General features: G+C 69.5%; 35 protein-coding genes and 1 pseudogene (1 of these 36 running past the window's edge). 7 read left to right on the plus strand and 29 right to left on the minus strand.

Annotated elements, in window-relative coordinates:
• The 7 genes and pseudogenes from G1H10_RS32555 to G1H10_RS25360 form a co-directional block, all read right to left on the minus strand.
• A pseudogene (locus G1H10_RS32555) lies at window positions 1-237 on the minus strand (hypothetical protein); the annotation flags it as partial.
• Window positions 238-295: 58 nt separating this feature from the next.
• On the minus strand, window positions 296-6,319 hold the full coding sequence (locus G1H10_RS25335) for a ThuA domain-containing protein (RefSeq protein WP_163743216.1): 6,024 nt from the start codon (window positions 6,317-6,319) through the stop codon (window positions 296-298).
• A 97-nt stretch (window positions 6,320-6,416) separates the two neighbouring features.
• Entirely contained in the window at window positions 6,417-7,286 is an 870-nt protein-coding gene (locus G1H10_RS25340; RefSeq protein ID WP_163743218.1) for a sugar phosphate isomerase/epimerase family protein, read from the minus strand.
• The gene (locus tag G1H10_RS25345; protein WP_163743220.1) at window positions 7,283-8,551 is read right to left on the minus strand and encodes a substrate-binding domain-containing protein; all 1,269 of its coding nucleotides are present in this window, start codon (window positions 8,549-8,551) and stop codon (window positions 7,283-7,285) included. Before G1H10_RS25345 ends, G1H10_RS25340 begins: the two co-directional genes overlap by 4 nt.
• Window positions 8,552-8,561: 10 nt before the next feature.
• The gene (locus G1H10_RS25350) at window positions 8,562-9,635 is read right to left on the minus strand and encodes an ABC transporter permease (RefSeq protein ID WP_163743222.1); all 1,074 of its coding nucleotides are present in this window, start codon (window positions 9,633-9,635) and stop codon (window positions 8,562-8,564) included.
• Complete coding sequence (locus tag G1H10_RS25355; RefSeq protein WP_163743356.1) at window positions 9,632-10,744, minus strand: ABC transporter permease; 1,113 nt, start codon at window positions 10,742-10,744, stop codon at window positions 9,632-9,634. Before G1H10_RS25355 ends, G1H10_RS25350 begins: the two co-directional genes overlap by 4 nt.
• Window positions 10,745-10,767: 23 nt before the next feature.
• Window positions 10,768-12,255 (minus strand): sugar ABC transporter ATP-binding protein, encoded by a 1,488-nt coding sequence (locus G1H10_RS25360; protein ID WP_376778661.1) that lies wholly within the window; start codon window positions 12,253-12,255, stop codon window positions 10,768-10,770.
• A gap of 157 nt (window positions 12,256-12,412) precedes the next feature.
• On the opposite strand from G1H10_RS25360, the gene G1H10_RS25365 reads away from it, so the two are divergent.
• The gene (locus G1H10_RS25365) at window positions 12,413-13,636 is read left to right on the plus strand and encodes an ROK family transcriptional regulator (RefSeq protein WP_163743226.1); all 1,224 of its coding nucleotides are present in this window, start codon (window positions 12,413-12,415) and stop codon (window positions 13,634-13,636) included.
• 86 nt (window positions 13,637-13,722) lie between these two features.
• Here G1H10_RS25365 and G1H10_RS25370 read toward each other — a convergent pair whose 3' ends face one another.
• The 19 genes from G1H10_RS25370 to G1H10_RS25465 form a co-directional block, all read right to left on the minus strand.
• A complete protein-coding gene (locus tag G1H10_RS25370) occupies window positions 13,723-14,823 on the minus strand; it encodes a polyprenyl synthetase family protein (RefSeq protein ID WP_216853651.1) in 1,101 nt (366 codons plus the stop codon).
• Complete coding sequence (locus G1H10_RS25375) at window positions 14,820-16,199, minus strand: alkaline phosphatase family protein (protein ID WP_163743228.1); 1,380 nt, start codon at window positions 16,197-16,199, stop codon at window positions 14,820-14,822. Before G1H10_RS25375 ends, G1H10_RS25370 begins: the two co-directional genes overlap by 4 nt.
• A complete protein-coding gene (gene eboE / locus G1H10_RS25380; RefSeq protein ID WP_163743230.1) occupies window positions 16,196-17,365 on the minus strand; it encodes a metabolite traffic protein EboE in 1,170 nt (389 codons plus the stop codon). Before eboE ends, G1H10_RS25375 begins: the two co-directional genes overlap by 4 nt.
• 3 nt (window positions 17,366-17,368) lie before the next feature.
• Entirely contained in the window at window positions 17,369-18,262 is an 894-nt protein-coding gene (locus G1H10_RS25385) for a TatD family hydrolase (RefSeq protein WP_163743232.1), read from the minus strand.
• Complete coding sequence (locus G1H10_RS25390; RefSeq protein WP_163743234.1) at window positions 18,262-18,984, minus strand: EboA domain-containing protein; 723 nt, start codon at window positions 18,982-18,984, stop codon at window positions 18,262-18,264. The genes G1H10_RS25385 and G1H10_RS25390 overlap by 1 nt, the downstream gene beginning before the upstream one ends.
• A 30-nt stretch (window positions 18,985-19,014) precedes the next feature.
• The gene (locus tag G1H10_RS25395) at window positions 19,015-19,932 is read right to left on the minus strand and encodes a sugar phosphate isomerase/epimerase family protein (protein WP_216853652.1); all 918 of its coding nucleotides are present in this window, start codon (window positions 19,930-19,932) and stop codon (window positions 19,015-19,017) included.
• Window positions 19,929-20,858: an SCO3242 family prenyltransferase gene (locus G1H10_RS25400; RefSeq protein WP_163743235.1), complete on the minus strand. Its 930-nt coding sequence runs from the start codon at window positions 20,856-20,858 to the stop codon at window positions 19,929-19,931. The genes G1H10_RS25395 and G1H10_RS25400 overlap by 4 nt, the downstream gene beginning before the upstream one ends.
• On the minus strand, window positions 20,855-22,051 hold the full coding sequence (locus G1H10_RS25405; protein WP_163743237.1) for an inositol-3-phosphate synthase: 1,197 nt from the start codon (window positions 22,049-22,051) through the stop codon (window positions 20,855-20,857). Before G1H10_RS25405 ends, G1H10_RS25400 begins: the two co-directional genes overlap by 4 nt.
• A gap of 341 nt (window positions 22,052-22,392) precedes the next feature.
• Window positions 22,393-23,343, minus strand: a complete 951-nt coding sequence (locus G1H10_RS25410; protein WP_163743239.1) for a hypothetical protein — start codon at window positions 23,341-23,343, stop codon at window positions 22,393-22,395.
• Between the two features lie 172 nt (window positions 23,344-23,515).
• Window positions 23,516-26,836 carry a PQQ-dependent sugar dehydrogenase gene (locus tag G1H10_RS25415; RefSeq protein WP_216853653.1) on the minus strand — a complete coding sequence of 1,107 codons (3,321 nt, stop codon included), beginning with the start codon at window positions 26,834-26,836 and terminating at the stop codon, window positions 23,516-23,518.
• 139 nt (window positions 26,837-26,975) lie between these two features.
• Entirely contained in the window at window positions 26,976-27,932 is a 957-nt protein-coding gene (locus tag G1H10_RS25420; RefSeq protein ID WP_163743241.1) for a sugar phosphate isomerase/epimerase family protein, read from the minus strand.
• A 540-nt stretch (window positions 27,933-28,472) separates the two neighbouring features.
• Entirely contained in the window at window positions 28,473-29,669 is a 1,197-nt protein-coding gene (locus G1H10_RS25425) for an ROK family transcriptional regulator (protein WP_216853654.1), read from the minus strand.
• 226 nt (window positions 29,670-29,895) lie between these two features.
• Entirely contained in the window at window positions 29,896-35,313 is a 5,418-nt protein-coding gene (locus G1H10_RS25430; RefSeq protein WP_163743246.1) for a ThuA domain-containing protein, read from the minus strand.
• A gap of 89 nt (window positions 35,314-35,402) precedes the next feature.
• Window positions 35,403-40,091: a ThuA domain-containing protein gene (locus G1H10_RS25440; protein WP_376778662.1), complete on the minus strand. Its 4,689-nt coding sequence runs from the start codon at window positions 40,089-40,091 to the stop codon at window positions 35,403-35,405.
• A 125-nt stretch (window positions 40,092-40,216) separates the two neighbouring features.
• A complete protein-coding gene (locus G1H10_RS25445; RefSeq protein ID WP_163743248.1) occupies window positions 40,217-41,413 on the minus strand; it encodes a Gfo/Idh/MocA family protein in 1,197 nt (398 codons plus the stop codon).
• 119 nt (window positions 41,414-41,532) lie between these two features.
• On the minus strand, window positions 41,533-42,621 hold the full coding sequence (locus tag G1H10_RS25450; RefSeq protein WP_163743250.1) for a substrate-binding domain-containing protein: 1,089 nt from the start codon (window positions 42,619-42,621) through the stop codon (window positions 41,533-41,535).
• Window positions 42,622-42,678: 57 nt separating this feature from the next.
• Window positions 42,679-43,761: an ABC transporter permease gene (locus G1H10_RS25455; protein ID WP_216853656.1), complete on the minus strand. Its 1,083-nt coding sequence runs from the start codon at window positions 43,759-43,761 to the stop codon at window positions 42,679-42,681.
• Window positions 43,758-45,242 (minus strand): sugar ABC transporter ATP-binding protein, encoded by a 1,485-nt coding sequence (locus tag G1H10_RS25460; RefSeq protein ID WP_163743368.1) that lies wholly within the window; start codon window positions 45,240-45,242, stop codon window positions 43,758-43,760. The genes G1H10_RS25455 and G1H10_RS25460 overlap by 4 nt, the downstream gene beginning before the upstream one ends.
• Before the next feature lie 17 nt (window positions 45,243-45,259).
• Window positions 45,260-46,531, minus strand: a complete 1,272-nt coding sequence (locus G1H10_RS25465) for an ROK family transcriptional regulator (protein ID WP_163743252.1) — start codon at window positions 46,529-46,531, stop codon at window positions 45,260-45,262.
• 227 nt (window positions 46,532-46,758) lie between these two features.
• On the opposite strand from G1H10_RS25465, the gene G1H10_RS25470 reads away from it, so the two are divergent.
• A complete protein-coding gene (locus G1H10_RS25470) occupies window positions 46,759-47,076 on the plus strand; it encodes a hypothetical protein (protein ID WP_163743254.1) in 318 nt (105 codons plus the stop codon).
• On the opposite strand, the gene G1H10_RS25475 is transcribed toward G1H10_RS25470, so the two are convergent.
• The 3 genes from G1H10_RS25475 to G1H10_RS25485 form a co-directional block, all read right to left on the minus strand.
• Complete coding sequence (locus tag G1H10_RS25475; RefSeq protein ID WP_163743256.1) at window positions 47,073-48,281, minus strand: ROK family transcriptional regulator; 1,209 nt, start codon at window positions 48,279-48,281, stop codon at window positions 47,073-47,075. The two genes, G1H10_RS25470 and G1H10_RS25475, sit on opposite strands and share 4 nt — an antisense overlap.
• A gap of 78 nt (window positions 48,282-48,359) precedes the next feature.
• Entirely contained in the window at window positions 48,360-49,055 is a 696-nt protein-coding gene (locus tag G1H10_RS25480) for a 3-keto-disaccharide hydrolase (RefSeq protein WP_216853658.1), read from the minus strand.
• Between the two features lie 130 nt (window positions 49,056-49,185).
• Window positions 49,186-50,943 carry a LamG-like jellyroll fold domain-containing protein gene (locus G1H10_RS25485; protein WP_376778664.1) on the minus strand — a complete coding sequence of 586 codons (1,758 nt, stop codon included), beginning with the start codon at window positions 50,941-50,943 and terminating at the stop codon, window positions 49,186-49,188.
• A gap of 403 nt (window positions 50,944-51,346) precedes the next feature.
• Here G1H10_RS25485 and G1H10_RS25490 point away from each other — a divergent pair, with 403 nt between their 5' ends.
• The 5 genes from G1H10_RS25490 to G1H10_RS25510 form a co-directional block, all read left to right on the plus strand.
• The gene (locus tag G1H10_RS25490) at window positions 51,347-52,561 is read left to right on the plus strand and encodes an aminotransferase class V-fold PLP-dependent enzyme (RefSeq protein WP_376778663.1); all 1,215 of its coding nucleotides are present in this window, start codon (window positions 51,347-51,349) and stop codon (window positions 52,559-52,561) included.
• A 957-nt stretch (window positions 52,562-53,518) separates the two neighbouring features.
• Complete coding sequence (locus tag G1H10_RS25495; RefSeq protein WP_163743260.1) at window positions 53,519-56,563, plus strand: helix-turn-helix transcriptional regulator; 3,045 nt, start codon at window positions 53,519-53,521, stop codon at window positions 56,561-56,563.
• A gap of 48 nt (window positions 56,564-56,611) precedes the next feature.
• Entirely contained in the window at window positions 56,612-56,800 is a 189-nt protein-coding gene (locus G1H10_RS25500) for a hypothetical protein (protein ID WP_163743262.1), read from the plus strand.
• 120 nt (window positions 56,801-56,920) lie between these two features.
• Window positions 56,921-57,079, plus strand: a complete 159-nt coding sequence (locus tag G1H10_RS25505; protein ID WP_163743264.1) for a hypothetical protein — start codon at window positions 56,921-56,923, stop codon at window positions 57,077-57,079.
• 24 nt (window positions 57,080-57,103) lie between these two features.
• Window positions 57,104-57,671, plus strand: the beginning of a protein-coding gene (locus G1H10_RS25510; protein WP_163743266.1) for a beta-glucosidase family protein. 1,889 nt of this gene lie beyond the right edge of the window; only the first 568 of its 2,457 coding nucleotides appear in the window; its start codon is at window positions 57,104-57,106; its stop codon lies off the right edge, out of view.

A 57,671-nucleotide genomic window follows, 5' to 3' on the forward strand; every position in this document is an offset into this window, starting at 1 on the left:
GCCACCGGGGGTGTGTTGTTCGCCGCCCGACCCTCGGGTGAGGGCGACGCCGACGGCCGCGATCGCCAGCACCACCGCGGCGGCCAGAAGCCATGGCCCCGGGCGCCAGAGCGGGAGTGTCCGCCCTGCCGCCCGGGAAGGGGGCCGTCCGGCACCGGCCCCCGGCTTGGGATGCGTCCCGGGGCGCCGAGCGGCATCCCGTCTCACCTTCGTGCCCTCGGAGCTCCGGGTACGCATGCGTGTTCCTTCCTCTCAGACGTGCCGACCGGCTAGATCGGCGTCACCTCGGCCCCGGTCACAGCTGCTCCCGCAGTGCCTCGGCGACGGCGATCAGCTGCGCGCTGACCTCCGCATCGTCGACGTCCCCGGCGAACCGGATGAACCGCTCCAGTGCCTGCTCGGCCGTGGACGCATCGTCCCGGCTCGCCGCGCGCTCGGCGATGCTGAGCTGAGTACGCAGCTGGTTGTAGGTCCTCCGGTTCAGGACGCCGTCCTCGTGCAGCGTGTCGAGGTACTGCTGGACCCCGGCGTAGGTGACCTCGACCTCGAACGACACCATCACCTCGGTGACGTTGCCGGCCTCGTCGACGGCGCGTGCGGTGAGCTCGTGCGCCCCCGCCGCCGGCGCCGCCGTCGACGGGTTGTCCACCTCATCGCCGTCGAGTTCGACGGTGAGCGATGCGACGCCGGACGTGGCGTCGTCGGCCACGGCCTCCAGATCGAGCTCGGTCCCGAACTCGTAGCTGCCGCCGTCGTCGACGCCGGTCACCTCCACCTCGGGGGCGGTGGCGTCCACGGAGAGGTCGACCGCCACCGGGTCCGAGGTGTTCCCGGTCGCGTCCGTTCCGCGGAACTCCAGCTCGTGCACACCGTCGTCGGTGACCTGCACCGGCCCGTCATACGGCTCCCAGGAGCCGTCGCCGGTCCGGGTCTCGATCGCGACGTCCCCGCCGCTGTCGTCGGTCGCGGTGACCGTGACGGTCGGCGAGCTGACGTACCAGCCGTTGTCACCGTCCGCCTCGGCCGGATCGACCGCGACGTCCAGCTCCGGCGGCGTGGTGTCCTGCTCGTCCTCGACGAGCCGGAAGTAGTCGAACGCCACGGTCACCGGGTCCTGCTGCTCCGGACCGATCGCCATCAACCCGAACGACGTCATCTCGGCATCGTTGGTGACCGGGTCGCCCAGCGACGTCCAGTTGACGCCACCGTCGCTGACCCAACCGGAGTAGGTGTCCCCGGTCTTGGTCAGGCGCAGGTAGTACCAGCCGCTCTCGGTCGTCTCGGCGACGTCGAGCTGCCGGTTACCGCCGTTGCCGAAGGCGGCGTTGCGCTCCGACACCAGCTCCGCACCGAGATCCGTCGCGGCATCGGCCGGGTTGCGGGCGACGATGTCCAGCTTGACGTAGTTGTCGTCGTCGCCGTAGACCATCAACCCCGCCAGCTGCCACTGGTGCAGCATGGTCGGCGTCAGCCGGGTCTCGATCGTCCAGTCACCCTCGGACGGCAAGGACTGCAGGATGAAGTTGTCCGGATCCTGGTTGTCCGTGCCGTTGATGTCACCCGGCTGGGTCTGGATCCGCAGCTCGCCGTCGGTGACCTCGACCGCCGACGAGTCGTACCGCACCACCGCGTCCCAGCGGCACCCGTCGACCATGTCGCCGTCGAACTCGTCGCTCGGCTCCCGCTGCCCGTCATCGTCGGCGTCCGGGGTGATCGTGAAGTGCTCGAACACCGCGTCGACCTCGGGCTCGCCGGTGTCACCGGCGGCCATCAGGCCGACCGTGGCATCGTCGATCATCGACGCCGTACCGTCCAGGCCGGTCCACGTCTCGCCGTCGGCCGAGTAGGCGGCGGTGAGCTGCTCGCCGTTGCTGGCCAGCCGCAGATGCGCCGTGGACGGGAACTCCGCGGGCAACGTGATGCTGTCGTGCCAGGTCCGCGACCCGCCGGCCTCGGTCTGGAACTCCAGGATCCGGCCACCCGAGTTGTTGCGGGTGAACGCCAGCTTGACGTAGTCGTCGTCGCTGCCGTGCACCAGCAGCCCGGCGTGCTGCCACTCCCGGGTGTGCTCGATCGCGACCTGCGTCTCGATCTCCCACTCGCCGTCGCGTGCCGGCTGACCCACATAGCTGATCGGACCGGTGGACGCCTCGTTGATGTCGCCGTTGGTGACCGGCAGGACCAGCGCGCCGTCGGCGACCGTGGGCGGCAGGCCCTCGGCACCGCGGACCTCGGTCCAGCGGTCGGTGTTCAGCGCGTCACCGTCGAACTCGTCCGACCCCTTGCCGGGGCAGGTCGGGCCCGGTTCGGGATCCGGGTCCGGGTCCGGCGTCCACGCCTCGTCGCTGAGGGTGAAGCCGGAGAACGCCGCCTCGGTGCGGGTCGTGGTGCTGTGCGCCGTCACCGCCACGCCGATGTCCTGAACCGCGGCCGCACCGGACAGCGTCACCGGATCACCGACCTGGGTGAAGTTCTCACCGTCCTTGCTCCAGTACGACGTGTACTGATCACCGTCGCGGACGACGCGCACCCACGCCGGATAGCCGTGCGTGCCGGCCGAGGTGCTGGCGTCCAGCTGGCCGTTGCCGTCGGTGTCGCGCAGCCACTCGAACGAGTTCCCCGCCCGCATCGCCATCACCGCGTACCCCGGCGACGAGCCCGGCTGGGTCACGTCGTTGCGGACGATCAGGCCCGCCTTGGCCGAGTTGTGCGAGTTGGTCTGGCTCTCGATCTTGACCGTGGCGGTCCACTCTTCCCCACCGGCGGCCGGCAGGTACGCGGCACTGTACTGGTCGGTGCCCTGCCACATGTTCGCACCGGCGGAGTCGATCACCCAGGTGTCGGTGTCCGGCCGGTCGAACGCGCCGTCGGCGTTGGAGAACGTCACCCAGTCGCCGAACAGGTCGCCGACCTCCACCTGGACGATACGCGACGTCGTGCTGGCGCCCTGGTCGTTGGTGGCGACGGCGGTCAGCTGGTAGCGCTGCTCCTCCGCCACGTCCCAGGTCACCGCATACGGCGCCGTGTCGTCGGCCCCGATGGACTCGCCGTCGACGAAGAACTCGACCTCGGTGATCTCGTTCTCCGCGTCGCCGGCCTCGGCCGTGATCTCGATCTCACCCGGCTCCAGCTCGTCGTCGGCGGTCGGCGACGTGATCGACACCTTCGGCTTGGTGGTCGGTGAGACGCCCTGGCCGTCGGCCTCGATGAAGTTCAGCCGTCGCTCCCCTGCGTCGGGGAAGACCGCGTACAGCGTGAACGAGTCGCCCGGATCGCTCACCTCCACCGGCACGTCGACGTACCGGCCGCCGCTGGTGGCGGGCACCTCCGCGGTGCCCAGCAGCTCGCCGTCCGGTGCGTCCCGGCGCAACTCGATCGTGCCCTCCGCGGCCGCCGACGCCCGCAGGATCAGCGCGTCCACGTTGTGCAGGCTGACCGGCTCATACGACGCCCAGGCACCGTTCTGCCCGGCGATCGACGAACCGTGGCCCTCGATGTCCCGCGACCCGGCCACGGTGACGTCCTCGGAGTCGGAGAAGAACTCCGCCTCTCGCAGCTTCGGGAACAGCAGCGACGTGTCCTCTCCGCTCAGCGACGGGATGTCTCCCGCGCCGCGGTCGGTGTAACGACCGGTGAGGATGTAGAACACGTTCATGTCCTCGCTGTGCCCGCCGCCCAGGGCCGTCTTCACCGAGCCGGTCCGCCCGGTGAGCGGATCGGCCGGGTGCGGATGGTCGTCGTGGCCGAGCGCCGGCTGGATGACGACGTCGGAGTCGGCGATCTCCTCGTCCTCGGCGTCCTCCACCCTCAGGTCCCAGCTGACCTCGTCGCCGAAGTCGAAGAACGCACCGTCCGGCGGAAGGTTGAACTCCACCTCGGGCCGGGTGTTGCCGACCGTGATCGGCACCGTGGTCGTGCCTGTCTTACCGTCCGGATCGGTGACGGTCAGCCGGGCGTCGTACACGCCGTTCTCGGTGTACGTGTGGGTGACCGACTCCCCGGTCTCGTCCACCGTGCCGTCTCCGTCGAAGTCCCACTCGTAGCTCAGTGCGGCGCCCTCCGGGTCGCTGCTGCCGTCGTCGCTGAACTCGACCGTCAACGGGGCGTGCCCGGAGTCCGGGGAGGCCGTCGCGCGCGCCGTGGGCGAGCGCGAACCGGAGACGTAGTCGACGCGGTACAGTCCCGAGTTCGGGTTGTCCCGGCCGAAGCCGCCGCCCCAGTCCATGACGTACAGCGATCCGTCCGGCCCGAACGTGGAATCGATCGGCGCCATCCAGTTCTCTCCGGGCAGGAACGGGTTGGCCTTGCCCAGCCCGCCCTCGTCGTCCAGGATCAGCGAGTACATCTTGTTCTTCGACCACTCGTAGAAGAACGGCTTGCCGTCGTAGTACTCGGGGAACTTCGTCTCCGACTCGAGGTCCGGGTCGAAGTCGTAGAACGGCCCGCCCATCGGCGCCAGCCCGCCCCCGGGCGGGATGACCTCCGGCACGGACGAGGTCTGGTACCCGTAGTACATCTCCGGCTCCTGCGCCGCCGGCAGTTCGGTCAGGCCGGTGTTGCGCGAGGAGTCGTTGATCGGGTTGTCGCAGTCGAAGTAATCCCCGACCGTCACCGGGTTGGTGGTGTAGTCGACGTCCCGGTAGGGCTCGTTCGGCCCGATGCACAGCGGCCAGCCGTAGAAACCCGGCTCCTTGATCAGGTTCCACTCGACCATGCCAGCGGGGCCGCGGTTCGCGTTGTTGTTGCTGTTGTCCGGGGCGTAGTCGGCGAGCCCGACCCAGCCGGTCTCCGGGTCGACGGTGAACCGGAACGGGTTGCGGAAGCCCATCGCGTAGATCTCCGGACGGGTGTTCTCCGTGCCGGGCGCGAACAGATTGCCCTCCGGGATGCTGTACGTCCCGTCCGGCTCGGGCGTGATCCGCAGCAGCTTGCCGCGCAGGTCGTTCGTGTTGGCCGAGGTCTCCCGGGCGTCGTGGAACGTGCCTTCCCGCTCGGACAGCGGTGCGTATCCGCCGGACGGCTCGGAGTGCGGGTTGACGTCGTCGCCGACGGACAGGAACAGGTTGCCGTCCGGGCCGAACTCCAGCCCACCACCGGTGTGCCCCGGCTCGTCCGGCAGCCGGCGCGCCGGCACTTCGAGCATCACGACCTCGGAGGCAGGATCGATCTGGGAGTTCTCGCCGACGGTGAACCGGGAGAGCCGGTTGAAGAAGTTCTCCGGGTCGGTGTCGTCGGAGCTTGCCGGCGAGTAGTACAGGAACAGGTGGCCGTTCTCCTCGAAGTCCGGGTCGAGGGCGATGCCCAGCAGGCCGTCCTCGCCGCCGGAGTAGACCGGGATGGTGATCGCCGTCGAGGTCGTCTCGGTCTCCGGATCGAAGACCCGGATCTGGCCACGGACCAGCTCGGTGAAGAACACCCGGCCGTCCGGGGCCACGTCGAGCCCGAACGGCGCGCTGGTGTTCTGGTCCAGCGCGACCCGCTCGAACTGGTCCCACTTGGTGCCGCCGCAGTCACCTTCGGCGACGCCGGCCGCCCACTGCACACCGCCGACGATGTGCTGAACCAGCTGCGGCTCGTTGTAGTGCTCCGGGAAGTGGCCCAGCCCGGTCACCCAGGCGCGACCGCCGTCGTACGGCTTGCACCAGGAGATGGGGTGGTCGTAGCCCATGGCGTTGCCGCCGGGGTTGTACGTCGTCTCGTCCAGCGTGAGCAGCACGTGCGCGTCCCCGCGGACGTTGACCGAGTAGTTGTACCACTCGTCGCGCCGCACCCACTCGAAGTCTTCCAGGTGCGCGGTGGACGGGTGCGTGTTGTCCTCCACCTTGATGGTCGCTTCCAGCCCCAGCGGAGGCGACGTGGCGGCGTGCCCGGGCATCAGCGCCCCGATCAGGTCGTCCCACCACTGGTAACCGCCGCGCATGTCGGTGGCGTTGTGGATGGCGACGATCCCGCCGCCGGCCTGCTGGTACCGTTCCATGGCCGCCTTCTCGTCGGCGGTCCATGGGTCGCCGTTGGCCTGGAACACCACCAGCGCGTCGAAGTGCGCCAGGTCCTCGTCGGTGAAGACGCTCGAATCGTTGGTCGCCTCCGAGGTGATGCCCGCGTCGGCGAAGGCGTCCTGCAGGACCGGCACGGCGTAGTCGATCGAGTCGTCGTGCCAGTCGCCGGCCGCGGTTTCGGTGAAGATCAGCACATGCGCCTCGCCGTGCTCACCATCGTGAGCCGACGACGGCATCGCATACAGGAATGAGAGCGCTAAGACTGCGGCGAGGACTGCGGCCAGAAGCCGGATCCACCGCACGCGTAAGGCCACGTTCATCAGGGTTCCTCCAGGGAACGCATCGAAGGGATTCAACGGTTCTCGAAGACCCTCGGCGTGCCGGCGCCGGCGGTCGACGTGGGAGCGTCCTCGGTGACTAGCGCATCCCTCCCCTCGCGAGCCTGCTGAGGTAGGAAAGCCCGTCGACGGCGATCGCGTCCTGGCTCGACGCCAGCGGCCGCCAGATCGAGGCGGCCGTCGCGATCGTCGCGTTCTCGGCGGTGAACGACTCGATGACCAGCGGACCCCGGTACCCCGCCGCGTCCAGGGCGGCGACGATGCCCGGCCAGTCGAGATGGTCGGCCCCCGGGGCGCCCCGGTCGTTCGCGCAGACCTGCACGTGCGCGATCCGGCCGGCGGCGCGCCCGATGGCCGCCGGTATGTCCTGCTCTTCGATATTCATGTGGTAGACGTCCAGGGCCAGCCCGCAGCCGGCCGGGGGGAGGCCGTCCAGCGCCTCGAGCGCCTGGTCCACGGTGTTGAGCACGCTCGTCTCGTACCGGTTGAGCGGTTCCACGCCCACCGTCACGCCGGCGCCCATCGCATGCTCGACCACCGGGTCCAGGCTCTCCCGCAGCTGCTCGTAGCAGGCCCGCCGCTCGGCCTCGGTCATCCGCCAGGTGCGCCCGACCGACGCGTACGCCGGTCCGGCGATCACCGGGGCGGAGACCGTGGCCGCCGCGTCGACCACCTGGCGCAGGTAGTCACGGGTGGCGGCGATCGTCTCCCGCTCGGCCGCCACCAGCTCGCGGCCTGGGCCCATCACCAGCGTCACCGTGGCCGCCAGACCCAGCGAGTCCAGCAGCTTGGCGGCGCGAGCAGGGTCCCAGTCGCCGGGGTTCTCCACCGGGAGTTCGATCACGTCGAACCCCCAGTCGGCGATCCGCGGTGCCAGCTCGGCCAGGGTGCGGTCGGTCAGCGGCGAGGTCCACACCCACGTGTTGACCCCGAACGTCCTCGCGCTCATCGGTCCTGCCATGCCTCCGGGTAGCCGGGCAGGTCCTCGCCGCCGAACTTGGCGTAGTGCAGGCTCGGCATGTCGGCGTTGCGCTCGAGGAACTCGCCCCGGTTCTCCTCGGTGATCGGCTCCTGCGGCAGCACCCACTCCGCGGGCACCTCCTCGCCGTTCCAGATCTTCACCGCCGCCTCGATCGGGGTGCGCCACTGGAAGTTGGAGTACACCGGCGCGATCGCGGTCATGCCGGTCTCTTCCCACTTGCGCATGAAGCTCAACTCGTCCTCGCCCATCATCACCGGGTAGTCGTTGCCGGTGTCCTCGAACGCCTCGATCGCCGCGACCGACCCGTCACCGGCGTCCATCCAGATGCCGTCGACGTCACCGCGCTGCAGGTACTGGGTGACGAGGTCCTTGATCTGCGCGCCGTCGCCGCCGGTGAACTCGTCACCGAGGATCTCCAGCTCGCTGTCGGCGAAGATCTCCTGGGCGGCGGCCCAGCGGTGTTCCAGCACATCCACGCCGGGCAGGATGCGCAGTGCCAGCACGGACGAGCCCGGCTCCAGGTTCTCCACCAGGAACTCGGCGCCGTCGGCGCCGTAGGCGTAGCCGCCGATCGGGTGGATGAACGTCACCATGCAGTCGGTGTTCACGCCGCGGTCGAAGACGATGACGGGGATGCCGCTGTCGCATGCCGCCTCGACCGCCGGCGTCAACGTCGCCGTGGTGGACGGCGAGATGATGAGGGCGCCGCAGTCACCGGAGTCGATGAACGCCTGGATGTCCGAGATCTGCTGGTTGTCGTCGTCGGCGGCGTCGGAGACCTGGAAGTCGTCGATCTCACCGGCGTCGGTGAACACGTCCACCTGCTGCTGCATGGTGATCCATCCGGTCACCCGCCACGGGTTGCTGACCGACGCGTTGGAGAAGCACAGCGTGCGGTTCTCCTCCTGGGCGAACTCGGACGTGTCGACCCATTCCGGCTCGATCGCCTGCAGCCAGGGCTGGTCGGCGGGCCCCTCCGGCTCGATGTCCCGCTGTGCGAGCTGCCGTTCGTAGTCCGCGCGGACGAACCACTCCCCGTCCTCGGATTCCGCGGGCTCGTCGTCGCCCTCGTCGTCGGCGGCGTCGTCGCCGGAGTCCTCCGGTTCCTGTTCGCCCTCGTCGGCCGGTGCCTCGTCTTCCGGAGCCGTCTCCGTCGGCTCATCCGTCGTACATGCGGCGAGTGTCAATGCCGCGGTGGCGGCAGCGACGAGTAGAACACGGGTCTTTCGCATGTCTTCCTCCCTAGGTGGCCGCGGGTTCGCGGTCCGGATTCTGATCGGGTGGTGCCGCCGGAGCATGGTCCTGCGCACCGGGCCCGGCACGCTCGCGGGCCGCATAGGCCACGGCCGCGATGATGATCACGCCCTGCACTGCGGGCCGGATCGTGCTCGGCAACGCCATCTGGTTGAACAGCGTGAACAAGGCCTGGATGGTCAGCGCACCGGCCATCGCGGCCACCACGGTTCCGCGTCCGCCGCCCAGGACCACACCCCCGAGCACGACGGCCGTGATCGCCGTGAATTCGAGTCCCTGGCCGACCTGCGCCGTCACCCCGGCGAACCCGCCGATGAGCACGCCGGCCAGGGTGGCCATCAGGCTGGACAAGACGAACGCCGACGTCCGTACCTGCCAGACCCGGACCCCGGCGAACATGGCCGCCTGGTCGTTGTCTCCGGTGGCGACGAGGGTCCGGCCGTACGAGCTGCGCATCACGACGATCGCCAGCACGACCACGGCGACGAGGATGATCAGCGCCCACGGCAGCTGCCGCACCACCGGCATGTCGATGCCGCCGCGACCGGCCGTCCGGAACGCCTCGGAGAGCGCACCCTTGGGCGAGCCGCCGGTCCACAGCCGGATCGCCCCGTAGAGCACCAGCATCATGCCGAGCGTGGTGATCAGGGAGTGCACCTTCAGCAACGTGGTGATCAGCCCGTTCACCAGGCCGACGAGGGCGCCGAAGGCGAGCATGACGAGCAGCACCGGCACCGTCCGGCTCTCCTCGCCGTCGATCAGCGCGGCGGCGATCACCACCTGGGCGCCCACCAGGGAGCCGACGGACAGGTCCAGCTCCCCGCAGACGATGACGAAGTACTGCCCCACGGCCAGTACCACCAAGGGCGCCGCCGCCTTCAGGAACGCCATCAGCGACGGCGGCTCGGCGAAGCTGGGATTCATCACGAAGATGAGCGCAAAGATCACGATCAGCAGCGCGAACACGGTGGGACCACCGCCGCCGAACAGCCGCCCGGCGAGGCCGGCCAGTCTCGTCCCGGTGCTGGTCGCGGCGGCGCGACCGGGATCCGTCGCGGTCATCGGACACCCCCTTGGTGCGGGCGAGCCGGATCGTCGTCATGTCGCGGCGGCGGCTCCGGTGGTGGTCCACCGTCCGCGCCGCCGTCGCCGCCGAACCGGGCTCTGCTGGCGCGGACGTCCAGCCGGCGACGAGCGTAGATGGCCACCGCGGCGATGATGATCACGCCACGGAGCACGTCCTTGAAGAACGGGTCCACCTGCAAGATGTTGAAGATGGTGTCGAGCTCGGCGAGGATCAGCACCCCGGCCAGCGTGCCGGCGACGCCTCCCCGGCCACCCATCAGGAACGTGCCGCCCAGGACGACCGCCGCGATGGACTCCAGCTCGTAGCCGTTCTCATAAACCTCCGCGCTGCCGGTGCCGAAACGCGCCGCGAGGAGCAGCCCGGCGACGCCCGCCGTCATCGCGCAGAGCACGTGAGCGGTCACCATCACCCGGCCGGTACGGATACCCGACATCCGGGCCACCTCGGCGTTGCCGCCGACGGCGTACATGTGGAAGCCGGTGCGCGTCTTGCGCAGATAGAGGATCCCGGCCACCGCCGCGAGCAGCATCACCGCGGCCGAGACGGGCACGAACCCGATCCGGCTGTACCCGAACTGACGGAAGGACTCAGGCACCGCACCGGCGGGCCCTTTGTACTCCGTGTCGAGGTAGCCCTTAATGATCAGCCCCATGCCGAGCGTGGTGATGAACGGGTTCACCTTGAGCACCGAGATGATCAGCCCGTTGGCCAGGCCGATGCCGCCGGCGACCAGCAGCGTCACGGCGATGGCCAGCGGCACCCGGGCCGGATCACCGTCCATCGTGGTGGCGGCGACCAGGCTGGAGAGTGCGACGACGTAGCCGACGGAGAGGTCGAGCGAACGGCACAGGATCACCAGGGTCTGTCCGATCGCGATGAAACCCAGCAGGCTGGACCGGCTGAGCATCTCGACCGTGTTGGCGGTGCTGAACAGGTTCTTGTCCTGCAGGGCAACCAGAATCGCGCCGCCGACCATCACCCCCAGCAGAGCCAGGTACACCAGCTCCGTGGTGCCCAGCCGCCGGCGGATGGCCGTGGTCGGCGCCTCCGCGACGTCCGCCACGCGGTTCGCGGTCCGGCTCATGCCCGTGGGTCGCGTTCCACTCCTCATGATGAGGTCACCTCGTCGACGTCGTGGCCGGTGGCCAGCGCCATCACCTGCTCCTCGGTCGAGCCGCGAGGCAGCTCGCCCGCGATCCTGCCGTCGGAGAGCACGACGATCCGGTCGGCCATGCCGATCACCTCGGGAAGCTCGGAGGAGATCATCAGCATCGCCACGCCTTGCGCGGCCAGCTCGCGCATCAGGGTGTACACGCGTTCCTTCGCGCCCACGTCGATGCCGCGGGTCGGCTCGTCCAGCACGATCACCTCCGGTTCGGTCGCCAGCCACTTGGCCAGCACCACCTTCTGCTGGTTGCCTCCGGACAAGAAGCGGACCTCCTGGTCGTAGCCGCGCGCCACGAGGTCGAGTGAGGAGAGGATGCCGGGGACGCGCCGGGCATACCGGGCCGACCGGCGGGGCGTCACGGCATCCAGCACGAGCCGGGCGTTGGCCAGCACGGACTGATTCAGCGCCAGTCCTTGCGCCTTGCGGTCCTCGGTGACCAGCGCCAGCCCGGCGCGCACCGCCTGCCGCGGTGACCGGATGCGCACCGGCCGGCCGTGCAGACGGATCTCACCGCGGGTGAACCGCTCCACACCGAAGAGCGCGTGCGCCACCTCGGTGCGGCCGCTTCCCTGCAGCCCGGCGAGCGCGGTGATCTCACCGGCGCGCAGCTCGAGGTCGATGCCGTCGAGCTGGTCGTTGCCGCCGCCGCGGACCTGCAGCCGCACGTCGCCGGCCTCGGTCCCGGGCAGCTTGTCCGGGAAGAAGCTGGTGATCGGCCGGCCCACCATCTTGCGGACCAGAGCGTCCGGGGTGATGGCGGCGGTGTCCACCGTGTCGACCAGGTGCCCGTCCTTCAGGATCGTCACCCGGTCGGAGAGGTCGAAGATCTCCTTGAGCCGGTGCGAGACGTACAGGATCGCCACCCCGCGTTCGCGCAGCCGCTGGACCAGGCCGTAGAGCAGCTCCACTTCCTCGTCGGAGAGCGCCGCGGTGGGCTCGTCCATGGAGATGATCCGGGCGTCGTAGGACAGTGCCTTGACGATCTCCACGATCTGCTGGCCGGCCACCGACAGCGACCGCACCGGGCTCTGCGGCGCCAGCCAGCTCAGCCCGAGGTCCTGCAGCAGCTCCGCGGTGTGAGCGTTCATCCGCCCCGCGTCGACCAGGCCCCGGTCGCGCGGCTCGCGGCCCAGGAAAACGTTCTCCGCCACCGTCCGGTCAGGCAGCAGGTTGAACTCCTGGAAGACGGTCGACACCCCGGCGTGCTGCGCCTGCAGCGGGTGCTCGAACGCCACGTCCTGACCGTCCAGCTCGATCCGGCCGCCGTCCGCCTGGTACACGCCGGCCAGGATCTTCATCAGCGTCGACTTGCCCGCGCCGTTCTCTCCGACCAGCGCATGCACCTCGCCGGCCCGCACGTCCAGGTCCACACCGTGCAGGACCTGCACGCCGAGGAAGGACTTGTCGATCCCCCTCATACGAAGCATCATGTGCTCCCTCGTGTCCGTCATCTCAGTGATCGACGCCACACCCATGGGCGAGACGCTAGAGGTACTTTTGTATCTGCGTCAAGCAAAAGTTGCTTACTTGTTACGATTCTCCCGATTGCATGCATGCATAAGACGGGTGTGTTTCACTGACCTTATGAACGAAGATGTTGGTGACGCGGCGCAAACGACGTCGCCGGTCGCCATCGACGGCGCCTCGCCCTACGGCGCTGGGGCCCTGTTCCAGATCCTTCGCGACGGCCGGCACCGCACCCGCGCCGAGCTGGCGGCCGAGACCGGCCTGGCCCGCTCCACCGTCACGCAACGCGTCGACGCGCTGTTGATGAGCAACCTCATCGGCCCGGCGGATAAGGGCGCGTCCACCGGCGGACGGCCGCCCACCCGGTTCGCCTTCAACCGGGCGGCACGCATCGTGCTGGCCGCGGACATCGGCGCCACCCACGTACGCGCGGCCGTCACCGACCTCACCGGCGGCATCCTGGCCGAGGCCCGAGAAGAGATCGCGGTGGAGGCCGGACCGGAGAAGGTGCTCGGATGGGTCGACACGGCCGGGCGCGAGCTCATCGCGGAGGCCGGCCGCACCCTCGACGACCTGCTCGGCGTCGGCGTCGGACTGCCTGGCCCGGTCGAGCACTCCACCGGGCGCCCGGTCAACCCGCCGATCATGCCCGGCTGGGACGGCTTCGACGTCCAGGGCTACCTGCACGAGCGTTTCCACGCCATCGTGCTGGCCGACAACGACGTGAACATCATGGCGCTCGGCGAGCACTTCACCCGCTGGAGAGAAGCGCCGCACCTGATGTTCATCAAGGTCGCCACCGGCATCGGCTGCGGGCTGATCAGCGACCACCGGCTGCACCGCGGCGCCCAGGGCGCGGCCGGCGACCTGGGCCACATCCAGCTGCCCCGTGGCTCCGACGTGCCGTGCCGCTGCGGCAACACCGGATGCCTCGAGGCGGTCGCCAGCGGCGCGGCGATCGCCGCCCAGTTGCGCGAGTCCGGCATCGAAGCGAGGTCCAGCCGGGACGTGGTCGCCTGGGCCCGCAGCGGATCGGTGCAGGCGCTGCAGCTGATCCGGCAGGCCGGTCGTGACCTCGGCGACGTGCTCGCCGCGGCCGTCAGCCTGTTCAACCCGTCGGTCATCGTCATCGGCGGATCGCTCGCACAGGCGGGGGACCACCTCATCGCCGGTGTCCGCGAGGCCGTCTACCGTCGCTCCCTGCCGCTGGCCACCCAGCACCTGCGCATCGTGCGCGCGGAGACCGACGACCGGGACGGCATCGTCGGCGCCGCCGTCATGGTGATCGACCACGCGCTCTCCGCCGCCCAAGTGGACAAGCTCGTCACACCGCCACGATGACCGCCTGGCCGGCCCCGCCCGCGCGGCAGCCGGCCCGGCGGCGCCGGCCGGGCTCGTCACCGCACCACCCGGGCGGGCCCCCCGGGTCAGCGTGTCCTCCGGCGGACGAGTTCGGCCAGCAGCCGTAGCTCGTCGGCGGCGTCCGGGTCCGGGCCGGCGCGATCCAGGGCCGCCAGAGCCAGCCGGGATCGCCGCTCGGCCTCGGCCTGCGCCCATCGCCGGCCGCCCGCGCGCTCGACCAGTTCCACCATCCGCACCACCTCGTCATCCGGCGGGTCCACACCATCGGTGCGCCCGGCCGACGCATACAGCGGACCGCGACCGGGGTAACGTTCGTTCAACTCCGCGCCGGCCTCGTTCTCCGCCGCCAGCGCGGCGACGATCGGCAACGTCATCTTCCGGCTCGCCAGATCGGAGCCGACCGGTTTGCCGGTAGACGCCGGGTCGCCCCAGATACCCAACAGGTCGTCAGTGAGCTGGAACGCCACGCCCAGCTGGCAGCCGAACTCCTGGTACAAGGCGGCGACGTCGGCCGAGGCTCCGGCCGCCATGGCACCGAGGCGGCAGGCGCAGCCGAGCAGCGCGCCAGTCTTGTCCTCCGCCATCGCCAGGCACCCGGCCAGGTCGACCGGTTCGCTCCCGGCCTGCAGCGCCAGGTCGGTCGCCTGGCCGCGGCACAACCTCAGCAGCGCCCCGCTCAGCACCTCCGCCGCCCGCGGGTCGCTCCTCGCGACCGTGTGCAGCGCGGCGCCGAGCAGCGTGTCACCGGTGAGGATCGCCCGGCCGGTGCCGAAGACCGTCCACGCGGCCGGCCGGTGCCGCCGGGTGCGGTCGCCGTCCATGACGTCGTCGTGCAGCAGCGAGAAGTCGTGCAACAGCTCCACCGCCACGGCCGCCGCCGTCACCGCACCCGTCACCGCGCCTGAGGCGCCCGGACCGGCGCCGGCGGCGCGGGCGCTGGAGAGGACCAGCGCGGGCCGCAGCGCCTTCCCCGGGCGGCTCCGGCGATGTCCCTCGGCGTCCCACAGGCCGGCGTGGTATCCGGCGATCACCCGGACGCTCTCCGGAAGCCCGTCCAGCACCGCCCGCAACTCCGGCTCGATCAGCCGCCGCGCCTCGTCCAAGAGCCGATCGGCCGACGTGCGCGGGTCGACGACCACCGCGGTCCCGTCCCGAGACCGGGTCACCGGGCACTCACCGGCGCACCGGCCAGCTCCAGCAGCAATCCGTACACCTCGGTGGCGGCGATCCGTTCCCGGGCGACGTCCTCGTTCGAGCACAGCAGCACGGGCCCGTGTGCCGGGTCGTCCGGTAGCCGCCCGTGGCTGCCGCGGACCGGCGACGGGTCGAGCGGCACCACGTTCATCGCGTACCGGAGGCCAAGCTTCTTTCGGGCCAGGCCGCCGGCGGCGCGCAGTTTCACCCATGGATCCGCCGGGTCGAGGAACAGCTCGGCCGGGTCATAGCCGGGTTTCTTGTGGATGTCGACGGCCCGGGCGAAGTCAGGCGCCCGGGCGTCGTCCAGCCAGTAGTAGTAGGTGAACCAGGCGTCCGGCTCGGCCACCAGCACCAGTTCGCCCGCCCGCTCGTGGTCCAGCCCCTGTGCCGCCTTTCCGTCCGCGTCGAGGACCTCGGCCACCCCGGGCAGCTCGGACACGATGCCGCGCACCCGGTCCAGATCGGCCGGGTCACGCACGTAGACGTGTGCGACCTGGTGGTCCGCGACGGCGAAGGCCCGCGACGTCCACGGGTCGAGCAGCTCACCACTGGCGTTGGTATGCACATGCAGTAGCCCGGCCTGGCGCAGCGCCCGGTTGACGTCCACCGGGCGATGGGCGTGGGTGATGCCGTACTCGCTGAGCACGACGACGGTCACGCCCTGGTCGCCGGCGTCGTCCAGCAACGGCGCCAGCACCGCGTCGACGTCGCGGGCCGCGGCCACCGCCTGCGGGCTGTCCGGGCCGAAGCGTTGCAGGTCGTAGTCGAGATGCGGGACGTAGGCGAGGGTGAGGTCGTGCTCCGGCAGCAGCATCCTGGTGGCCTCGACGATCCACCGCGAGCTCTCGATCGAGGCCGTGGGTCCCCAGTAGTGGAACAGCGGGAACGTGCCGAGCCGGTCGGTGAGCACCCGATGCAGCGCCGGCGGCCAGGTCCAGCAGTCCGGCGACTTGCGCCCGTCGGCGTGATACACCGGCCGCGGCGTGATGGTGGTGTCGGTACTCGAGCCCATCGCGTACCACCAGCAGATGTTGGCCACCCGGTAGCCGGGGCGGCTGCGCCTGATGGTCTCCCACACCTTCTCGCCGCCGACCAGCCGGTTGTGCTGCCGCCAGAACAACACCTCGCCCAGGTCACGGAAGAACCAGCCGTTCCCGACGATTCCATGCTCGCGCGGCATCGTCCCGGTCAGAAACGTGGACTGGGCCGAACACGTCACCGCGGGCAGAACGGTACCCAGCTCCGCCGAGAACCCCTCGGTGGCGAGTCTGCTCAATCGGGGCATGTGCGCCAGCAGCCGCGGGGTGAGCCCGACGACGTCGATGACCAGCAACTTCTCACTCACAGCGCCTCCATACCGAGCTCCGACATGCGTCCGGCCGTCCAGCTCAGCTCGGCCGCCAAACCGTCCACCAGGCCGGCGACGTCATCCGGCCGCCGGCCCTGTGGCAGCACCGACCAGGTGTAGGTCTCCACCTCGACGTGGTCGGTCGCCGCCGTGGCGCCGCCGAAGAGCAGGCCGAGTGTCTGCTGCAGGTGGTCATGGGTGCCGCCCAGCGGTTCGGCCGGAGGTTCGTGCAGCGGCACGTGGAAGTGCACCCGCCACGGTCCGCGGCCGCGCAGAGCCCGTCGGCCCTCCAGCGCCTCGGGCAGATCGTCCCGGCCGACGGTGCGGCCGGCGGCATGTTCGCGGGCCTGGTGCAGGAACCGGTCCTCGGCGTAGCGGGTCAGCTCCGCCCTGGTGGCCGGATCAGCCGGCGCGGCGGCGTGCAGCGCAGCCGACGCCTGGGTCTTGACCACCGGCAGCCCGGCGTCGGCGAGGCGCTGCAGCGCCGCCGCGGGCTCCTCGAACTGCACCGCCAGATGGCAGGTGTCCAGGCACACCCCGATCCGTTCCCGGTCCACCGAAGCGAGCCGCTCGGCCGCCTCCGTCGTGGTCTCCACGATGCAGCCGGGTTCCGGCTCCAGGCCGACCCGGATGGTGCGCCCGGTCTCCGCCTCCAGCTTCTCCAGACCGTCGGCCAGCCGGGCCAAGTGCTCCTCGGCCTGCCGCTGCCGGTCGGCGTACCACGGGCTGCGCCAGCCCAGCGGCAACGTGGAGATGCTGCCGCGGGCCGCGTCGTCCGGCAGCAGCCGGGCCAGCACGGCCGCACAGTCCAGGGTGTATTCCAGCCGGGCCGGCTCACACCAGTCCGGCCGGTAGACCGCCTTCTTCACCTCGGGGTCGTGGAAGCCGGCGTACGGGAATGCGTTCAGCGTCACGACCTCGAGCCCGTTGCCGTCGAGAGCCTCGCGCAGCCGTCGCAGATCGGCGTCGTGGCCGGCCAGGTGCGCGGCGACCGGCGCGGGAAGCCACAGGCCGAGCCCGAGCCGCTCGACGCCGAGCCGGGACCGGACCCCGCCGCCATAGGTGCGCACCTGCTCCAGCAGGGCCTCGAGGTCCTCCGTGGGGTGGACGTTGGTGCAGTACGCCAGGTGGACGACCGTGCCGTCGGGATGCCGCAGCCGCATCGCTCAGCCCTCCTCTGTCCCGGTCGGGCGCTGTCCGCGCAAGACCGAGTTGCCCTGGAAGGTGGCGGCGGGGTCGGCCCCGTCGGCCCCGTCGGCGCCCGCGTCGTCGATCAGCAGCCGGCCGCTCTGCCCGTAGAACTCGACCGGGTTGCGCCACAGCACCCGGTCCACGTCGGCGGCGCCGAACCCGTCGTCGAGCATCGCCTGGCCGGTCTTGGCCGTCTTCAACGGGTCGCTGCGGCCCCAGTCCGCGGCGGAGTTGACGATCATCTTCTCCAGGCCGTACTCGCGCAGGATCGCGACCATCCGGTGCTCGTCCATCTTGGTGTCCGGGTAGATCGAGAACCCCATCCAGCACCCGGACTCCGCCACCATCCGCACGGTCAACTCGTTGAGATGGTCGACCAGCACCCGCTCCGGCGGCAGCCCGGACTCGGCGACGAGATCCAGCGTGCGCCGGGTTCCGGCCGCCTTGTCCCGGTGCGGGGTGTGCACCAGCACCGGCAGGTCGTGCTCGGCGGCCAGCTGGAGCTGATGGGTGAACGCCTTCTCCTCGTCCGCGGTCATCGAGTCGAACCCGACCTCCCCGACGGCGACCACACCGTCTTTGGCCAGGTACCGCGGCAGCACGTCGAGCACCTCGACGCAGCGCGGGTCGTTGGCCTCCTTCGGGTTGAGCGCGATGGCGCAGTGGTGCCGGATCCCGAACTGGCCGGCGCGGAACCGCTCCCAGCCGAGCAACCCGTCGAAGTAGTCGCAGAACGAGCCGACGCTGGTCCGCGGCTGCCCCAGCCAGAACGCCGGCTCGGTCACCGCCCGCACCCCGGCGGCGTACATCGCCTCATAGTCGTCGGTGGTGCGCGAGGTCATGTGGATGTGCGGATCGAAGATGCGCATCAGGTCTCCCTTCCGGTCGTGGCCGCCTCGGTCCCGGATACGCCCGGCGCGGTCCCCGCCGTGCGCAGGTCACGCCCGAGTTCTCCGAATCGGTCCAGCACCCGCCAGGCATCGGCCGGCATCGAGCGGCCGGCGGCGGCGCGCTCACGGCAGTAGTCCGCCACCATGCGCGCGAGCTCGGTGTCGGCGCGGGCGCCGAGTTCGGCCACCGCGTCCAGGGGAACCCCGACGAACAGGCACTTCAGCACGCCCTGACGCCAGCTGTCCGGGTCGAGGTGGCGGGCGCCGTACGGACCCATGGCGGCCGCCACCAGCCGGACGTCGTTGGTCCGCAGCGCGTCTTCCACCAGCGGCAGTGACACCGCGCTCATCCCCGCCCCGGTGTCCAGGGCGGACAGCGCCCGCAGCACCGCCCGCTTCTCGTCCGCGTCGCCGTACCGGTACAGCTGAGCGAGCTCGTGCGTGAACCGTTCCGGGTCGTCCGCCCACATCGACGCGAGCGCCGCGAGCAGGGCCGTGCGTGCCTGATCCTCCAGCCGGGGACGCTTCACTCCGTCCGGATCGTCCGGATCGGCGGGTCCTCTGGCAACCCGCCGTGCCACGGCCGGAAAGATGGTCGAGATTCGTCGAGGGTCATCGGCGAGTTCCTGGACCAGCTCGTCCAGGCGTCTGCTCGCTGTGGCGTCCAAGTCGGGCGCGGACCGCGCCTCCCGCGTGCTCATGCTCCGTACACCTCCATGTGGACGAACCGGTCAGGTAGCGGCGCTGCGTGCCTCCCTCCGCCCCGGGTTGCCGCGGACGGACTCGGCCTCGGCCAGTGCCGCGGAAAGCGCCTCCAGCGAGTGCGCGGCCACCACCGGCGCCGCGTGGCCATGCCGCGGAAGCTCCACCGAGGCCAACCCGGTGTAGCCCACGTCGAGCAGCGCGCCCAGCGTCTGAGGCAGGTCCACCTCGCCGTCGCCGAACTCCAGGTGCTCGTGAACGCCCCGGACCATGTCGTCGAGTTGCACGTTGGCCAGCCACGGCCCGGCCGCCCGCACGCACTCCTCCGGCGGATCGGACTCGTTGCAGACCAGGTGGCCGGTGTCGACGGTCACGCCGAGCCGCTCCGGCGAACCCAGCCGCCGGCGCAGCTCCAGCACGCCGTCCACCCGGTCCACGAACATCCCCGGTTCCGGCTCGAACGCGCAGACCACGCCACGCAGGTCGGCCTCGGCCAGCACCTGGTCCACCCCGGCCAGCAGCCGGTCCCAGCCCTGCTGGACCGAGGTTCCCGGCGGGAGCGTGCCGGACCAGAACGAGACCGCTTCGGCACCCAGCTCGGCACCGATGCGCACCGCGCGGCACAGCAGGTCCACCCGCCGCTCCCGCCCGTGCGTGGAGACCAGCGTCGGCTCGTGTTTGTGCCACGGATCCAGGACGTACCGGGCTCCGGTCTCGATCACCACCGCCAGGCCCAGCTCATCCAGCCGGCGTGCCACCGCGGCGGTCCGCGCCTCCAGATCCGGCGCGAACGGATCGAGGTGCGGGTGGTCCACGGTCAGCGCGACGCCCTCGTAGCCCAGCCCGGCGATCACCGCCAGCGCGTCGTCCAGCCGGTGACTGCCGAATCCATTCGTCCCGTACCCGAAGCGCAGGCTCATGCCTTCTGGTCGCGCTCCGCTCCTCATGTCGGCGACACCACCTTCGACGCGAGCCGTGCCACCGGCCCGGCCGCCAGCAGGCCCGCCGCGAGCCCCGGCGCGCCGGCCCGCGCGGCCAGCGCCGACTGCAGCATGATGATGCCGCGTACCCCGGATCCGGTCGCGCTGCGCACGGTCGCCGCGTCCGGATTGCTCGCCGCCGCGGCCTGGCTCCGCCCGACCACCGCCGCATACGCGCCGGCCAAGCCGGCACCGGCCCACCGTGCCACTCGCGCGGAACGCGACGACACTGACGATGACGATGACCACGACGTCGCCGCCGACGACGCCGATGACGACGACCAGCGCCGCCAGCGCGGCACGGCGGCCACGCCCGCCGACGCGGCGGTTCCGACCAGCGCCGTGTACGCCGCAGCGGGCGACGCCCCGTGCACCTCGCCACGGCTGAGCCCGGTGACCGCGGCCGTGTGCACGGTCACCGCCAGGCAGGGCAGCGCCGCGGGCCGCCATCGCCCACCGGCGCCCAGCAGGACGTCCAATCCTCGCGCGGCGGCCATGACCGCCGGCCCCGCACGGGTGGACTTGGCCGCCAGATCGTACGTCCACACCGCTGCCGCAAGCGGCACCGCCACCCGCAACGCCGTCCGCCCGCCGGCGTACGCCGCCACCCCGAGGCCGGCGCCGGTCAACCCGGCCGCCAGCGCCAACGCCTCCTCCGGTCGGACCCGGCCGGACGGGATGGGCCGCTCCGGCCGCTCGTCCCGGTCCAGGTCGCGGTCAGCGTAGTCGTTCAGGGCCATGCCGGCCCAGTACAGGCAGGTCGACGCGACCGGCAGCGCCCATGTGCGCCGGCCCAGCGGCCAGCCCGTCGTCGCGGCCGCGCACAACGTGTCGCCGGGTACGGTGAGTGCCGCGGGCAGCCGCACCAGCTCGGCCGCGTCGCGGGCTCTCATCGGCGCTCCTCAGCCTCGGCCAGCTCGGCGCACCAGGTGCGCAACGCCTCCCACTGCTCGCTCAGCGCGTGCACGTCGCTGCCGGCCGGGTCCTTGAAGAAGAAGCCCAACGCCGCCTGCGGGCCGACCCGGCCCGCCTGGTGCGCGCGAGCCACCAACCGCGCCAGGTCCAGCACCAGCGGCGCCGCCAGCGCCGAGTCACAGCCGGTCCAGGTGAACTGCAGCGACATCCGCGCCCCGAGGAAGCCCTCGAAGGACACCATGTCCCAGGCCGTCTTCCAGTCGCCCAGGTCGGGCACGTAGTCGATGTGCAGTGGCCCGTCGACCCGGTGCCCGAGGATGGCTTCCAGACCCTGGCCCTTGGTGGCCGTCTTGCTCACCGCGTTGGCCGGGTCCGCCAGGGTCCGGCCGTCTCCCCCGCCCAGCAGGTTCATCGACGACCACGACCGCACCTTCAGCGCGCGCATCGCGAACATCGGCGCGAGCACCGTCTTCAACAACGTCTCACCGGTCTTGCCGTCCGAGCCCGCCCATGGAAGGCCGACCGTCTCGGCGAGCTCCGCCAGCGCCGGCAGCCGCGGTCCCGGGCTCGGGGTGAACGCCACCACCGAACAGTCCGCGCGCAGCGCCGCATACGCGTACAGCGAACTCGCCGGCAGCGGGGACTCGCCCGCGTCCAGCGCCTGCTCCAGGCCGTCCAGCGTCAGCAGCTCCGGAGTGACCCGTACCGGCGGCTCGGTGCTGGACACATCGACCACCACCACCCGGTCCAGCCCGTTGTCCTCACGGAACGCGCGCAGATCGGCCGTCAGAGCCGCCGCGATCTCGCGTTGTGGCCGCTCCGACCCGGTCACCCCCGGCCGGATCCGCGCATCGACGCGGGCCAGCTCCGTCGCCAATGCGGCGGGCAGCCCATGCGGCACCACCCCCGCGTCCACCAGCGCCTCCACCCGCTTCGGCAACGACACGTCCGAGACGTCGTGACCGCCAAACTGGAGCCCGGCCAGCTCCGGCAGGCCGGCGACGGCCACCTCGGGCAGCCGGCTGACCATTCCCGTCTCGCCCGCCAGCCCGGCCCGGACGGCCAGGGCACCGGCGATGGCCGTGGCCCCCACCGACCCGCGAGCTCCGACGAACCAGACCCCGACCCGGGCACCTTCTGGACCTGGAACTGGTGTATTCGTTTCCGTCACACATGCCTCCTTGGTGGTGACGACGCGCCACAGGACCGGCGTGCCACCGGTGACCGTGGAGAGACGACGCGAACGCGGACATCCCTTCTCACTGACACCCCTTCCAGGGTGTGTTTGGAAACCTATTGTTGAGATCAGTGTCAGGTCAATAAGTTCTTTCGCAGTATCTTTGCGAAAGATTGTCGTACTTGATCCGCTTCCAGGCAATATGCCGCGTGAAACCGGAGGAGACGCGTCTCAGCGTTCGACATTTTCGACGATCCCCATGCGTGCGCCCTGCCCGCCGGATCGGTCCGGCGGGCAGGGCTCGTCTCCGCGCTCAGGAGTTCTGGAAGAGGCTCTTAGTCGGCGAAGGCATCACCGGCCTCCTCGGCGGCCTTCTCACTGGCCACCGTCCGCTTCTCGATCTCGTCCCGCACCTGTGCCTTCCGCTGGACCACCTCGGCCTGGACGCCGCGGCTGAGCGCTCTCGCGGATACCGCCGCGCCGTCGCAGTCGTTGCCGCCGCGGACCCGGTTGTCGGCGACGACGGGCGCGGGGTCATTGCCGGAGCAGGTGAGGTCCCCGCGGATGACGTTGCCGACCACGGAGGACGGACCGGTGTTGTCCGTCAGCGAGACGTTCCCACCGAACACGTTGAACGCGCAGTCGGACACCGTGCCGGCGCCGAGCTGGAGCAGCGTGCTGTTGCCGGTGAACGACGCGTCACCGTCGATCTCCGAGGCACAGACCACGCCACCGAGTTCCGCGCCGCTGATGCTCAGACCGCGCTCCACCACTGTGTCATAGACGTCGGTGAGGAGGTCACCGTCGGTGGTCAGATTCCGCGCCACCCTGCCGGACTCGATGAACGTCTCACCATCGGCGGACGTGACGTTACCGCCGTGCACCGATCCGAGGCTGTAGTAGAAGCCCGCGTCGGCCGAGTTCACGACGCCGGAGTGTGTGCTCGTCTCCGAGTACACCCCGAACGCCGAGTTGAGCCTCGTGTTCCCCGCCACCGAGGTGTCCACGACGCTGGCGAAGCCGTTGGGCCGCACCACCAGGTTGCCTTCGACCGTCGCGTCTTCGAGCAGCAGGTTTCCGTCCGCCCGCACCGTCGCGTTGCCCTGGATGACCACGTCGATCAGTTCGCACGAAGCGCCGGCCTTCACGACCAGATCTCCGGGCACCGTCACGTTCGACGCCGTCCCGTCGCACACGGTCGTCAAGGCCGCCTGCGACGGCGTCGCCAGGCCTACCGCGCCCAGACCCGCCACTGCTGAGATGACCACAATCCGTTTGACCCGCATCGCTGTTCCCCTTGTCTTGTGAGCTGATGGGTTTCCGTCGTGGTGTGTGTACTGATGTGGAATCGCTGATATCGAGATCCGGCCAGAGGCGCCTCCTGCGGCAGACGACGGGTGGTGGTTGCCCCGCTCGTGGCTCCGGCTATCCGCCACGAGCGGGGCGGCTCGTAGGGATCTAGCCGGACAGCTGAGCGATCAACGCCTCAGCCTGATGGACAAGGACATCGCGGGCGGCCGCATCGGAGACATACCTGGAGTCGGCGGCGGTCCGGATGAACTTCTCCAGCTCGCCGACGGCCTGCTTGGACCTGCCGTCTTCGAGGTGCTTGGCTGCGGTGTCCAGCCGTGCGTGCAGCAGGACCGCCGTGCTCGGCCGGTCGATCGCGCCGGTGGCCAGGTAGCCGTCGATGATCGCCCCCAGGTCCGCCAGCGACGTCGTCACCACGAATCCGACGGACGTGCTGGCCTGCAGACCGGCCTCGTCGGTGACCGTGACGACCAGCTCGTGCTCGCCGACCGAGAGGGTCCACAGCTCCAGCGTCCCCGCCTGCACAGGTTCGCCGTCGAGCGACGCCTGGACCGCGGCCACGCCGGAGGTGGCGTCGTCGCCGCCGAAGTCGAGCTCCAGTGTCTCGCTCGCGGGATACTCGGCCCCGTCCTCGACACCGTCCACCGACACGGTCGGCGCCGTCTTGTCGATCTTGATATCGACGGAACCTGCCTCGGAGACGTTGCCACCGTTGTCCGTGGCTCGGTAGTGCACCGTTGTGGTGCCCTCCGCGCTGACGGTCAGCGGGTTGTTCGCGTTGCTCCAGGTGTTGCCGCCGTCGAGCGACCGCTGGCGGCCGGCCACCGTGCCGTTGTCGGTGGCGGTGACGGCGACCGAGACGTTGCTCGTGTACCAGCCGTTCGCACCGTTCGGCTCGGCCGGGTTGAGAACCACGCTCACCTCCGGCGGCGTGACGTCGGCGATGCCGTCCCCGATGAACCGGAACTCGTCCACGTCGACGCCGCTGGTGGAGGTGATGTACAGCCGGCCGCTGCCCTCGGGCACGTCGGTCAGGTCCGTCTCCACCTCGGTCCAGCCACCGCCGTCCCGGAAGGTCGCCGTCGCGAACGCAGGCGCCTTGGGATCGTTCCAGCGCAGCGACAGCGTGCCCCGTCCGACGGCACGGGTGACCAGGCCGTCGATGCCGTCGAAATCGACCGGGTCGAAGGCGATCCAGTCGCCGGCCCCGAACGAGGTCACCTTCCGCAGCCCGCGGGCGGTCTCGTCGTCGACGATCTCGACGCCACTGGTCTCGTCCGCCCATTCGGCCTGCTGTGTCTTCGGGTTCAGGACGATCGCGGCCTCCCCGCGCGCCGGCGGGACGCCGTTGTGTCCTCCGTCGGTGTACCCGACGACGAGCGCGCCGTAGATGTTCTCGGTCTCGCCGTGCTCGGGGGCGTCAGCCGGCGTCGGCACGCCGAACGTGCACCCCGATCCGGAACTCAGCGGGTGGGCGTGCTCGTCATGGCCGAGCCCGAAGCTCCACTGGACGCGGGAGCAGACCGGTGTGCTGCCGTCTTCAGGGTCGTCGACGCCGACCGTCACCGGCACCGCCTGGCCCCAGTCGAAGAACCCGCCGTCCGGTGCGCTCAGGGAGACCGTCGGCGCGACGTTGCCGACCGTGATCTGCGCACTGGTCAGGCCGAACTTCCCGGACGGGTCGGTCACCCGCAGCCGGGCGTCGAACTGGCCGAGCTCGGTGTAGGTGTGCGACACGGTCGCACCCGACGCGTCGAACGATCCGTCGCCGTCGAAGTCCCAGTCGTAGGTGAGCTGCGCTCCCTCCGGGTCACGCGAGCCGGTGCCATCGAAATCGACGGTCAACGGTGCCTCGCTGCTGGAGATCGGGTCCGCACTGATCCGCGCCTGCGGCGTCTTGTTGCCCTCGGCGTAGTCGACCCGGTAGAGGCCGGCGTCGGGGTTCTGCCGGAAGAAGCCGTCGCCGTACTCCAGGACGTAGAGCGAACCGTCCGGCCCGAACTCCATGTCCATCGGGTTGTCCCAGATCGGCTGGACGACCTGGTTCAGGTGTGCGTTCGGGAGGAAGTTCACGATCTCCGTGACCTCGCCGTCGGCGGCGAGATCCGAGGTGAAGACCGCGACGTAGTCCTGCGAGAACTCGCCGAAGAAGGACTTGCCGTCCCAGTACTCCGGGAACTTCGAGACCGAGGGGCTGTCCGCGTCGTACCGGTACACCGGTCCACCCATCGGGCCCTGCCCACGGGCCGGACCGAACGCGGTCAGCTCCGGCCACGGCTGGTGATGGTCGTCATCGCCGTAGTACAGCTGCGGAGCCGTCGCCGGCGGTACCTGGCTCAGCCCGGTGTTCCAGCGGGAGTTGTTGACCGCGCCCGCGTCGCAATCGAACCACTCGCCGGGCGTGGCGGTGGCGAAGTCCCACTCGTTGTAATTCGCATTCGGCCCGTGGCAGTAGGGCCAGCCGCCGTTCATCGGCACGGTCGTGCTCTGCCACTCGACGAAGCCCATCGGGCCGCGTTGCTCGTTCGGTGCGCCGGCGTCCGGACCGTAGTCGCCCCAGACCAGTGCGCCGGTCTCGGGGTCGTAGTCGATCCGGAACGGGTTGCGCAGGCCCATCACATAGATCTCCGGCCGCGTGCCGTCGGTTCCCGGCTCGAACAGGTTGCCGTCCGGGATCGTGTACGAGCCGTCCTCTTCGACCTTGATACGCAGGATCTTGCCGCGCAGGTCGTTGGTGTTGCCTGCACCGCGACGGGCGTCGAAGCCGGGGTTCATCCCGGGAGCGTCGTTGTTCGGGGCGAAGCCGTTCGCCCCCGGCGTGCTCGCGGGCGTGTTGTCGCCCGTGGACAGGTAGAGGTTGCCGTCCTCATCGAAGGCGATGTCGCCGGCCACGTGGCAACACTGCCCACGCTGCACCTCGACCTTGAGGATGTCCTGCTTGGTGGAGAGATCGAGCGAGTCGCTCTCCTCGTCCCACTTGAACCGGGCCAGCAGGTTGTAGCCCTTCCATTGGTCCCAGTACTGCTCGGTCTGCCCGGCCGGAAGCGAATTCGGCGCGTTGCCGGACGGGGTCGTCTCCGGGTACGGAGCCTCCATCACCCGTGGCGCGTACAGCAGGTACACCCATGGGTTCTGGTCGAAGTCGGGGTCGAGCGCGATGGTCTGCAGACCGTCTTCGGAGTTGGCGTAGACGTCGATGGTGTTGATCAGCTTCGTGATGCCGGTGCCCGGATCGGTCAGCCGGATGTCGCCGTTGCGGGCGGTGTGCAGCACCCGCGAATCGGGCAGCACGGCCAAGTCGATCGGCTCACCGGTATTCTTGCTGAGCAGGATCTTCTCGTAGTTGTTCCAGTCGAGCGCATGCTCATGTCCCTCATGCGCCGCAGCGGGCGCGGCGACGGCCAGCATGGCCGCCGGCAGAGCCGCGGCCAGCATGGCACGCACCAGGAACGAAGGCTTAAGATGCACGACGTGGTCCTCTCATCGATGAGGGCTACTGCGATGAGTCGGACTCGCCGCGACCGCGTCTCTCGCCAAAGGTCCGCGGTCGCGGCGAGCCGGTCGCACCTGCCGGGCAGGTGCGTGGCGGTGCGGTGAACTGGCGGGTTCAGCCGCGGAGCGTGGACAGCGCCTGATAGCTGCGCTCGGCGGCACCGAATGCGCCGCCCCTCTCCTCCGGGGTGCTCGGCGCGTTGTCCTGCTCCCACAGGGCGTAGTGCGGGCCCTTGGCGCCGATGTCCCGGAAGAAGCTCTGGAAGTCGATGTCGCCCGCGCCGAACTCGACGATGTTGTAGCCGTTGGCCAGGTCCGGCCGGCTTTCCCCGTCCTTGGCGTGGAACAACGGGTATCGCCGCATGTTGGCCTTGACGTAGTCCGCGGGATCGAATCCCGGCGCGATGTGCTGGCCGACGAACGCCCAGTAGATGTCCATCTCCAGGTAGACCAGATGCGGGTCCGTCTCGGCCAGCAGGATGTCGTAGAGCCGGACGCTGGGGTCGTCGTTGGCGAAACGGAATTCGTTCTGATGGTTGTGGTGGTACCACTTGATGCCTCGGGCTGCGGCGGCCGCGCCGAAGCCGTTGAACTCCTCGGCGGCGGCGTGATAGCCGGCGATGGTGCGGTTGGGCGGGCTGACCGGCTCGTTCGCCGTGCCGATGTACGGCAGGCCGAGCGTCTCGGCGATGTCCAGCTCCTCCTCCATGTTGGAGCGGAAGCTGTTCAACCCGCGGTGACCGCCGATGCCCTTGAGCCCGTTGTCGTCCAGCAGCTGCTTGATCTGCGCGGGGGTGATCCCTGGCTCGGCCGGCGAGGTGTAGCCGGCGAACTCCACGTAGTGGTAGCCCATCCGGGCCAGCTCCTCGAAGACCACCCGGAATCCGAGCGAGCTGACCAGGTTGCGGATGGTGAACAGCTGGATGCCGATCTTTCCGCGTGGAACCAGGAGGCCGTTGGCCGCATTGGCCATGCCCAGTCCTGGTCCGGCAAACGCCGCTGCGCCCACGGCCGCTGTCGTGCCTGCGACGGCGCGCATGAACTGCCGCCGGTTGATCTCCGGACGTCCCATGTGGATCTCCTCGTTGAGCAATGCCGAACACCAACATGTGCAACGCGCCTGGGGGTCGGCGCGGGATCACGGCCCCCTCCCTCGGGCCCCCATTTGACCGGATGATTGGGAAACTTACGGTTTCCGCGTGCTTCTCGTCAATAGTTTTCGCGCAGCTTTCGAAAATTCTTTGCGAAAGCTGCGCGGTTCCGCCGCAGATGACGTTCGACGAGGTCGATTGACGCTCGCCGCAATCACCGGCCGGCACGGACCGACGCTCCGACCCACTACTGCGTGCCTGCTCCCTGGGTGGATCAGTCTGTGATCCCGGGGCCGCCGCTCCCATCCGATGCGGAGGCGGCGGTCAGGGTGATCCACCTACGGCATTGAGCTTCCATGAAGCACCACCGGCGCGCACCACGCCTCCTTGGAGCCACAGCCGACCCCGCAGCAAGCTTCCTTGCGAACACTCACACGACACCAAGCCTCCTTAGAGCCACAACCGACCCGCACCAAGCCTCCTTGGAGCCACAACCGACCGGCACCAACGCCGGGGACCCTTCAGTCCGCGGCGTAGACGGCTTCGCTGATCAGCGCCGCGGCCCCGACCACACCGGCGTCGTCTCCCATCTCGCTCAGCACGACCGGCAGGTTCCCGGTGGCCAATGGCAACGACCGCCGATACACCACGCCTCGGATCTCGGCGAGCAGCGGATGCCCCAGCCGGGCCACCCGGCCGCCGATGACGATGAGCCCCGGATTGAAGAAGGACACCAGGCTGGCCAGCGCCCACCCCACCCGATGGCCTCCGTCCCGGATCAGCTGCACCGAGTACGGATCTCCCTGCGCCACCGCGTGCGCCACATCCTCGGCGGAGAGCTGCTCCCGGCCGTCGAGCAATGAGGCGAGGACGGGCGACCGGCCGGACCGGACGGCGGCCATGGCATCGCGTGCCAGGGCCGAGCCGCCGAAAAACGCCTCCAGGCAACCGCTGTTGCCGCACGCACAGGTAGGGCCGAATTCCTCCACCCGAACGTGCCCGATGTCGCCCGCGCAGCCGTCGACGCCCCGGTAGAGTTCACCGCCGGTGACGATGCCGCAGCCGATACCGGTGCCGATCTTGACGAACAGGAACGACGGAACCGACTTGGCCACGCCGGCGTGCCGCTCCCCCAACGCCATCAGGTTGACGTCGTTGTCGAGCAGCACCGGGCAACCCAGCTCGCGGGAGACGGCCTCCCGGACCGGATAGCCGTGCCAACCCGGCATGATCGGCGGCGACACCGGGACACCGCTGTGAAAGTCGACCGGTCCGGGCACCCCGATCCCCACCCCGGTGACGCGCTGGATGCCCAGCTCGGCGCGGACCTCGTGAGCCAACGCCAACGCCGACCCCAGGACGCGTTCCGGGCCGAGGCGGACATCGACCGGCACGTGCAAGCGCTTCCCGAGTACCGCCAACCGACCGTCGGTGATCGCGACCGAGATCGACGTGGCGCCGATGTCCACTCCGACGAATCGCAGGTTCGGCGACAGGTCGACCAGCGTGGAACGCCGACCGCCGCGGGACGCCGCCGGGCCCGCGTTCTCCGCCAGGCCAAGCTCGGAGAGCCGGTTGAGCTCGCTCCCGATGGTGGTCCGGGAGACACCCAACCGGTCTGCCAGCTGCACCCGGGACAGCGGCCCCTCATCCCGCAGCAGTTTCAGAGCTTTCGCCTGAGTGGCGTTCTCCGCCCGCCCGGCGAGCGTATGCCTCACAGATGCCTCCTGTATGTCTCTGGTAGAGGCCGGCGCCGGAGGTGGAGCTTGCGCTCCGGCGCCGGCATTGGGCCGGTCGGCACCGGCCCCGTCAGCCGGCGGTTCCTCGTCCCGCGCACCGGGCCCAGGGCCGTGGTACCCGGTGCCGGGACGCCGTTGTCCCGTCACGAGCGAGGAACCGGTCCGGTGACGTGTCCTCATCCACCTCCTGCGTCGGCTGACGGTCTCACAGTTGGCCCCGGAGCGCCTCGACGATCGCCAGCAGATGCTCGCGCACCTGCTCGTCGCCGACCTTCTCGGCTACCCGGACCGCCCGATCCAGCGACTGGCCGGCCTGCGTGGCCTGCCCGCCTTCGGCGAGCCGCTGCGCCGTCGACAGATGGGTGTGCAACTGCCGATAGGTCGGCCGCTCCAGCGAGCCGTCCTCGTAGTACCGCTCCACCACGGCGAGCGCATCCTCAAAGGTGACCGTGACCTCGACGTCGAGCGAGCCTTCGGTCACGTTGCCCGCCACGTCCGTGGCCCGATACTCGACGGTGCCCGAAACGTCAACCCGAATCGGATCGTCGTACTCGGTCCAGTCGCCGTCGCCCAGCCGGTACTCCACCGAGTCGAGACCCGACGTGGCGTCCGACGCCGTCAGTTCAACGGCGGTCCCGGTGTCGAGCTCGAGCACCGTCGCGTCCACCTCCGGTGCCGTCGCATCGATACGGAACGAGACCTCCTGCACCTCGGAGACATTGCCGGCGGCATCGGTGGCACGCGCCTGCAGCACGTGCTCGCCGTCTTCCTCCACCACCAACGCTTCCGTGTATTCGGCCCAGTCGCCGCCGTCCACGCGGTACTCGACGGATACCGGGCCGTCGCCGTCGTCGGTGGCTGCGGCCGATACTCCGACCGACCCGGACCACCAGTCGTTGGCTCCCGACGGCTCAGCCGGGTCCAGCACCACCTCGAGCTCTGGCGGTGTGGTGTCCGCGTCCTCCTGCACGACGCGGAAGTAGTCGAACAGAGCCGTCTTGGACTCGTTCTGTCCCCCGCCGAGTGCGAACAGGCCGACCTGCACGTCGTCGCCGGCCAGCGCGGCGTTCGTCACCGGCTCGTCCATCTCCGTCCAGCTCTCGCCGTCAGCACTGTACGAACCGGTGTAGGTGTCGCCGGACTTGGTGATCCGCAGGTGCCACACGGAGTCGCCCGGATCGCCGACGTTCGGCTGCGGGCTCTGGACGACGTCGTCGACCTCGTTGAGCAGCTCGATCCGCGGGTCGACCGCGGCGCCGGCGACGTTGTCGACGACGTAGTCGAACTTGACGTAGTTGCCGTCGTCCGCGTAGACGATCAAGCCGCCCTGCTGGTACTGCTCGTCGAGCGCCGAGCCGTCCACACTGGTCTCGATCGTCCAGTCCTCCGGTCCGCCGTCGCCGGCATGTGGCGCCGGCTGCAGGATGAAGTTGGCCGGATCGGAGTTGCCGTCCGAGTAGATGTCGCCGTCGCTGGTGTCGATCTCCAGCTGCCCGTCCGCCACGCGGTAGCCGGCCGGGTCCGGCCGCAGCACGGACCATCGGCAGCCGTCCAGCATCGCACCGTCGAACTCGTCATCCGGCTCCACCACCGGGACGGTGTCGTCCGGGGTGATGTGGAAGTAGTCGAACCGTGCGTCGGTCACCGGGTTCCCGGTACCGGCGAGCGAGACCAGCCCGATCTTCGGATCCTCGATACCGGCCAGACTCTTGGTCTGCGGCATCTCGGTGAAGTCCACGCCGTCGGCGCTGTAGGCGGCGCGCAGGTCGCTGCCGTCGCTGGTGTAGCGCACCCACACCGTGTCCGGGTAGTCGGCGCCGAGCTGGGCCGTGTTGCTGTCGCCGACCTCGTTCGGAGCGCCGTCCTCCTCGCGGATGAACTGGAAGATCCGGGCCGCCGGGTTCACCGACCCGGTGTCGCGGCCTTCGAGCACCATCTTGGCGTAGTTGTCGTCGTCGCCGTAGATGATCAGACCAGCCTGCTGGTAGGCCTGGTAGGCCTCCATGGTCAGCTTGGCCGTCGCCGTGAACGGACCGTCCGGCAGGTCCTGCAGGACGATGTTCGGCGTGTCCGTGTTATTGGTGCCGTAGATGTCCGTCGACGACGCCGGGATCACCAGATGGCCGTCCACCACCTGCAGATCCTGGTTCTCCCGGATGACCGTGTTCCACCGGTCCCGGTCGAGTTCGTCCGCGTCGAATCCGTCCGACCGGCCGGCCAGGCAGATCGGCGGCTCACCGACGCTCTCCGCCTCGACCTCGATCGCGACCGACGCCGAACGCTGCGCGCCGCGGGCATCGGTCACCGTCACCTGGGCGGTGTATCCGCCCGGATCGGTGTAGGTGTGCGACGCCGTCGGCCCGGATGCGGTGCCGCCGTCGCCGAACTGCCACGCGTAGGTGAGCGGCTCGTCGCCCTCCGGGTCGGAGGCCTCGGCGCTGAACTCCACGTCCAGCGGGGCGGTCCCGCTGGTGGGCTCCGCGGTCACCTGCACGTGCGGACGCTGGTTCTCCGTCACGCCCTTGCCACCGAAGTCCACCCAGTTGACGTTGAGCTGACCCGAGACCAGGACGAAGTACAGCGGGCCGCTCTCGGTCGCCGTGTCGCCACTGATCTCGCCGGTGAACTCGTCATATGTCTGCCAGCCGCCGGTGGCCGCGACCTCGATGGTCGCCACCGCCGGACCGTCCGGCGCCCCGGTGCGGACCTCCACGGTCGCGCCGTCGTTCGGCGAGGCCGCGCGCAACGTGATGTCGTCCATGCCGGTGAGGTTCATCGGGTCCCACGCCCACCAGTCATCCGGCTCGATCCAGCCGATGTTCGATCCGCCGCCGGCGGTGTCCCCGGTCTCCTCCACCTGCACACCCGGGTCGCCACCGGAGGTGGATCCGGCCAGCCGCCCGGTCGAGTCGAAGTGCTCCGCCTCTCGCCGCTTCGGCTGCAGCACCAGTACTTCTTGACTGGTCAACGGGCTGGCACCGTTCGCCCCGCCGTCGGTGACGGTGACCGTGACGGTGCCGAAGATGTTCGCGCCGATGTGGCCCTCGTCGCCGGGCAACGGGAACTCGCCGGTGCATCCGGTGTATTGCTCGTAGCCGTGCGAGTGGTCGTCGTGGCCCAGGCCGGGCTGGGTGACGATGTCCTCGCAGGCGATCTCGCCGTCTTCGGCGTCGGTCGCGCTCACCTCGTATGCGATGGTGTCGCCGAACTCGAAGAAGCCGCCGTTGACCGGCGCCGTCACGGTGATCTCCGGGGCGGTGTTGCCGGCCACGATCTCGACGTTGGCGATGTCCTGCTGGCCGTCGTCGTCGGTCACCGTCAACGCCACCGTGTAGTCGCCTGGCTCGGTATAGGTGTGCGTGGTCTGGGCGTCGGTGGAGTCGACCGTGCCGTCACCGTCGACGTCCCATTCGTACGTCAGCGACGAACCCTCCGGATCGGAGGACCGGGAGCCGTCGAAGGTGACCTCCAGCGGCACCGGCCCGGAGAGCGGATTCGCGTCGATGCGTGCGATCGGCGCCCGGTTACCCTGCACATAATCGATCCGGTAGACGCCCGAGTCGCTGTTGTTGCCGCCGAATCCGGAGCCCCACTCGATCACGTACAGCGCGCCGTCCGGCCCCCACTGCAGCGCCATCGGGCGGATGAAGTCCCAGTCACCGAAGATCTGGTTGATATCGGTGACCGCGGAGGCCGTGTCGTCGAGCTGGAAGGTGTACAGCTTGTTCTGGTTCCACTCACCGAAGATCGCCTTGCCGTCCCAGTAGGCCGGCCACTTACGGTCGGACTCCAGGTCGGCGTCGTACCGGTACACGCCACCGGCCATCGGCGCACCGCCGCCGCCGATCTCCGGGAACAGTGGGTTGGTGGAGTACCCATACCAGATCTCCGCCTCGATCGCCGGGGGCAGCTGAGTGATGCCGGTGTTGTTCGGCGAGTCGTTCACCGGACCGCCGGCGCAGTCGAACGGCTGGCCGGACTCCCCGGTGTCGAAGTCATAGTCGATGTAGGGCGTGTTGTCACCGACGCAGTACGGCCAGCCGTAGAAGCCGGGCTCGTCGACGATGTTCCACTCCACCCGGCCGTCCGGGCCCCGGTTCGGGTTCGTGCTGCCGGCATCCGGTCCGTAGTCGGCCACCAGCAGCTTGTCCGTGGCGGGGTCGACGCCGATCCGGAACGGGTTACGGAAGCCCATCGCGTAGATCTCCGGCTGCGTGTCCGGTGTCCCCGGGTCGAACATGTTCCCCTCGGGGATGGTGTAGCTGCCGTCGTTCTCCGGGTGGATCCGCAGCACCTTGCCGCTGAGGCTGTTCGAGTTGGCCGAGGTCCGCTGGGCATCCCACAACTCGCGGCCCGGCCGCTCGTCGATCGGTGTGTAGCCGCTGGACGCGAACGGGTTCGTGTTGTCCCCGGTGGTGATGTACAGATTGCCGTTCCCGTCGAACTCCAGCGCGCCGCCGGCGTGACAGCACTCCTGGCGGTTGGTCGGATACTCCAGGATCACCTGTTCGCTGCCGAGGTCCAGGGACTCGCCGTCCAGAGTGAACCGGGAAACCCGGTCCACCGCGTCCCCGCCCGCGGGCGAATAGGTCAGGTACACCCAGCCGTTCTCCGCGAAGTCCGGGTCGAGCGCAATGCCCATCAGGCCGAACTCCTGGCCGGTGTAGACGCTCAGCGTGCCGACCGTGGTGGCCGACCCGTCCGGCCGGACCAGCCGGACAGCACCGTTGCGGTCGATGTAGAACACCCGGCCGTCGTCGGCGACCGCCAGCTCCATCGGGTTGCTGGTGGTGTCGTCGAGAACCACCTTCTCAAAGCTGCTCGGCTGGCTCGCGCCGCAGTCGGCGCCGGTGACCCCCGCGGCGGTTTCGATGCCGCCGAGGATGTGCTCCAGGAACTCCGGCTCGGCGAACGACTCCTCGGTGTGCCCCATCCCCGTATACCAGGCCCGGCCACCGTCATAGTCATGACACCACGCGATCGGATGATCCGAGCCCATCGCGCCGCCACCGGCGTCGTACGACGACTCATCCAGCGACGCCAGCACGTGCACATCACCGCGGGGATTGGACTGGTAGTTGTACCACTCGTCGTACCGCTCCCACACCGGGTCCAGATGCGCCGTGGACGGGTGGACCGTATCCTCCACCTTCACCGTGGCATCCTGATTCGCCGGGTGGCTGTCGAAATACGCACCCACCAACTCGCCATACCACGGCCAGTCATACTCGGTATCCGACGCCGAGTGAATACCGGCATACCCGCCACCGGACTGGATATACCGCTCGAACGCGCCCTGCTGCTCCTCGTTCAGCACATCCCCCGTGGTGGACAACCACACCACCACGTCATACTGCGCGAGATTCTCATCCGTGAACGCCGACGCATCCTCCGTCGCCGTCACCTCGAAATCATGATCTACACCCAACTGCTCGATCGCGGCGACACCCTCCTCGATCGAGCCATGCCGAAAACCGGCCGTCTTCGAAAACACCAAGGCGGAATACCCACCATGACCTTCATGCGCGGCCGCTGGTGCCGCCGTCGCCGCCATGCCGATCGGAACCAGCAGCGACGCTGACAGCCCACCGGCCAGCAGCCGTCGTAATCGTTGTCTCACCATCGTCTCCCTTGGCGATTGGACGTGCTGAACAGGTCAGGGTCGGGCCCGGGGCGCCGGAGTGTGACCCGCTCCGGCGCCCCGGGACGTGGTTATAGCTGTGTGCGCAGGTTCTCGACGACGGTCAGCAGGTCGTCACGTACCTGCTCGTCGTCGACCTTCTCGGCCACCCGGACCACCCGGTCCAGCGCCTGTCCGGCCTCCTCCGCCTCGCCACGCTCGGCGAAGCGCTGTGCTGTCGCCAGGTGGTTGTGCAGCTGCCGGTAGTGCGGCCGTTCCAGCAGCCCGTCGTCGTAGTACTCCTCGACCAGCCGCAGCGCACCCTCGTAGGTGTCCGGCAACGCGTCGAGCTCCTGAATCCGGATGTTCCGGAAGTAGACGTCGTCCTGGCCGCCGTGGTTCTGGATCCCGATGTGACTCGGCGGGTTCATCCGGTCCGGGTCGGTGTCCGTGTAGTCGTTGATCTTCGCTCCGTTGAGGAAGACCTGGATCCGGTCACCCTCGACGACGATCTCGAACTCGTTCCACTCCCCCGGTGGGTTGAGCGCCTCGTCCCGCGCGTCCAGATCGGCGGACTGGAAACCGTAGATCGCGCCGGTGGTGCGGTCCGGCTCATCCGTGGCGTCGATCTGCACCTCGTGGCCTTCCTCGACCGCGACCCACGGGTCGTCACCCGGTTCGGGGAAGCCGACGAACACGCCGGAGTTGTCGTCGCCCGGCATCATCCAGTCCAGCTTGAGCGAATACGACTCGAACGCCTCGTCGTACCAGAGCAGGCCCATTCCGCCGTACGACAGCAGCCGGCAGTCGGTGTGGTGGAAGCCACCCGGCCCGGCCATCCGCCAGCTCTCCAGGCCTTCCGCCGTCCCATCGAACAGGCTGCGGTAGCCCTCCTCCGGCTCGGTCGGCTCGCACTCGGTGACCGGTGCGTCGTCGACGTGGAAGTAGTCGAACGACACCGGCTGACCCACACCGTTGAACGCCGCCAAGCCCACTCTGGGCTGGGGCATCTGGGAGAGCGAACGGGCACGGCCGAACTCGGTCCACTCCTCGCCGTCCGCCGACCAGGCCGCCGTGAGCACCGCGCCGTCGCTGGTCATCCGGACGTAGGCCTCGTCCGTGATCCCCTCCGGCAGCTCCCCGGAGCGGTCCACCTCGGGATCGAAGACCGCCTCGCCATCGACGTTCTGGCCGAACTCGAACCGCCACCCCAGGTCCGGGATGTTGATCAGGACCGCCTTGGCGAAATCGGCGTCGCCGGAGTGCACCAGGATGCCGGCCTGCTCGTAATCCCCACCCGCCGGGATCTCCAGCTTGGTGGTCACCTCGAATCCGTCCTCCGGCGCGTCCTGCAGGACCAGGTTGGCGGCGCTGGTGTTGCCGCCGTACATGTCCCCTTCCAGCGCGTCGATCGTCAGCGCGCCGTCGGCCACCCGGTAGTGGTCCGGGTCCGGACGCAGGATGGTCGGCCAGCGGCAGCGGTCCAGCTGGTCGCCGTCGAACTCGTCGTTCGGGTCGACGTCCGCGTCCGGGTCCTCACACGGCGGCGGTTCGGTGCTGAAGGTCATCGCATCGATGTCCATCAGCCCGCCGCCGTCGCCGCGGAACAGCAGGAACAGTTCGTGTGTCCCGCCCGGATCGGTGACCGGCACCGGTTCCACCTCGACGTAGTTGTCCGGGCTTCCGGTGTGCGGCACCGGAACGGTCGCCGCCAGCGGCCCGTCCGGAGCACCGGCACGCAGCTCGACCGTGCCGCCCGGTCCGCCTGCCGACACCCGCATCCCCACCGACCGGACGCCGGTCAGGTTCCACGGCTCGAACGAGATCCAGTCTCCGTCGTCGATGTAACCCACGCGAGCGCCGCCTTCGGCACCGCCGTGATTGACGACTTGGACGCCGCTCTGGTCGGAGAAGTGCTCCGCCTGCCGGTGGCTCGGCTGCACCACGATCTCCGCCTCGCCGGTGACCGGTCCCGCGTCATCGCTCGGCGGCGTATCGGTGTACTCGGCATAGAGCAGACCGAAGATGTTGTCATCGGTGCCGTGCGAGGCATCGGTCCCGGTCGAGAGGGTCCCGGTACATCCGGTTACGGTCTCCCCGCCGTGCGTGTGCTGGTCGTGGCCGAGCGCGAAGGTGACCTCGACGTCGGCGCAGTCGACCGGCATGCCGTCCGGGTCGGTGACCGCGACCTCGTACGCCACGTCGTCGCCGAAGGTGAAGACCTGGCCGTTCGCCGGCTCCACGAACTCGACCACAGGGGCGGTGTTGCCGACGACGATACGCACCGTCGCCACACCCTCGGATCCGGACTGGTCGGTGACCGTCAACCGGGCCGTGTACTCGCCGTTCTCGGTGTAGGTGTGTTCCGCGTCCGGTTCGGTCGAATCGGTCGTACCGTCCCCGTCGAAGTCCCAGGCGTAGGAGATGACGTCACCCGGGTCGGGGTCGTCCGAGCCGTCCGCGGTGAACTGGACGGTGAGCGGCGCCAGCCCGGAGGTCGGCTCGGCCGTCGCCTTCGCCACCGGGGATCGGACGCCCTTGACGTAGTCGATCCGGTACAGGGCCGAGTTCTCGTCGCCGTTGAAGAAGCCGGTGCCGTAATCCAGCACGTAGAGCGAACCCTCCGGACCGAACTCCAGATCCATCAGCTGGGTGTTCTCCATGAAGTCGGAGAACGGCCCTATCGCCAGCGGCGAGCCGTCGGCGTCCAGGCTGATGTTCTTGATCCAGCGCCGGCCGAACTCGTAGGCGAAGAACTGCCCGTCGTAGAACTCGGGGAACTTGGTCTCCGACTCCAGGTCGGGGTCGTATCGATAGACCGGTCCGGCCATCGGGGACTCGCTGCCGCTGCCGAACTCGGGTACCGAACCGCCGTCGTAGGCGATCCAGGCCGGCTCGGCCGGAGGCACGGTGTCCAGCCCGGTGTTGAGCACCGAGTCGTTCGCCGGACCGTTCGCACAGTCGAACTTCTCACCGACGGGATCGTCGGTGCCGTCGTTCGGGTCTTGCTCGCCGGTATGCGGGTTGATGCCGTAGTAGGCGGTGAACTCACGCTCGGCGTAGGTCTCCTCCGGTGTGTTCATGCCGGTGCAGTACGGCCAGCCGAAGTTGCCCGGTTCGGTGACCCGGTTGAACTCCACCTGACCTCCGGGGCCGTACTGATTCGGTCCGCCCGAGTCCGGGCCGTATTCGCCGACCCACACGTCTCCGGTCTGCTGATCGACGCTCATCCGGAACGGGTTACGGAAGCCCATCGCGTAGATCTCCGGACGGGTCAGCTCCGTTCCCTCGGCGAACAGGTTGCCCTCGGGAATCGAGTACGAGCCGTCGTCGTTCACCGTGATCCGCAGGATCTTGCCTCGCAGGTCGTTCGTGTTGCCCGACGTCCGCCGCGCATCGAACTGGGGCGCGCGGTCCTCGCGGTCGTCGATCGGCGAGTACCCGTTCGACTCGAACGGGTCGGTGTCGTCGCCGGTGACCAGGTACAGGTTGCCGTCGGCGTCGAAGTCGACGTCGCCGCCGTGGTGGCAGCAGTTGCCCCGGTCCTGCGGGACCTCCAGGATCACCTGCTCGGAGTCCAGGTCCAGCCGTCCGTCCACGAACTGGAAACGGGAGAGGTTGTTGTGCCCCTCGTACTCCTCCCAGACGCTCGGATCGAGGCTGCTGTGCTCGACCTCACCCGGCGGGGTGCCCAGCTGCGGCGAGTAGTAGAGGTACACCCACCCGTTCTCCGCGAAGTCCGGGTCGATCGCGATTCCCTGCATGCCGTCCTCGCGGAAGTCGTACACCGGGACCTGCGCGGCCAGCGTCGTCTCTCCCGCCTCGGCGGTGTAGAAGACCTGTCCGGAGCGGGCGGTGTGCAGCACGCCGCCATCCGGCAGCACCGCCATCCCCATCGGCTCGCCCATCTCGTCGACGCCGCGGGCCAGGGTGACCTGGTCGAAGTTTTCGTGCACGGTGGCGCCGCAGTCGGCATCGGTGACCCCCGCGGCGGTTTCGATGCCGCCGAGGATGTGCTCCAGGAACTCCGGCTCGGCGAACGACTCCTCGGTGTGCCCCATCCCCGTATACCAGGCCCGGCCACCGTCATAGTCATGACACCACGCGATCGGATGATCCGAGCCCATCGCGCCGCCACCGGCGTCGTACGACGACTCATCCAGCGACGCCAGCACGTGCACATCACCGCGGGGATTGGACTGGTAGTTGTACCACTCGTCGTACCGCTCCCACACCGGGTCCAGATGCGCCGTGGACGGGTGGACCGTATCCTCCACCTTCACCGTGGCATCCTGATTCGCCGGGTGGCTGTCGAAATACGCACCCACCAACTCGCCATACCACGGCCAGTCATACTCGGTATCCGACGCCGAGTGAATACCGGCATACCCGCCACCGGACTGGATATACCGCTCGAACGCGCCCTGCTGCTCCTCGTTCAGCACATCCCCCGTGGTGGACAACCACACCACCACGTCATACTGCGCGAGATTCTCATCCGTGAACGCCGACGCATCCTCCGTCGCCGTCACCTCGAAATCATGATCTACACCCAACTGCTCGATCGCGGCGACACCCTCCTCGATCGAGCCATGCCGAAAACCGGCCGTCTTCGAAAACACCAAGGCGGAATACCCACCATGACCTTCATGCGCGGCCGCTGGTGCCGCCGTCGCCGCCATGCCTAAGGGCACGGTCAGCACGGCGCACAGACCACCGGCCAGGAATCGCTTCGGTTGAGGCACCACTGTCTCCTCTGGCGATCGGAAGCTTGCGGACATGCTCCATCTCCGGGATAGGCCCGGATCCTCGGCCCTGGTTGATCCGTCGTCGTACTGGTCGCCCCCGTTGCGCCACGCTCAGTACGTCCGCTTCCCTTCGTGGCCTGAAGGTGTGGTTGTGGCGGTCAGTTCCCCACTGTGGTCCAGGCGCTGTCCTTCGCCGCGCTCTGCTCGACCGCGGCCAGCACCCGCTGCACCCGCAATCCGTCGACGAACGACGGTTCCGGGTCGTCTCCTCCGGCGATCGCCTTGATCAGATCGACCGCCTGGTGGGTGAAACCGTGCTCGTAACCCAGCAGATGCCCAGGCGGCCACCACGCGGCCAGGTACGGATGGTCGGGTTCGGTGACCAGGATGCGACGGAAGCCCTCCATCGCCGCGGCACCGGTTCCGTCGTAGAAGTGCAGGGTGTTCATCTCTTCGAAGTCGAACGCGAGGGCTCCGGCCGAGCCGTTGATCTCGATCCGTATCGCGTTCTTGCGCCCGGTGGCATACCGGGTGGCCTCGAATATCGCCAGCGCTCCACCGCTGAAGCGGCTGAGGAACAGCGCCGCATCGTCCACACTCACCTCGCCGGTCGGCAGGTCGTCGCCGGACGCGTGACCGCCGAGCTTGCTCGCCCCGCCGGCATCGGCGATCGGGCGACGGTCGATGAACGTCTCGGTCATCGCGCTGACCCCGACGATCGACTCACCGGTGATGAACTGCGTCAGGTCGATGATGTGCGCGCCGATGTCGCCCAGGGCGCCGGAGCCCGCGCGGTCGCGCTCCAGCCGCCACGACATCGGGGCGGCTGGGTCGACCAGCCAATCCTGCAGGTACTGCGCCCGCACATGCCGGATCTCGCCGATGCGCCCGTCCGCCACCATCGTGCGCGCCAGCGCGATCGCCGGCACCCTACGATACGTGAATCCCACCATCGACCTGGCCCCGCGGGCGCGGGCTGCCTCCGCGGCCTGCGCCATCGCCTCCGCCTCCGGCACCGAGTTGGCTAAGGGTTTCTCGCACAGCACGTGTTTGCCCGCACGCAGCGCCGCCGTCGCGATCTCGGCATGGGTATCACCGGGTGTGCACACGTCGACCAGGTCCACGTCGTCCCGTTCGACCAGCGCACGCCAGTCCGTCTCCACGTCATGCCAGCCGAACTTCTCGGCCGTGTCGCGTGCCGCGTCGGCGTTCCGCCCGGCGACGACGGCCAGCCGCGGCACCGCCGGCAGATCGAAGAAGCTGGCCGCATTCCGCGATGCGTGCGAGTGGGCGATGCCCATGAACGCGTATCCCACCATGCCGATCCCGAGCGTCGGCGTGCTGTCATCAGTCATCGAGGATCCCTAGTGTTCGACGTCAGGTTGCCGGTGTCGCCTCTGGCCACCGACCCCGTTCGATACCGGTGCGCCGGTGCCCGCCTTCCCCGGTGCGTAGGCACCGGCGCACCACCGCATCAGGAGTCGAAGCAGCCCTCTCGGTGCTCGTCGACGTTGTCCGCGGTCACCACCGGGGCGTCGAGCACGATGCGCCGCGGCACCGCCACCTGCACCAGGTCGGACATCCCCTTGCCCTGCGCGATCAGCCGGGCCAGCCGGATGCCGTCCGCCGCCTGCGTCGGCGGGTAGAGCACCGTCGCCTCCATCTCGCCGTTCTCGATCCAGTCCATCGCGTTGCAGGATCCGGCGCCGCCGATGAAGAAGAACTCGTCCCGGCCGGCGTTCTCGAACGCCGCCTTGACGCCGACGCCCTGGTCGTCGTCGTGGTTCCAGATGATGTCGATCTCGGGTGCGGCCTGCAGCAGGTTCGAGGCCTCCGCCTCACCGCTCTCCACCGTGAACTCGGCCGCCACTCGGTTGTCGACCTCCTGGCCACAGTTGGACAGCGCCTCGGCGAAGCCCTCCGAGCGGTCCTGGGTCAGTGGCAGCGAGTCGATGCCGGCGATCTCGGCGATCACCGGGTCGGAGATGTTGTTCTCCTCGATCAGCTGGCACGCGTACGTGCCGGCGGAGACGCCCATGCCGTAGTTGTCGCCGAGGATCGTGGTCCGCGCCGCGAACGGGCTGGAGAACTCCCGGTCGACGTTGACCACGGGGATGCCGGCGTCCATCGCCCGCTGGGCGACATCGGTCAGCGAGGCACCGTCGGTCGGCAGCAGCACGATCGCGTCGACGCCCTCGTTGATGAACGTCTCCACCTGCTGAATCTGCAGGCCTGGGTCGTTCGTGCCCTCCGTCGCGCGCAGATCGATGTCGTCGTACTTCTCGGCTTCCTCCAGCGCCGAGCTGTTGATCGCGGCGAGCCAGCCGTGGTCGGCCTCGGGACCCGAGAATCCGATGGTCACGGTCTCGCCGGTCTCGTCGTTAGAACTTCCGCCGGAGTTCTCGTCGCTGGCAGGCGCGGCCTCGCCGTCGCCCTCGTTGTCCTCCTCATCCGGCTCGTTGCTGGTACAGCCGACGACGAGGACACCGGCCAGCGCGAGCGCGCCGGCCGTGGACAGCAGCCGCCGGGCCGATCGGGGCAGGTGAATCGTGGAGCGGGACATCGATGTCTCCTTCGCTTTGGGTGTGTGGACGGTGCTACGTCGATCCCGGGTGGCGCGCTAGGTGCCCCTGTTCCGCGCCGCCACGCGCTGCTGGAGCAGGACCGCGGCGACGATGATCGCGCCCTTGGCCACGGCCTGCGTGGACGTGTCGAGGTTGTTGAGGGTGAAGATGTTGGTAAGTGTGGCCAGGATCAACCCGCCGAACACCGTGCCGACGATCGTCCCGCGCCCGCCGGAGAGCAGCGTCCCCCCGATCACCACGGCCGCGATCGCGTCCAGCTCCCAAAGCTGGCCGTGGGTGGAGCTACCCGTGGTGGTCCGGGCCACCAGCATCAGCGCCGCGATCCCGCAAGCCACACCGACCAGCACGAACACCAGCATGGTGTGCCGCTGCACCTTGATGCCCGCCAGCCGGGCCGCCTCCGCGTTTCCGCCGACAGCGAGCGTGCGCCGGCCGAACGTGGTGCGGTTGAGCAGGACCCATCCGCCAGCTGCCACCAGGGCGAAGATGATCACCAGTACCGGCAGTCCGAACACCTCGCCGCCGAAGAAGTCGAGGAAGCCGCGGACCTCGACGATCTGCGTGCGCCGCTCCGAGATGATCTCGGCCAGCCCGCGCGCGGCGACGAGCATGGCCAGCGTCGCAATGAATGAGGCCATTCGCCCGTACGCGACAAGGATGCCGTTGATCAGGCCGCAGACTGCCCCCACCGCCAGCGCGGTGAACACCATGGTGATCCAGTGAAAGTCCTCGGCCGCTCGCTGGGATGCCAGGGTGGTCGCCCAGACCGAGGCCAGCGCCAGGATGGCACCGACCGACAGGTCGATGTGTCCGGCCGCGATCACGAACGTCATGCCGATGGTGACCACGCCGAGCGCCGACGCGTACCGCAGGATGGTCAGCGTGTTGTCCACCGTCGGGAACCGGTCCGGCGCGGTGGCCATGCCGATGACGAAGATGATGAGCAGCGCGACGACCAAGCCGAGATTCCGCCCGACCGAGCCGGACATCAGCCGGGAGAAGGTCGACTGAGCAGTCTCAGGCCTGCCGGCCGCAGCCTCGACGCGCTGATGCTCGTCCTCACTCGGAGCCGTGCGTGGAACGGATGGACCGCTCGCCGGCGTGGTCTTCTCGGTCACGTGACGCTCCCTTCCATCACCAGGCCCAGCACCTGGTGCTCATCGATCTCGTCAGCGGGTCCGGTGTGTACGACGCGGCCGTCGGAGATCACCAGGACCTGGTCGGCCAACCCGAGAACCTCCGGAATCTCGCTGCTCACCAGGAGGATCGCGACGCCTTGTGCGGCCAGATCGCGGATCAGCGAATACAGCTCAGAGCGGGCGCCCACATCGACGCCTCGCGTCGGTTCATCCAGCAACAGCACGTCGCAGCCCTTGAGCAGCCACCGCCCGAGCACCACCTTCTGCTGGTTACCGCCGGAGAGCGTCCGTACCTCGCGGGATGGGTCGGCCGGCCGGACATCGAGCTTCTGCACCTGCTCCGTCGCGGCGGCACGCTCCACCGATCGGTTGATGAACGACGACGAGGCGAAGCGGGAGAGCGAAGGCAGGCTGATGTTGCGCACCACCGACTCATGCATCAGCAGGGCTTGGCTCTTGCGTTCCTCCGGGCACAGCCCGACGCCGGCGGCGACAGCCGACCGGACCGAACCGGGCCGCAGCCGTCGACCATGTACGGTGACCGCGCCGGAGGTGGACTTGCGCGCGCCGTAGATGGTCTCGATGATCTCGGACCGGCCAGAGCCCACCAGCCCGGCGAGGCCGACGATCTCTCCCGGGGCCACGTCGAAGGTGACATCCGCGAACTCGCCGTCCCGGCTCAGATTGCGGACCGACAGCACCGGCTCCGCCCGTGCGTCGTGGGTGCCCCGGTCCGGAAAGGCGTACTCGATCGATCGTCCGGTCATCAGCCGGATCACCTCGGACGTCGGGGTCTCACGGGCCGGCAGCCCGGTGGCGACGGTGCGACCGTCCTTGAGCACCGTGACCCGGTCGCCCACCTCCCGGATCTCCTCAAGCCGGTGCGAGATGTAGACGACCGCGACGCCGTCCCTGGTGAGATCACGGATCACACCGAACAGCCGGTTAACCTCCTCCTGGTCGAGCACGGCCGACGGTTCGTCCATGACGATCAGCTGCACGTCGTGGGAGAGAGCGCGCGCCATGCTGACGATCTGCTTGCCCGCGGCGGGGAGCCGGCCGACCTCGGTCCGCGGCGAGATCTCCGGATGTCCGAGCCGTTCCAGCAGCCGCTGAGCCGCCCGGTCGGTCTGCGCACGGTGGGTGAACCCGGCGCTGGCCAACTCGTGGCCCAGATAGATGTTCTCGGCGACGGTGAGCCCGTCCACCAGGTCCAGCTCCTGGTAGATGGTGGCGATCCCCAGCCGCATCGCGGACATCGGGTCGGTGATGCGCACGTGCGAGCCGCGCCAGGAGATGGTTCCGTCGTCCGGGTGGTGCGCCCCGGCGAGCACCTTGATCAAGGTCGACTTGCCCGCACCGTTCTGCCCCAGCAGACAATGCACCTCGCCGGGCGACACGTCCAGGTCCACGCCGTCGAGGGCGCGGACGCCAGGAAAGGTCTTGACTATGCCATGCATCCGCAGCAAGGGTTCCGTCACGTTGTCCCTCCCAGGACCTCGGTCTGAACAGCCGTGTCCGCCGTCGAAGCGGGATCGGTGAGTACCGTCTCCAGCGCGATGTGAGCGCCGCCCCAGCATGCGGCGGCGAATCCGAGCGTCGAACGTTCGATGCGGCACCCCTGGGGTCCTGCGGCCAGCCGATGCCGATCGAGCTCGGTCTCCACGGCCGGAGTGAGGAAGTCGCTCAGCACGGCGAAGTAGCCGCCCAAGATGATCACCCGGGGGTTGACCAGGTCCGCCAGCATCGAGCAGCCGATGGACAGCGAGGCGGCGACCGCCTGCAGACCGCGTACCGTGCGGCCGTCGCCCAGCTCGGCACGGCGCCTGATCTCCGCCAGACGCTGCTCCACCGGCGCCGACATGTCGGTGAGCGGGTCACCCGGATCGGCGACCTCCCGCAGGAGCGCTCCCAGACCGACCTCGGTCTCCCAGCATCCGCGCCGGCCGCAACCGCACACGTGGCTACGGTCGCCGATCGGCAGGTGCCCGACCTCTCCCCCGTAGCCGTCGGCTCCGCGGAGCAGCGCACCTCCGACGACGATGCCGGCGCCCACCCCGATGTATCCGGACAGGTACACCAGGTCACAGCCGGCTGCCGCGCCCGTCGCGTACTCCGCCCGTGCGCCGAGATTCGCGTCGTTCTCCAGCCGGACCGGTCCGACCTGGCCGGTCAGACGGCGCGACAGCCCGTCGACCACGGCAACCTCGCGCCAGGACAGCGTGGGGCTGTGCGTGAGCATCTCGGCCGCCGCGTCGACCAGACCGGGAACGGCGACGGTGAGACCGACGATCCTCAGCCCGCGTCGGCGAAGCTCCGTCGCCGCCGCCACGACGGCTTCCGCCACCGCATCCAATGCCCGCTCCGCGCCGATGCCCGCAGTGTCGAGCATGACGTGCCGCGCGATGACTTCGGTGCCGCGCAGATCGAGGGCGGCGATGGCGACGCCGTCCGGCCTGATCTCCACACCGAGGCCGCACACCCGCCCGTCGAGCTCGATGGTCTGGCCCGGCCGGCCGATACCGCCGTCCCGCTCCAGCTCGCCGTCTCGGACCAGGCCTAGCTCGACCAGCTCGGCGACCAGACTGGACACGGTCGCCTTGGTCAATCCGGTGTCGGCCGCGATCCGGGCGCGGGAGCGCGGCCCATCCGCTCGCAGCCGGTTCACCACGACCGCCAGGTTGTGCCGGCGCAGAGCGAGATGGTCGACCGGCACGGCAGCCGGGCTGAGCACTCGTCCATCACGCATGGCACCCCCTCGTCGCCGTGCCGGTCTCGAGCGAGACATCCGCTGGTGACCACAGGATTGTGTGACAGCTGTCACGCTTGTTTGTCCAATGAGTTAACAAAGTAAGGATGCTACGGTTCCAAGTCAAGGTCTATGCGCAGGTTATTCCTTCGTTACACTCAACCGATCGCTCAGTTGTGCTGGATAGCACGCAATCTTTCGACCCACACTTGACAAAGTTGCTGTAGGTGCGGCCACGGGATCTGCATCCGTCGGGACGCGGTCGCATGCAGGTGGCCGTGATCATCGCGGCCGAGGGTGTACGTGATCTCGATCCTGGAGTCCGGCCCGATGTAGTCGATCCGGGCGAGCTGAGCCTCCGGCTTCTCCCGGACAAGCCGTCGCCGTCCCCCAGCACGTACCGCGCATCGTCCGCGCCGAACTCCACACCCATCGGGCTGTCGAAGACGATCGACGCGACGACGTTCTCGGTCGTCTGGGCTACGCCCGGCGCGCTGAGATTTGGCTGGTCAGAGCGCTATACGGGCCGTGCGCGAAGCGCCTAGGATACGCCCTTGTGCGAGGCGAACACCGCCTCGCTGATCAGGGCGGCCGCGCCCACCACGCCGGCGTCGCCTTCCATCTCGCTCAGCACGACCGGCAGATTGCCGGTGGCCAGCGGCAACGAGCGCCGGTAGACGACGCCGCGGATCTCGGCGAGCAGGGGGTGGCCGAGCTGCGCCACCCGTCCCCCGATGACGATCAGGCCCGGGTTGAAGAACGACACCAGACTGGCGAGCACCCAGCCCAGCCGCTGGCCTCCGTCGCGGACCATCTGCACGGCGTGCGCGTCCCCCTGGTCCACCGCGAGCGCCACGTCCGCGGCGGTCAGCTCACCCTTCGTCTCCAGCATGGCGGCCAGCGCGGGCGAGGCGCCGGACTGGGCCGCCGACGTCGCGTCCCGTGCCAGCGCGGCGCCCCCGAAGTACGCCTCCAAGCAGCCCGTGTTGCCGCACGCGCAGGTCGGCCCGAACTCCTCCACCCGGATGTGGCCGATGTCGCCGGCGCACCCGTCCACACCCCGATACAGCTCGCCGTTGACGACGATGCCGCAGCCGATCCCGGTTCCGACCTTGACGAAGAGGAAGTCACCGGCCGTCTTCGCGACGCCTGAATGCTGTTCACCCAGCGCCATCACGTTCACGTCGTTGTCCAGCAGGACCGGGCAGCCCAGCTCACGGGCGACCGCGTCGCGCACCGGATACCCATGCCACCCCGGCATGATCGGCGGCGACACCGGCGTGCCGCTGTGGAAGTCGACCGGCCCGGGCACGCCCACGCCGACCCCCGCCGGCCGGTCGATCTTCCGCTCGGCCAGCATCTTCCGGGCGAGCTCGATCGCCGTACCGAGCACGTGCTCGGGGCCGAGCCGGACGTCCATGCTGACGCTCTGCCGCTCGCCCAGCACGGCGAGCCGGCCGTCGGTGATCGCCACCGAGATCGACGTCGCGCCGATATCGATGCCCACGAAGCGCAGGTCAGAGGAGAAATCGACCAGAGTCGACCGGCGCCCGCCACGAGAGGCGGCCGGCCCGGCGCTCTCCGCCAGGCCGAGTTCGATCAGCCGGTTCACCTCGGTTGCCATGGTGGTCCGGGAGACGCCGAGTCGGTCAGCCAACTGGACCCGCGAGAGGGGCCCTTCATCCCGCAGGATCCTCAACACGTTGGCCTGGGTGGCGGTCTCCGCCCAGCCGGCAAGGGTGTGTCGCACGTTTTCATCCTGCCACGCGTCTCGCCGTCGCTGAGTCCATTCACCTCAAGACGGCACGGTCGGTCGGCGGAGGAACCCTCAACATGGATGGATTCGGAGGTCCCGGTAGTACACCTCGTCGTTGGGACCGTGATTCTGCAGACCGACGTGTCCCGGCGTCACGTCGGCATCGGATGCAGGGGCCTGGAACCGGTTGATCGTCACTCCGTTCAAGACGACGTCGATCACGGAACCGTGGACGGTGATCTCATACTCGTTCCACGATCCGGGCGGATTCAGCGCCGCGTCCCGAGCATCGGCGTCCGGTTCCTGGACGGCGTAGATCGCCCCGGTGGTGCGATCCGGCTCGTCGGTGGCATCGATCTGCACCTCGTAGCCGTCGTCGGCGGCCACCCTGGGGTCGTCGCCTGGCTCCGGAAACCCGACGAACACCCCGGAGTTGTCGTCGCCGGCGACCTTCCAGTCCAGAACCAGCCGGTACGCGCCGAACTCCTCCGGGTACCAGAGCAGCCCCATCCCGCCCCGCGTCATTATGCTGCCGTCGTCCTGCAGCTCGAACTCACCCGGACCCGCCATCCGCCATTCGTCCAGACTCTCCGGGGAGCCGTCGAACAGTATCCGCTCCGCACCGTCCGGGCTCGATGAACGGCACCCCCGGAAACGATCGGGCTCCGTGTCCGGCTCGCCGCTCTCCTCGCCGGCGCACGAGATCACGGTCAGCGACGCCGCCAGGGCGGCCGCGGCGCACCGTCGATTCCCGGTCGTGCCCGTCACCCTTCGACCATAGATCCTCGCCCGCGCGACCGCCCGGCGACCGACTCGGCGTCGTGGCCTCACGTCACGCAGCAGCTCTCTTCGCGGACGCCGACCGTGACATGAGACCACGAGGCCGGTGGCGAACCTGCTAGTGAGCGGTGAGGAACTCGGACGGGTCCAGCGCGGCGTCGCTGATCCGCACGTCGCCGATCCAGCCGTAGAACCCTTGGCCGAACCGCTGCCCGGAGCCGTCGTCGGAGCCGGTGGCGCCGATGGTGAACGGCTTGCCGAGGGTCGCGATCCCGTGCGCCGGCTGGGCCGGGTTGCGCGCGATGGGCGACCCCTCGACCCACACCACGCCGCGCTCACCGTCGTTCACCACGGCGACGTGAAACCAGCGTCCGGTCGGAAGGGCATGGCTCCACGACGTAGGTGACGCGTTCTGCACGTGCGGGTAGAGCACGAACTGCAGGAATCGCTCTCCCGACAGGTTCAGGCTGCACACCGACTCGTCCTGGGAGTACCCGGCGGTCTTGCCGGCGTCGCCCGCCCGGCCCTGCCAGCTGAGGACGCCCATCCAGGCATGGTCGCCGACGAACGGCTCCGGCAGCTTGAGGAAGACCTCGATGGTGTACCCGTCGAGGAACTTCTCGCTGTTGACCGGCGCGTCGGCCACCGCCTCCAGGACGGCGCCCCGGTCCGGGTTCTTGCCGCCGTCGAAGCGCAGGCTGGCGTGAGCCGGCGCGTTCCGGTGGTGCTCGGAGGAGTGCGTCAGCACGTCGTCCCCGCTGCTGTGCAGGCGGCGCACCACCAGATCGTTCCCGTTGCGGGTCAGGTCCCGGGCCACCAGGCCGTCGGCGACCGGGGCGCCGTCGCGGGGCGCCCGGCCGAGGCCGGCGGCGTCGAAACGCCAGTAGGCCACCGTGTCGGGTCGGGTCACCCGGCGCGGCGGCCGCTGCGGGGGCAGCTTGACCGGCGCGAACCCGGCGAACCGCTGCTCGGTGTCGAGGGCGAGGCTGAACCGGTCGACGTCGTCGGTCAGCTCGATCACCTCCGCACCCAGCAGCGGGCGCTCGTCCGCCTCGCGGGTGAGGAACCACGGCGCGAACGTCTCTACATCGATCGTGTTGCGGACAAGATCGAACTGGTAAAGCCGGATCATCCCCGCGCCGCCGTAGTACCGGTCCTGGTAGTTGGTGATGTGTACGTGTACGTCGTTGCCGGCGTCGTTGGTCAGCACGGTGCGCCCCGGCGGCCAGTAGTGCCCGCCGAGCGCCATGAAGATCTGGTCGTTGGATCGAATCAGCCGGTCCCACAGCCGTCGCCCGTGCGAGGACAGCGCCGCCTGGCCGTCGTCGCCGGCGAAAGCGAGGTCGTGCGTGGTCAGGATGGCGGGGAGTTTCGAGTGCTCGTCCAGGACGCCCTGCGCCCACGCGAGCCCACCGTCGGAGATCCGCCAGTCGATGGCCAGCACCAGCCAGTCCCGCCCCGCGGCGCGGAAGATGTGGTAGCTGTTGTAGCCGTCGGGCGACGCCCCGCCGAAGGTCTCGCTGCCACTGAACCGCTGCGGTCCGAAAGTCTGCAGATACGGGGTATCACCACGCTGGTCGTCCGACGATACGTCGTGGTTGCCGCCCAGCACGCTATAGGGCACCACACCGTCGAGCGCGGCGAAGGTCTCGCCGGCGAGTTCGATCTCGTCGGCGGTTCCGTGCTCGGTGACATCACCCAGGTGTGTCATGAACGCGACGTTCGCCAGACCGCGCTGCTCCCCGAGGTAACGGAAGGTCTCCGCGACCGGTGCCGGGTCGGATCGGTCCTCGTCGAACAGGTACTGGGTGTCGGGCATCACGGCGATCGCGAACCGCGGGCTGTCCGGATCGAACGCGGCCGGATCGGCCGGCATCACCGGCGCGGCGTGCGCCGTCGACCGGCCGGCGACAGACCCCGGAAGCAGGCTGGGCACGGCGACGGCCGCGGGCGCAGCGATGGCGCCGAGAAGAAGGCGACGGCGCGCGAAACCGCTGGAGCCGCGCGCCGGCTCCAGAGCGTCGGACGAATCGGACACGGGTGACCTCCTGAAGACGACGTGATCGCACTTATGCGATCAAGCCGAGGTGGCGACTCGATGTCCGAAACATGACTGTATGTCCGCGCGCTCGCGAACTTCCGCTCGCGGAGATTGAAGGCTCGCGCCCCGACGCGCGGCCAGCACCGTGAGTTGGTCGGGCATATGACACCGTAGGGATGGCACGACCGTGGCGCTTCCGACGCCCGGCGACGAAGGGCGACACCGGTGACACGGTGACATGGTGACAGCGGCCACGCGGCAGAACACAGGAACACGGCAGGGCGGTTCGATCATGATCGATGTGGAGAAGGTTCGCCGGGACACGCCTGCGTGCGAGCGAGTGACCCATCTGAACAACGCGGGCGCCGCACTCGCACCGCAGCCCGTTGTCGACGCGTTGACGGGGCATATCGAGCTGGAGGCGACCATCGGCGGGTACGAGGCAGCCGAACGGGCCGCTGCCTCGGTCGAGCGGTTCTACCCGGCCGTCGCCGAGCTGATCGGTGCGCGTCCGGACGAGATCGCCTACGTCGAGAACGCGACCCGGGCGTGGGATCTGGCGTTCTTCGCCATCCCGTTCCGCCGGGGCGACCGGATCCTCACCACCACAAGCGAGTACGCCAGCAACGGCATCGCCTTCCGGCAGGTCGCACAGCGGCACGGGGTCCGGGTGGATGTCGTGCCGGACGACGAGCACGGTCAGATCTCGGTGGACGCGCTCGCCGTGGAGCTGGAACGAGGCGATGTCCGGCTCGTCGCCGTCAACCACGTGCCGACGCACAACGGTCTGGTCAATCCGGCGGCGGACATCGGGCGGCTGTGTCGAGCCGCCGGCGTCCTCTTCCTGCTCGATGCCTGCCAGTCGGTGGGGCAGCTGGCGGTCGACGTCGCCGAGGTCCAGTGCGACATGCTCTCCGCGACCGGCCGCAAGTTCCTGCGTGGCCCGCGCGGGACCGGGTTTCTGTATGTCCGCCGGGACGTGGTCTCCGACCTCGAGCCGCCGATGCTCGATCTGGTCAGCGCCACCTGGACGTCACCCGACACGTACGAGATCCGCAGCGACGCGCGGCGCTTCGAGAACTTCGAGCGGAACATGGCCGGGCAGATCGCGCTCGGCGTCGCGGCGGACTACGCGAGCGCCCTGGGCATCGAGGTGATCGAGCAGCGGGTCACGCGCCTCGCCGCCGACCTGCGGGAACGGCTGACGGCGACGCCCGGGGTAGCCGTGCGCGACCGCGGAGCACAGCGGTGCGGCATCGTGGCGTTCACCGTCGACGGCAGCGAGCCCGAGCAGGTCCGCGACATGCTGCGGGGCAGAGGAATCAACGTCAGCGTCACCCACGGCTCCGAGCTCTACGACCGGAACGCCCTACCCCGCGCGGTCCGAGCTTCCGTGCACTACTACAACACCGAGAACGAACTCGACCGACTGGTGAACGCCCTCGCACCCTGACGGACCCGAACATCCCGGCACGCTGCGAGCAGCCCAACCCACGCCTTTCCGCACGACAGACCACACAGTCTGTCGCCCACCAGCGCACCGCACCACGACAGACCACACGGTCTGGTCGATGGCCGGCCACCAGTCACACGACGCCGCCCACGACCGGCTTGTGTGCGCGGCCGTGTGTCTGCTGACCGGTCCGGACTCGGTCGTGGGAGCGGCCGTGTGAACAAGAGCCCCCACATGCCAGGTACCGGCAGACGTGCGACCGGTCGTGCGCCTCCAGGCCGCTCACAGCGGTCAGAAATCCCACGGCCAATCACACGATGCCGCAAACCGGCCACCAATCACACGACAAGCCACGCGACCGCCGCAATAGCAGCCGCCAGCACGACACAGGCATGCGAACGCCCGCTCGCGGCCGGAACGCGCACGCGTCGAAGCACGACGGAGTTGCAGCTGGCCGCCCAAGGGTTCGCCGCAGAACGCCGTCGCGGTGCCGGATGAGGCACCAGCCGGAGCCGGGTTCTGTCACCGCCCGACAGCAAGTCACCCGGAGAACGCGGACATGCCGCGCCGCAGACGACACCACACCTGGCCGATGCCGGCCGGTCCGAAGATCGCCGCCCAGGTCGTCAAGAGCGTCGTGCATGTGCGCTGAGCCGAGACAACGCAAAGCCCCGGCGCCTGGGTCGTCCGGCCACGTCCGGGGCTCACTTCCTCGGGCTATCGCCTTCGGCGAGTTCAAGACTTATACGTCACCCGCCCACCGGCACGGCATGAACCTCCCCCATCGGCGGCGCGCCTGGGCCTCGGGCGATTCGATCGCTGCCCCCTCCGTTCGACGCACGAATGCTGGGGTAAGCTCGCGCACAGGCCCTGGGGAGAGCACGTAGTGAGGCGTGCTCCAGGTGTATGCACGGTCCGCGACGGGCGCGGACTCGGATGAGCGGGCCGCGTGGCGGTATGACTGACGGCATGGGACTGGTCTCCCCCGCACTTGTGGGGCGCGCCGAGGAGCTTCAACGCGCCGTAGCGGCGGTCACCTCGCCTCCCGCCTTGGTGATCCTGGACGGCGAGGCGGGCATCGGCAAGACCCGTTTGATCGCCGAGCTGGCCGCGCAGCCCGAGCTCGCCGGCCACCGCGTGCTGGTAGGCCCGTGCCATCGGATCCGGGAGTCGTTCCCGCTCGGGCCGGTGATCGAGGCCCTGCGCGGGGTGCGCGTCCACCTCGCCGACGTGCCGCTCTCCGCGATCACCGGCGCGCTGCGTCCGTTGCTTCCGGAGCTGGAGGACGTGCTCCCGCCGGCCCCCGAACCTATGGGCGACCGGGTCGCGGAGCGGCATCGGATCTTCCGCGGCATCGTCGAGGTGCTGCGTTCGCTGGGACCGACCGTGCTGGTCCTGGAGGACATGCACTGGGCCGACCAGCAGACCGCCGACTTCGTCGGCTATCTGCTGGCAGAGTCGCTACCCGAGCTGGCGGTCCTGCTGACGTTCCGGCACGCCGACGTCGACCCGGGCGTGCGCGCATTGGTCGCGACCCCGCCGCCGGGGGTACGCCGGACCGACGTCTACCTCGAGCCCCTGGACGTCGAACAGACCGGGGCGATGGCCGCCTCCATCATGGAGCTCGACCGCGTCTCCGACGAGTTCGCCACGTACCTGCGCGAACGCACCGCCGGTCTGCCGTTCGCCATCGAGGAGCTGCTGGCGCTGCTGCAAGCCCGCGGCACGCTGGTGCGCCGGGGCGGCCGCTGGGCACGTCGCGCTTTGGACGAGCTCGATGTGCCGACCAAGATCCGTGACTCGGTACTGGAACGGGTCACCCAGCTCGGCGGCGACGCCGGCCAGGTCGTGGAGGCCGCCGCCGCGCTCCAGGTGCCGGTGCCGCTGACCGTGCTGGCGGAGACGGCGACGGCCACGGACGACGGGGTATGGGTCGGCGTCGAAGAGGCGCTGACCTCCGGTCTGCTCGCCGAGAACGACGACATCATCGGCTTCCGCCATCCGCTGGCCGCGCAAGCGGTCTACGAGGCGATACCGGCACACCGCCGACGACTGCTGCACGGACGTGCGGCGGCGGCGCTGCGCACCACCGATCCGGTGCCCCTCGGACAGGTCGCGCATCACCTTCGCTACGCCGGCCGGCTCGACGAGTGGGTGGTGGCGGCCGAACGCGCCGCGGATCAGGCCATCGCGCTGAGCAACGACGCCGAGGCCGCCCGCCTGCTCGAGGACGTCCTGCGCAACACGTCACCCGAGCCGGAGACCCGCGGCCGGCTCGCGGTCAAGCTGGGCCAGGCCGCCGTGGAGGCACTGCGCGCGCCGGACGTCGTCGATCTGCTCAGTGAGATCCTCGACGACGACCTGCCCGGCCCGATCCGCGGCGAGCTGCGCTTCCTGCTGGGGACGATCCTGCACGACGCCGGGGTGGACCTGATCCGTGCGCACCGGCTGATCGTGCAGGCGATCGACGACCTCGGCCACCGCCCGGATATGAAGGCCTGGGCGATGGTGGTGCTAGGAATCCCGATGGCCGGGGATCTGGACCCGGAGGAGCATCGGCGGTGGCTGAGCGAGGCACTGACCGTGGTGCCTGAGATCGAGGATCCGGTCTTCCAGGTCTTCCTCCTCGGCAAGATCGCGATGGTGCAGATCCCGATGGGCGACCCCGCCTGGCGGCCGCTGGCCGAGCGGGTGGAGCGGCAGACCGGCGGATCACCGCGCCGTCGTCGGGAGATCAACGCCTACTGGTCGATGGGGAGCGAGGCAAGTTACTCCGGTCACCACGACATCGCGGACCGGCTGCTCGCCGCCGGCCTCGATGCGGCGACGGGCGCCGACGGCGAACGCGTCGAGCTCCGGCTGGAGCGCAGCCTCCGTTCCGGTCTGCTCCTGATGCGGTATCTCCGCGGCGCATGGGACGGTTTGCAGGACGATGCGGCCGAACTGATCGATGACCTTGCCGGTCATCCACGTGCCCGGGTCAACGTGGACACGGTCGCGGCATGCCTGCAGCTCGCCCAGGGCGATCTGGACGGCGCGCACGAGTCGCTCAGCGCGCTGGCGGCCGTCGTCGACGAACTGGGCGCCGTCGACCTGCTGCCCATTCCGACATCAGCGACGCTCCGGCTGGCGACGGCACGCGGCGAACACCGGCAGGCGCTGACGCTGATCGACCGCTTCCTCGAGACGGTGCAGACCAAGGGGGTGCTCGCGCCCGCCGCCCGGGCGCTCCCCTACGTCACCGAGGCGTTGGTGGCCGCCGGCGAGGTCGATCGCGCCGCGTCGTTGCTCGACGATTACACCCGCAAGCTGGCCGAGTTGGACGCGCCGGTCGCGCCGGCGGCGCTCGAGCACGCCCGCGGGCACGTCCAGCTCGCCGAGGGCGACGCGGCGCACGCCGCCGGCCACTTCGCCGCCGCCGCGGTGTTGTATGAGCCGTTGCCCTGCCGGTACGAGGCGGCCCAGGCCCGTGAGCTGGCCGCGATGTCGATGCTCGCGATGCCGGACGAAGAGCATCCACCGAACGCCGACGTCCTGGCCGGGGAGATCGGCCGTCGGCCGGATTCGGGCGGCGCGGCGGACGGCGGGACGGATCACCCGGGCGCGGCGCGCGGCGGCAGCACCGGCACGAGCTATCAGGCCGAGCCGGGCCGGGTGCTGCTTTCGGCGCTGTCGACCTATCGTGAGCTGGGTGCGGAGTGGGACGTGGGCCGGGTGACACAAGTGGCCCGGCAGCACGGCCTTTCGATACCGGCGCGTTACCGAGGCGGTCGGCGCGGATACGGATCCGATCTCTCACCGCGGGAGCGAGAGGTGGCCGAACTCGCCGCGGTCGGCAGGTCCAACCGGGAGATCGCGGCCGAGTTGTACATCTCGGTGAACACGGTGATCAGGCACATCACGGCGGCGCTGCGCAAGCTCGATGTACGCTCCCGCGCCGCCATCGCGCACCGGCTGGCGGAGCTCGACATGCTCGAGCGCGACGAGCCGGACCAAAATTGACGGGAATTGGTCATGGTTCACGGCACGCCGATCAGTGACGCTGGTGTCATGGATGACAGCGACGGCTCCCATCCCGTCTCGGCCGCTGCCGGCGACGAGCCGGACGGCGACGACGCCGGCCGGCCGGCCGAGCAGGAGGAGAGAGACTCCGGTCACACCGGTGGCGAGCCGAGCACGTCTTCCCCGGCGGACGACGAGGCCGAGCCCGCCGGCGAGGACGGCTGGCATCCGGTGTAGACCCCGATGCCGGCGTCGACAGTAGCCCGATCCCCCTGCTCAGCGGCGGTCGTGTAGCAACGTGGTGGCCACGGCGGACCGCTCGAGGGGCTGCTCAGGCGCCGGCATCTCCTCCAGTCCATGAGTGTCGACATGTGCCCGCGTGAGCGCGGCGAGGCTGCCGTCGCCGTCGCCGCCGTCGCCGCCGTCGCCGCCGTCGCTGCCGTCGTCGCGGATGTGCTCCCGATATCATCGAGGGCAAGATCCGGCGGCCGGTGTGGACCGCTCACCGCCGGGTGAGCACGGTCCGATCCGGAGGACGACATGGACCACCACCAGGACGGGCTGGATCAGCAGCAGCTGGAGACGTTGCTCCGGCGGCTCACGCTCGAGGAGAAGGTCGCCCTGCTGACCGGCGCGGATATGTGGTCCACGGTGCCGCTGGAGAAGATCGGGCTGCGGCGGATCCTGATGTCGGATGGACCCAGCGGGGTCCGCGGCGAGATATGGGACGAGCGGGACCCCTCGCTGAACCTCCCGTCGGCCACGGCGCTGTCGTCAGCGTGGGACACCGGGATCGCCCGTCGATATGGAGCGGTCTGTGCGGCCGAGGCGCGACGCAAGGGTGTCGACGTGGTGCTCGGGCCTACCATCAACCTGCACCGGTCGCCGCTGGGCGGCCGTCATTTCGAGGCGTTCAGCGAAGACCCGCTGCTCACGGCAGACCTCGCCGCCGCGTATGTCGCCGGGCTACAGGACAACGGTGTGGCCGCCACACTCAAGCATTATCTCTGCAACGACTTCGAGACCGATCGGTTCACGGTCGACGTCGACGTCGATGACCGCGCCTTGCGCGAGGTCTACCTGTTAGCCTTCGAGAAGGCCGTCGTCG

The organism is Phytoactinopolyspora halotolerans, from assembly GCF_010550675.1.
Classification (GTDB): Bacteria; Actinomycetota; Actinomycetes; order Jiangellales; family Jiangellaceae; genus Phytoactinopolyspora; species Phytoactinopolyspora halotolerans.

What these genes read in the sequence shown, in the direction of transcription:
- G1H10_RS25335 (WP_163743216.1), bottom strand. Translation starts at nt 6,319, where the DNA reads ATGAACGTGGCCTTACGCGTGCGGTGGATCCGGCTTCTGGCCGCAGTC.
- G1H10_RS25340 (WP_163743218.1), bottom strand. Translation starts at nt 7,286, where the DNA reads ATGAGCGCGAGGACGTTCGGGGTCAACACGTGGGTGTGGACCTCGCCG.
- G1H10_RS25345 (WP_163743220.1), bottom strand. Translation starts at nt 8,551, where the DNA reads ATGCGAAAGACCCGTGTTCTACTCGTCGCTGCCGCCACCGCGGCATTG.
- G1H10_RS25350 (WP_163743222.1), bottom strand. Translation starts at nt 9,635, where the DNA reads ATGACCGCGACGGATCCCGGTCGCGCCGCCGCGACCAGCACCGGGACG.
- G1H10_RS25355 (WP_163743356.1), bottom strand. Translation starts at nt 10,744, where the DNA reads ATGAGCCGGACCGCGAACCGCGTGGCGGACGTCGCGGAGGCGCCGACC.
- G1H10_RS25360 (WP_376778661.1), bottom strand. Translation starts at nt 12,255, where the DNA reads ATGCTTCGTATGAGGGGGATCGACAAGTCCTTCCTCGGCGTGCAGGTC.
- G1H10_RS25365 (WP_163743226.1), top strand. Translation starts at nt 12,413, where the DNA reads ATGAACGAAGATGTTGGTGACGCGGCGCAAACGACGTCGCCGGTCGCC.
- eboE (WP_163743230.1), bottom strand. Translation starts at nt 17,365, where the DNA reads ATGCGGCTGCGGCATCCCGACGGCACGGTCGTCCACCTGGCGTACTGC.
- G1H10_RS25385 (WP_163743232.1), bottom strand. Translation starts at nt 18,262, where the DNA reads ATGCGCATCTTCGATCCGCACATCCACATGACCTCGCGCACCACCGAC.
- G1H10_RS25390 (WP_163743234.1), bottom strand. Translation starts at nt 18,984, where the DNA reads ATGAGCACGCGGGAGGCGCGGTCCGCGCCCGACTTGGACGCCACAGCG.
- G1H10_RS25395 (WP_216853652.1), bottom strand. Translation starts at nt 19,932, where the DNA reads ATGAGGAGCGGAGCGCGACCAGAAGGCATGAGCCTGCGCTTCGGGTAC.
- G1H10_RS25400 (WP_163743235.1), bottom strand. Translation starts at nt 20,858, where the DNA reads ATGAGAGCCCGCGACGCGGCCGAGCTGGTGCGGCTGCCCGCGGCACTC.
- G1H10_RS25410 (WP_163743239.1), bottom strand. Translation starts at nt 23,343, where the DNA reads ATGCGGGTCAAACGGATTGTGGTCATCTCAGCAGTGGCGGGTCTGGGC.
- G1H10_RS25420 (WP_163743241.1), bottom strand. Translation starts at nt 27,932, where the DNA reads ATGGGACGTCCGGAGATCAACCGGCGGCAGTTCATGCGCGCCGTCGCA.
- G1H10_RS25430 (WP_163743246.1), bottom strand. Translation starts at nt 35,313, where the DNA reads ATGGTGAGACAACGATTACGACGGCTGCTGGCCGGTGGGCTGTCAGCG.
- G1H10_RS25440 (WP_376778662.1), bottom strand. Translation starts at nt 40,091, where the DNA reads ATGTCCGCAAGCTTCCGATCGCCAGAGGAGACAGTGGTGCCTCAACCG.
- G1H10_RS25445 (WP_163743248.1), bottom strand. Translation starts at nt 41,413, where the DNA reads ATGACTGATGACAGCACGCCGACGCTCGGGATCGGCATGGTGGGATAC.
- G1H10_RS25450 (WP_163743250.1), bottom strand. Translation starts at nt 42,621, where the DNA reads ATGTCCCGCTCCACGATTCACCTGCCCCGATCGGCCCGGCGGCTGCTG.
- G1H10_RS25460 (WP_163743368.1), bottom strand. Translation starts at nt 45,242, where the DNA reads ATGCATGGCATAGTCAAGACCTTTCCTGGCGTCCGCGCCCTCGACGGC.
- G1H10_RS25465 (WP_163743252.1), bottom strand. Translation starts at nt 46,531, where the DNA reads ATGCGTGATGGACGAGTGCTCAGCCCGGCTGCCGTGCCGGTCGACCAT.
- G1H10_RS25485 (WP_376778664.1), bottom strand. Translation starts at nt 50,943, where the DNA reads ATGCCGGCCGATCCGGCCGCGTTCGATCCGGACAGCCCGCGGTTCGCG.
- G1H10_RS25490 (WP_376778663.1), top strand. Translation starts at nt 51,347, where the DNA reads ATGGTGACAGCGGCCACGCGGCAGAACACAGGAACACGGCAGGGCGGT.
- G1H10_RS25495 (WP_163743260.1), top strand. Translation starts at nt 53,519, where the DNA reads ATGACTGACGGCATGGGACTGGTCTCCCCCGCACTTGTGGGGCGCGCC.
- G1H10_RS25500 (WP_163743262.1), top strand. Translation starts at nt 56,612, where the DNA reads ATGGATGACAGCGACGGCTCCCATCCCGTCTCGGCCGCTGCCGGCGAC.
- G1H10_RS25505 (WP_163743264.1), top strand. Translation starts at nt 56,921, where the DNA reads ATGAGTGTCGACATGTGCCCGCGTGAGCGCGGCGAGGCTGCCGTCGCC.